At 40.6% G+C, this 57671-nt stretch carries 47 protein-coding genes and 1 tRNA gene (1 of these 48 running past the window's edge); 11 read left to right on the forward strand and 37 right to left on the reverse strand.

Translation table 11 applies throughout. The annotated features are described in order from the left end of the window. Positions 1 to 16: 16 nt before the first annotated feature. The 13 genes from N6H18_RS00005 to N6H18_RS00065 form a co-directional block, all read right to left on the reverse strand. Positions 17 to 1161 (reverse strand): IS3 family transposase gene (locus N6H18_RS00005; RefSeq protein ID WP_262308022.1). Its coding sequence is split into 2 segments (ribosomal slippage): positions 17 to 900 and positions 900 to 1161, totalling 1146 coding nucleotides; the frame shifts between segments, so codons are not numbered across the junction. A gap of 159 nt (positions 1162 to 1320) precedes the next feature. Further along, positions 1321 to 1947 carry a hypothetical protein gene (locus N6H18_RS00010; RefSeq protein WP_262309793.1) on the reverse strand — a complete coding sequence of 209 codons (627 nt, stop codon included), beginning with the start codon at positions 1945 to 1947 and terminating at the stop codon, positions 1321 to 1323. A gap of 57 nt (positions 1948 to 2004) precedes the next feature. Continuing rightward, positions 2005 to 2469, reverse strand: a complete 465-nt coding sequence (locus tag N6H18_RS00015; RefSeq protein WP_262309794.1) for a hypothetical protein — start codon at positions 2467 to 2469, stop codon at positions 2005 to 2007. Between the two features lie 203 nt (positions 2470 to 2672). Further along, positions 2673 to 6029: a DEAD/DEAH box helicase gene (locus N6H18_RS00020; RefSeq protein ID WP_262309795.1), complete on the reverse strand. Its 3357-nt coding sequence runs from the start codon at positions 6027 to 6029 to the stop codon at positions 2673 to 2675. After that, a complete protein-coding gene (locus N6H18_RS00025; protein WP_262309796.1) occupies positions 6026 to 6853 on the reverse strand; it encodes a DUF1837 domain-containing protein in 828 nt (275 codons plus the stop codon). The genes N6H18_RS00020 and N6H18_RS00025 overlap by 4 nt, the downstream gene beginning before the upstream one ends. Positions 6854 to 7136: 283 nt before the next feature. Continuing rightward, on the reverse strand, positions 7137 to 7337 hold the full coding sequence (locus N6H18_RS00030) for a hypothetical protein (RefSeq protein ID WP_262309797.1): 201 nt from the start codon (positions 7335 to 7337) through the stop codon (positions 7137 to 7139). A gap of 43 nt (positions 7338 to 7380) precedes the next feature. Continuing rightward, positions 7381 to 8037 (reverse strand): fructose-6-phosphate aldolase, encoded by a 657-nt coding sequence (gene fsa / locus N6H18_RS00035; RefSeq protein WP_262309798.1) that lies wholly within the window; start codon positions 8035 to 8037, stop codon positions 7381 to 7383. A 118-nt stretch (positions 8038 to 8155) separates the two neighbouring features. Further along, positions 8156 to 10189 (reverse strand): transketolase family protein, encoded by a 2034-nt coding sequence (locus tag N6H18_RS00040; protein WP_262309799.1) that lies wholly within the window; start codon positions 10187 to 10189, stop codon positions 8156 to 8158. 514 nt (positions 10190 to 10703) lie between these two features. Next, a complete protein-coding gene (locus N6H18_RS00045; RefSeq protein WP_262309800.1) occupies positions 10704 to 11714 on the reverse strand; it encodes a sialate O-acetylesterase in 1011 nt (336 codons plus the stop codon). A 326-nt stretch (positions 11715 to 12040) separates the two neighbouring features. Continuing rightward, positions 12041 to 12568, reverse strand: a complete 528-nt coding sequence (locus N6H18_RS00050) for a ferritin (RefSeq protein WP_262309801.1) — start codon at positions 12566 to 12568, stop codon at positions 12041 to 12043. A gap of 111 nt (positions 12569 to 12679) precedes the next feature. Then, positions 12680 to 14602, reverse strand: coding sequence for a methyl-accepting chemotaxis protein (locus N6H18_RS00055; RefSeq protein WP_262309802.1), 1923 nt, complete (start codon positions 14600 to 14602; stop codon positions 12680 to 12682). Between the two features lie 28 nt (positions 14603 to 14630). Beyond that, positions 14631 to 15215, reverse strand: coding sequence for a TlpA family protein disulfide reductase (locus N6H18_RS00060; RefSeq protein WP_262309803.1), 585 nt, complete (start codon positions 15213 to 15215; stop codon positions 14631 to 14633). 150 nt (positions 15216 to 15365) lie between these two features. Then, complete coding sequence (locus tag N6H18_RS00065; protein ID WP_262309804.1) at positions 15366 to 15701, reverse strand: hypothetical protein; 336 nt, start codon at positions 15699 to 15701, stop codon at positions 15366 to 15368. Positions 15702 to 15796: 95 nt separating this feature from the next. Here N6H18_RS00065 and N6H18_RS00070 point away from each other — a divergent pair, with 95 nt between their 5' ends. After that, a complete protein-coding gene (locus N6H18_RS00070) occupies positions 15797 to 16594 on the forward strand; it encodes an MBL fold metallo-hydrolase (protein ID WP_262309805.1) in 798 nt (265 codons plus the stop codon). A gap of 68 nt (positions 16595 to 16662) precedes the next feature. On the opposite strand, the gene N6H18_RS00075 is transcribed toward N6H18_RS00070, so the two are convergent. Next, positions 16663 to 17688: an agmatinase family protein gene (locus N6H18_RS00075; protein WP_262309806.1), complete on the reverse strand. Its 1026-nt coding sequence runs from the start codon at positions 17686 to 17688 to the stop codon at positions 16663 to 16665. After that, positions 17689 to 18183 (reverse strand): SixA phosphatase family protein, encoded by a 495-nt coding sequence (locus tag N6H18_RS00080; RefSeq protein WP_262309807.1) that lies wholly within the window; start codon positions 18181 to 18183, stop codon positions 17689 to 17691. A 120-nt stretch (positions 18184 to 18303) separates the two neighbouring features. Here N6H18_RS00080 and topA point away from each other — a divergent pair, with 120 nt between their 5' ends. After that, on the forward strand, positions 18304 to 20619 hold the full coding sequence (topA, locus tag N6H18_RS00085; protein ID WP_262309808.1) for a type I DNA topoisomerase: 2316 nt from the start codon (positions 18304 to 18306) through the stop codon (positions 20617 to 20619). Positions 20620 to 20682: 63 nt separating this feature from the next. On the opposite strand, the gene pelA is transcribed toward topA, so the two are convergent. The 18 genes from pelA to N6H18_RS00175 form a co-directional block, all read right to left on the reverse strand. After that, positions 20683 to 21783: a pectate lyase gene (gene pelA / locus N6H18_RS00090; RefSeq protein WP_262309809.1), complete on the reverse strand. Its 1101-nt coding sequence runs from the start codon at positions 21781 to 21783 to the stop codon at positions 20683 to 20685. A gap of 47 nt (positions 21784 to 21830) precedes the next feature. Then, on the reverse strand, positions 21831 to 22235 hold the full coding sequence (locus N6H18_RS00095; protein WP_262309810.1) for a cupin domain-containing protein: 405 nt from the start codon (positions 22233 to 22235) through the stop codon (positions 21831 to 21833). Positions 22236 to 22299: 64 nt separating this feature from the next. Next, positions 22300 to 23562: a DUF4861 domain-containing protein gene (locus tag N6H18_RS00100; RefSeq protein WP_262309811.1), complete on the reverse strand. Its 1263-nt coding sequence runs from the start codon at positions 23560 to 23562 to the stop codon at positions 22300 to 22302. 102 nt (positions 23563 to 23664) lie between these two features. Continuing rightward, entirely contained in the window at positions 23665 to 24621 is a 957-nt protein-coding gene (locus N6H18_RS00105) for an alpha/beta hydrolase (protein ID WP_262309812.1), read from the reverse strand. Positions 24622 to 24783: 162 nt separating this feature from the next. Next, positions 24784 to 26490: a glycoside hydrolase family 28 protein gene (locus N6H18_RS00110; RefSeq protein ID WP_262309813.1), complete on the reverse strand. Its 1707-nt coding sequence runs from the start codon at positions 26488 to 26490 to the stop codon at positions 24784 to 24786. A gap of 19 nt (positions 26491 to 26509) precedes the next feature. After that, positions 26510 to 27487 carry a pectinesterase family protein gene (locus N6H18_RS00115; protein ID WP_262309814.1) on the reverse strand — a complete coding sequence of 326 codons (978 nt, stop codon included), beginning with the start codon at positions 27485 to 27487 and terminating at the stop codon, positions 26510 to 26512. After that, the gene (locus tag N6H18_RS00120) at positions 27488 to 28708 is read right to left on the reverse strand and encodes a glycoside hydrolase family 88/105 protein (protein WP_262309815.1); all 1221 of its coding nucleotides are present in this window, start codon (positions 28706 to 28708) and stop codon (positions 27488 to 27490) included. A 155-nt stretch (positions 28709 to 28863) separates the two neighbouring features. Further along, positions 28864 to 29601, reverse strand: coding sequence for a rhamnogalacturonan acetylesterase (locus N6H18_RS00125; RefSeq protein ID WP_262309816.1), 738 nt, complete (start codon positions 29599 to 29601; stop codon positions 28864 to 28866). A gap of 83 nt (positions 29602 to 29684) precedes the next feature. Next, entirely contained in the window at positions 29685 to 30944 is a 1260-nt protein-coding gene (locus N6H18_RS00130) for a hypothetical protein (protein ID WP_262309817.1), read from the reverse strand. 25 nt (positions 30945 to 30969) lie between these two features. Beyond that, a complete protein-coding gene (locus N6H18_RS00135) occupies positions 30970 to 32604 on the reverse strand; it encodes a RagB/SusD family nutrient uptake outer membrane protein (protein ID WP_262309818.1) in 1635 nt (544 codons plus the stop codon). A gap of 11 nt (positions 32605 to 32615) precedes the next feature. Continuing rightward, entirely contained in the window at positions 32616 to 35732 is a 3117-nt protein-coding gene (locus N6H18_RS00140; protein ID WP_262309819.1) for a SusC/RagA family TonB-linked outer membrane protein, read from the reverse strand. 574 nt (positions 35733 to 36306) lie between these two features. Then, positions 36307 to 36377 (reverse strand) — tRNA-Cys (locus N6H18_RS00145). Between the two features lie 128 nt (positions 36378 to 36505). Continuing rightward, positions 36506 to 38452, reverse strand: coding sequence for a 30S ribosomal protein S1 (rpsA, locus tag N6H18_RS00150; RefSeq protein WP_262309820.1), 1947 nt, complete (start codon positions 38450 to 38452; stop codon positions 36506 to 36508). Between the two features lie 261 nt (positions 38453 to 38713). Further along, positions 38714 to 40228: a magnesium chelatase gene (locus N6H18_RS00155; protein ID WP_262309821.1), complete on the reverse strand. Its 1515-nt coding sequence runs from the start codon at positions 40226 to 40228 to the stop codon at positions 38714 to 38716. Further along, positions 40222 to 41325, reverse strand: a complete 1104-nt coding sequence (locus tag N6H18_RS00160; protein ID WP_262309822.1) for a vWA domain-containing protein — start codon at positions 41323 to 41325, stop codon at positions 40222 to 40224. Before N6H18_RS00160 ends, N6H18_RS00155 begins: the two co-directional genes overlap by 7 nt. Before the next feature lie 279 nt (positions 41326 to 41604). Continuing rightward, positions 41605 to 42114, reverse strand: a complete 510-nt coding sequence (locus tag N6H18_RS00165; RefSeq protein WP_316044824.1) for a sterol desaturase family protein — start codon at positions 42112 to 42114, stop codon at positions 41605 to 41607. Between the two features lie 184 nt (positions 42115 to 42298). Further along, positions 42299 to 43444, reverse strand: a complete 1146-nt coding sequence (bshA, locus tag N6H18_RS00170; RefSeq protein ID WP_262309824.1) for an N-acetyl-alpha-D-glucosaminyl L-malate synthase BshA — start codon at positions 43442 to 43444, stop codon at positions 42299 to 42301. A gap of 66 nt (positions 43445 to 43510) precedes the next feature. After that, complete coding sequence (locus tag N6H18_RS00175; RefSeq protein WP_262309825.1) at positions 43511 to 46114, reverse strand: serine hydrolase; 2604 nt, start codon at positions 46112 to 46114, stop codon at positions 43511 to 43513. Positions 46115 to 46384: 270 nt separating this feature from the next. On the opposite strand from N6H18_RS00175, the gene N6H18_RS00180 reads away from it, so the two are divergent. From N6H18_RS00180 to N6H18_RS00195, 4 genes are read left to right on the forward strand one after another with little or no spacing between them, the layout of a single operon-like run. After that, entirely contained in the window at positions 46385 to 46744 is a 360-nt protein-coding gene (locus tag N6H18_RS00180) for a hypothetical protein (RefSeq protein ID WP_262309826.1), read from the forward strand. Then, complete coding sequence (mutL, locus tag N6H18_RS00185; RefSeq protein WP_262309827.1) at positions 46744 to 48606, forward strand: DNA mismatch repair endonuclease MutL; 1863 nt, start codon at positions 46744 to 46746, stop codon at positions 48604 to 48606. Before N6H18_RS00180 ends, mutL begins: the two co-directional genes overlap by 1 nt. After that, complete coding sequence (locus N6H18_RS00190) at positions 48607 to 49398, forward strand: rhomboid family intramembrane serine protease (RefSeq protein WP_262309828.1); 792 nt, start codon at positions 48607 to 48609, stop codon at positions 49396 to 49398. A gap of 18 nt (positions 49399 to 49416) precedes the next feature. Continuing rightward, positions 49417 to 50340, forward strand: coding sequence for a rhomboid family protein (locus N6H18_RS00195; protein WP_262309829.1), 924 nt, complete (start codon positions 49417 to 49419; stop codon positions 50338 to 50340). Positions 50341 to 50443: 103 nt separating this feature from the next. Here N6H18_RS00195 and N6H18_RS00200 read toward each other — a convergent pair whose 3' ends face one another. Then, a complete protein-coding gene (locus tag N6H18_RS00200) occupies positions 50444 to 50938 on the reverse strand; it encodes a DUF4494 domain-containing protein (RefSeq protein ID WP_262309830.1) in 495 nt (164 codons plus the stop codon). 139 nt (positions 50939 to 51077) lie between these two features. Between N6H18_RS00200 and N6H18_RS00205 the strand changes: the two genes are divergently transcribed. The 5 genes from N6H18_RS00205 (at position 51078) to N6H18_RS00225 (ending at position 53617) form a co-directional block, all read left to right on the forward strand. Further along, entirely contained in the window at positions 51078 to 51626 is a 549-nt protein-coding gene (locus N6H18_RS00205; RefSeq protein WP_262309831.1) for a hypothetical protein, read from the forward strand. Positions 51627 to 51864: 238 nt separating this feature from the next. Beyond that, on the forward strand, positions 51865 to 52032 hold the full coding sequence (locus N6H18_RS00210) for a hypothetical protein (protein ID WP_262309832.1): 168 nt from the start codon (positions 51865 to 51867) through the stop codon (positions 52030 to 52032). 55 nt (positions 52033 to 52087) lie between these two features. Beyond that, entirely contained in the window at positions 52088 to 52255 is a 168-nt protein-coding gene (locus tag N6H18_RS00215) for a hypothetical protein (protein WP_262309833.1), read from the forward strand. Between the two features lie 55 nt (positions 52256 to 52310). Further along, positions 52311 to 52475 carry a hypothetical protein gene (locus N6H18_RS00220; protein ID WP_262309834.1) on the forward strand — a complete coding sequence of 55 codons (165 nt, stop codon included), beginning with the start codon at positions 52311 to 52313 and terminating at the stop codon, positions 52473 to 52475. Between the two features lie 83 nt (positions 52476 to 52558). Continuing rightward, positions 52559 to 53617: a tetratricopeptide repeat protein gene (locus N6H18_RS00225; RefSeq protein ID WP_262309835.1), complete on the forward strand. Its 1059-nt coding sequence runs from the start codon at positions 52559 to 52561 to the stop codon at positions 53615 to 53617. A gap of 17 nt (positions 53618 to 53634) precedes the next feature. Here the strand turns inward: N6H18_RS00225 and N6H18_RS00230 are convergent, their stop codons facing one another. From N6H18_RS00230 to nagB, 3 genes are all read right to left on the reverse strand, one after another. After that, positions 53635 to 54615 (reverse strand): ROK family protein, encoded by a 981-nt coding sequence (locus N6H18_RS00230; RefSeq protein WP_262309836.1) that lies wholly within the window; start codon positions 54613 to 54615, stop codon positions 53635 to 53637. 12 nt (positions 54616 to 54627) lie between these two features. Beyond that, positions 54628 to 56433: a sodium:solute symporter family protein gene (locus tag N6H18_RS00235; RefSeq protein WP_262309837.1), complete on the reverse strand. Its 1806-nt coding sequence runs from the start codon at positions 56431 to 56433 to the stop codon at positions 54628 to 54630. Between the two features lie 78 nt (positions 56434 to 56511). Then, a protein-coding gene (nagB, locus tag N6H18_RS00240; protein ID WP_262309838.1) for a glucosamine-6-phosphate deaminase crosses the window boundary here: on the reverse strand, positions 56512 to 57671 show its 3' portion. Its footprint extends 793 nt past the window's final position; only the last 1160 of its 1953 coding nucleotides appear in the window; the start codon falls outside the window, past its right edge — the gene reads right to left on this strand; it ends in the stop codon at positions 56512 to 56514.

A 57671-nucleotide genomic window follows, 5' to 3' on the forward strand; every position in this document is an offset into this window, starting at 1 on the left:
TGTAAGCTTCCCATTTTTAGGACAGCTGTAATTTATAATTATTGTCTAATACTTCAACCTTCAGAGAGTCCAAGAGGGTACCCTCTTGGACTCTCTGAAGGTTTTCTCCGAACATTTTTGGAGTAATCCTACCAAGGCTATCATGCGGGCGATGGTTATTGTAATCTTCCATCCACTTATCTACTTCTTCTCTGGCCTGGTCGATGTGCTCAAATACAAACGCATCAAACACGCCCCGGCGCAGAGAGCCATTGAACCTTTCGATGTAAGCATTCTGCGTGGGCTTGCCTGGTTGGATGTAACAAAACTCAATTTCTTGCGCATAACTCCATGTTTGGGTCATTAAGGCTATGAATTCTGGCCCATTATCCATCCTGATGCGCTTTGGTTTTCCTCTCCTATTGATCAGGTGGTTCAGTACCCAGATCACTCGACTGCTTTTTAGTGAAAAATCTACTTCTATATGCAATGCCTCTCTGTTTGCATCATCCATTACGTTGAAACTTCTGATTTTTCGACCATTTACCAATCTATCCTGCATAAAGTCTATTGACCATGTATGATTAAGGTGATTCGGAGCCTCAAGATGCTGCTTGGACCTAGCGGGGAGACGTTTCTTCTTCTTGACCCTTAAGGATAGCCCCAGAGCTTTGTAAACCCTATATACCCTTTTATGATTCCAATGCTTGCCCTCTAGTCTAAGGCGGCCATAAGCCTTCCAAAAACCTTCTCTGGGAAATTGTGCAGCCTTATCATTCAAAGCCACTTCAATCGGGGTGTCATCCTTTTGGGGTTTATAATACATCACCGACCTAGACACATCCATTACACGGCACGCCCTGTTGATACCGTATTTAGGCAGCTCTTTACTAATCCTACGCTTATCACAGGGCTTTAGAGCTTTTTTTCTATGATCTCTTTGGCCATCTGGTGATCCAATGCCAGCTCAGCATACATACGCTTTAGTTTGGCATTCTCCTCCTCCAGAGCCTTCAAACGCTTCAGGTCTGAGGCTTCCATGCCGCCATACTTCTTGCGCCAATTATATAGCGTGCCTTGGCTTATACCATGATGGCGGCATACCTCTTGTGCCGATTTACCTTGTTCAAATTCCTTGAGAATCTTAACGATTTGCTGGGGACTAAATGTACTCTTCTTCATTTCTACAGTTTAAATCTATTCATTTTTAAACTGTCCTGTTTTTGGGGAAGCTTACAAACGGGCGTTTTAGTGAAGATAATCTTTCGGATGCTAAATAGCCAAAACTAAGATATAGCAGGACCCAATCGTCCTCGTCTGTGGGCGTTTGTTAGATGCATTTTAGAATATTACATCTATGACTTCAACATTGAGATTCTTTGTTCTATCAGGTGAGTACCATTTTATTACTTTGTCCTTCGTATTCAAATCTATTTTTAGAAATCCAGTAGTATTCCCATTGTGGAGTTCAGATATCAAACCTGAATTATTTGACAATTTCCCGTGGAGTTGAATGTATTCTTTTTTACTATCATAGTAATATAAACCGTTAACAACCGAATTACCTTCAATATCTAAAACCATTTTACAAGGATATTTACCATCAATTGCAGCAATAATCACAAATCTGCGGGGTAGTTCTGAATACAATCTAAGTTCTGTATCCAAGACAACAGAAGGATCTTTTTCATTCAATCTGACTGAATACAATTTTCTGCCAACTTCATTCATATAACTCCAAAGTTCACTCTTGGGGATTTGACAATGCCCATAATCTTCACAGCCTCTGATAGCTCTTGGGAAAGACATATCCTCCCAGCCTGATACTACAGCACTTCCGTTTGAGGTGAAGTTAAAGGATGTCACTTTGAAAAATGAAGTCATATTAATCTCATGTCCTAAACAGTTTTCTAAATCAGTCCATTTCTTTTGAGTTTGAGGAATCCAAAATTTGTCTATAAAACCCAATATCCCTTCCTTAGAGAGTATCTTGTAAAAATCAAACTCAGGTCTTTGGATAGTGCTTCAATCTCGAATATCAAGGTTGTGAGTAACACTTCTATAAGTTACTCCATTGTAATATTGAGGTTGATCATAGATACACTCTAGATAGTCCCCTTCTAGGGTTAACGCTAAGTGGTAGTGATTTAAGTTTAACGAGTATTTAATGTTAAAAAAGGCTTCCTTATCGCACCCTCCACAACTATCATCTTCAAAATACTTTTTCGCTACTTTTTGAGCGTATTCATCAAAAGTTATGCCCTCATCAAATTTGGGTACTAATTCATAGTAAGTAAGTATTTTATTGTTGACTCTATCAAAGAAATTCAGATCACCATTTTTAGGCACAAAATGCGGTACCATTGCTTTAGTCCCATTTATTGTTAGCTGTTTCTCAACAATGGAATAATCTGGTATTTTATTTTCTTGCGAAAACAAACTATTTGTAAGTAACAGCAATACAAATAGGAGAAAATTATTCTTATTCATTTCAACGAGACTTTTTGAATCTAACGTTCCGTGTATGGTGTCGTAGCATCCCGCAGGGTGCTATGCACTATACATATTGTTGTGTTTTCGTTTTTTATTTTTCGTTTTGTTTATTGCGTTGGCAAAGACATACTCTTTTGCAATTTTTGGCTTGTGTGTTGGCTTTAGCGAATTGTAAATGTGTATGGCTTTTAGCATTAGGCTCATTTCTTAAATGTTAAATATGGATTTAGATTAATCATTTTCCAAACCTCATCATCTTCATCATAATCAAAATAGACTCCAATTACATCATTAACCGAAGAGAAATCTATATCTGCTTCACTAATTTCTTCAATTACTTTAAAGTCAGGGCTTATTAAATATTGTTTTCCATTAATTTTTTTTGCGGCCAACCTGTTAGTAAGCTTATGGTTGTCACCAAATGTAAAATTGGATATTGGTTTTAAAATAGTAGTTTCTCTTTTAGAGAATTTCGATAATAATACAAGCCATTGGTGAGCATCTGGAGATAATAAAGCTTGATATTCCTCAATATTTCTAATTAAATCATTTTTGTAGAATTTGATGCTTTTATCCCATAATTCATCATCATATAATCCACTAATTTCGTTAGCGGATGATCTTGACCTAATGCCTGATTGATAAATCTTCACACTTACTAAATTTGGTAAACCAAGTTCAACTAAAATGGATAATTCCTCTATAGTTTCTGCTTCTTCAACAAGCTCTTTGTTTTTTAATTTTTTTGAGATTCCATTTAAAACCCAGGGAAGACTATAAGAATAATATTTTGTAACAATACTTGTTGCTTGGTCTAGTGGGGCGATTTCTGACAAAGGAATTGCCTTTAGCCATCTTTCTCTTATTTCATCTTGGTTTGCACTTTCAATAAATTCATCAGACAAAACATTGATATCATTGATTTCGTTTTCAATGTCTTTTAGTAGCTTGATTTTTGTATCAATGTTTATTTCATTTGATAAATGTTCTTGAATAATCTTTATTAGCAAGTCTAATTTGTCCTCAATTTGCAAGTCGCTATTTAGTGGTATTCCAGATTTGATTATTGAATTCCATTTTTCTCTGTCGTCACCTACTTTGGTTATTATTCCCTTTGTTCTAGCTTTTAAAAATTGAATTACTTCTTTTCCTGTAATTTCCTCAGATTGTTCAGCTTGAATATAAGCTAGTGAATTTCTAAAATAGTCATCAGTCCAGTCGAAGTTATTATCTGTACTATTTATGTTGTGTAATGATAGTAATCCATCATCAATCCAATCAAGTATGTTATCAATATCTTCTGAGTCCTCGTGTATTGCAGATATATTATTATCAGCTATTAATTCCAATAATTGCTCGAATGATATACCATTAGAATCAGCTAGGGACTTGAAAACTTTAATTAGTTTCAAACAACCGCTTTGAGCTTTATCAATTTTTTCTTTATCGAAGTAGTCAAATATTAGGTTTCGTTCTCGTGTAATTTTTCTACTTGTTTTACCTACTGTATCTAGTGCTACTAAAATTTTTCCTTCGTGGTCTACAAATGCTCTGCCTGCTCTTCCTGCAATGTTCCAAAAATCTCTTGAGGTAATGGGATCGCCAGCTTGATATAAAGTTGAAAAAATCACAGTTGAAATTCCTAAATTAACGCCTTGGCCCAAAGTGGATGTCGCAATTATAACTCTAGGTTTTTCTTTATTCATTAGTCTCTCTAGTGGCAGTCTAACATCAGACAAAAGATCTCCATTATGACATAAAATCCCTTTTCTAGCAAAATACAACCATTCAGAGTCCTCTCCATAAGACTCAATACAGGCTAATTCAAATGCTCTCCAATCATTTTGATTTTTGAATATAAAATCATCTTCCTCAATAAGACATTTATCATACTCTCTTGCCATTACAAAAACTGAAGCTTTCAAGCCTACAAAGATTAAGACAGGTCCGAAGGTTCTTAGTTTATAGGATGTACTAGCTATTGCTTGATTTTTAGTCTCAGGAAAATGTCGTATTCTCGTTTGCCTTCCTATTAGTGGTTGTTCTTTACTAAGAATAAACTTTGGATTAAAAGAATTTCTTTCTGTATCAGTACTTCTCCAATTTAAGTCGACAGAATCACCATTCCACTGAAGAACACCAAGTCTTTCATCTGATGGTCTCCAATTTTCTTTAAATACGTTTTCGCTCGAGTTAGTGAGCCATAGGGCTAAATCTTCTGCATTAGGAAGAACTGCTGATAGAATCAAAAAGCTACCATCATTCTGCTTTATAAAGTATCTTAATTCTTCGTAAAATATTTCATTTACAATTAGTCGTTTATTAGCCCCAAGTAGATGACCTTCATCTATAACAACAAGTTTTATTTGATTTAGGATTTCATTATTTCCCCGTAGCATTGCTTTTGCTTTTTCAGGTGTTGCTATGATTACATCAGATTCATCTATTACTTTCTCGTCAAGTTTACTAAACAAGCTTCCACCATAAAGATGTGATACTGAAATCCCGATACTATGAAATATTTCGTCCAGTGAGTTTTCAATTTCATAAGCCAACGATCTAAATGGAGCGATATATAATACTTTACTTCCTTCGTTTTTTGTAATACAGTCCAATATTGCAATTTCTGCAATTCTTGTTTTTCCGCTACTTGTGGGAATACTTACAACACACCCTGTATTTTCTGCATTTAGTACTTTAGGCAATGAATTCCGCTGAGTTATGAATAATTCATAAATTCCTCCATACTTTTTATATGTTAATGATTGAATATAATTACGTGGAAGTCCAATACTAGTATCAAAATGTGCTTCAAGTGAATTCCATAAAGAAGCTTGTGAAATACCATCTGTTATTATTATTAACAATCTGATAACCCACCAAATATCAGGTTCATTTTTGATTTCAGCTATCTCTTTTAAACTTTGAAGATTAGATTTAGCTAATTCTAAAAGATGTTTATCTCCAGTATAGAAGTATTTGATAAAATTGTTTAAGGATCTTGCAATAGTGATTTCATAGATGTTTTTACTGGATTCTAATTCATCATCATTTTTAGATAGATTTTCATCTAAATAAATGTCATCTACCATCATATTATTTATTGTTTCTAGGAGCTGATGGTAATTTCGACCTAGAAAAAAAGAAACTATTTTTGAAATAACGGTATCATTTTCAATCTTCTTTATAAGAATAAATGCTTTTGAATATTGAAAACAGACGTAGTAAGATAGAGCAGAAATAAGACCATAGTAATTACCCAATTTGGTTTTTACTTCTGGTGACCCGTGAACATTTTCTAATATTGAAGCTCCTTTTTCCAAAGGAAAAACACCTTCTTTTAAATGCTCGTTTTCAATAAATCTACATCCTAGATTTAGATAGTGAAATGCTAATAGATTTAGCTTCTCATCCTTAATTGTATAGTTTGGAAAGTTATCAATACTTTCAGATGTATTGTAAAGAATATATCTAGCATTTGCTTGAGCAATTAGATTTTGAAGTGTTGTATCTTTTTCAACTTTATCTAATTTTTCTTGAATTTGGTCAAACGTCATAAAGCAGAAGGATTAGCCATTAATTCGTTTGCTTTTTCAAAGGCAAGGTTGATGAAATTTGCGGGTTCCTGAATTCCAATGGATATAAAAATCAGTTCAGGATTATCATTATTTAGATTTCTCTCAACATTAGCTGATGTATTTTGGTTACTTAATAGTAGACCTGTATAAATCAGTTGTCCCTTATCCTTAATGTCTTGCACAATAAAATCATCTAATTTTAAAGCTAATTCTTCATTGCTTTTGGCAATTTCCTCAACTAAAAAAGAATAAGATAATGGCATTTTTTCTTTCTCTAATGAAGACGAAATCTCGTTAACTGCTTCTTTTGAAGGAGTAGTTCTAAATTTGGATTCCCCTAAATAAATTTTTAAATCGTTTCCACTCTCTTGTTCAAAGAAGTCAACCATTAATGTATCATCTCCTTTAATAGCTTGATCTACATTTGGGTTGTACTTAAGTTTAAAAACTTTAATCAATTCACGATTTAATGTGCTTTGTATGTATTCGGTAAGAATAATTTCTGTTGCATTCCCTTTTTTTACTTTGTCTGCAATTGGTAATTTTCTATTTTGTTCAGCATATTTTTCAAACCCTAATTCCACATATTTTTTCTTCAGTTGTTCTAACCGAAAGTTCGAGTAGTGGTGACTTATTAATTTATGTGCCATCCATAAAATCAAATCATCATCATCATCATTTCTCTCAGTTAATTCTCTATGACACTTAGTTGCTGTAACAGGAATGTCATTTGCGTTTAACCAGGCTCCGAGAGGATGCTCTACGTTTGGGTGGTTTCCGATTAAGTCAATTTGTTTAGTCATTTTTTATCTTTCGTAGCGTTGGCTAAAAAATAGCTCTTTTGGTATTTCTGCGTTGGGTTTAGTGCTGGCAAAAACCAAATGTGCTATTTGTGTGATTGGCTTTTCCCGAATGAAACACAACATTTGAGTATGCGGACAAAAGTTCCGCATACTTGCCTTATGGCATGGGTAAATCTAAGTTTTTTAATTTGTCGATAAGATAGCTTTTATCACTCATGCTTCTTACCAAAACTAACACCTCCACCTTATATCTCACCAAAAGTTGAATGCTTTGTTACACTATTCATAGCAATATACCCAAATCTTGGGAGGTGATTTGGGTGGTAAAGGAGCAGTTTTCCTGACCATCCGCTACTTCGACTCCCATGTTGCGCAACATGAGGGTCGACCTTGCGCAACAAGGAGGTCCACCTTGCGCAAGGTTGACTAAGTCATCGGTTGAGTGGATTTTGCTTGTGTAGGCACCCACAAAAAAGGGATGCATCTGTGATACATCCCTTTTGATATTTCTAGAACCGAAAGCGGTCTTACTTGTTTCCTTTGGCGTAATCCGCTAGGAAAGTAGCCAATCCACTGTCAGTCAATGGGTGTTTCAACAAGCCGATAATTGCGCTCAATGGACAAGTCACTACGTCAGCACCTACCTCAGCGCACTTGATCAAGTGTAGTGGGTTACGTACAGAGGCAGCCAAAATTTCTGTTTCGAAACCATAGTTGTCATAGATATGCACGATCTGCTCGATCAAGTTCATCCCGTCAAACCCGATATCATCCAATCTACCGATGAATGGAGAGATATAAGTCGCACCAGCCTTAGCAGCTAGGATCGCTTGTCCTGGGCTGAAGATCAGTGTACAGTTGGTTCTGATACCCTTGTCGCTCAATGCTTTGATGGTTTTGATACCGTCTTTGATCATTGGGATCTTCACGACGATCTTTGGATCGATCGCTGCTAGCTCCAAACCTTCTTTGAGCATCGCATCAAATTCGGTAGAGATTACTTCCGCACTTACTTTGTCATCTACGATATCACAGATTTTCTTGTAATGCGCTCTGATGTTTGCTTCACCTGTGATGCCTTCTTTGGCCATCAAAGATGGGTTAGTCGTCACTCCATCCAATACACCTAGGTCGTAGGCTTCTTTGATGTGGTCCAAATTTGCTGTATCAATAAAAAATTGCATATCTATTTCTGTTTATAGTCTAAATTTAGTTCTCCTAAGTCTTACGTCATTTGGACAAAAGGGGCTACTCATAATCGAACTGATCAGGCAACCCTCTGTTGTCAGCATGACAAACGGTTTATAAACCGAGCATTTCTACTACTTGCTTGTAAACATTCTCTCCAGTGAATCCGAATTTTTCATCCAAGACTCCAGCAGGCGCAGAATATCCAAAGTGATTCAAACCAAACACTTTACCATTGGGTCCTGCAAGTCCTTCTAGGTTGACAGGCAATCCAGCGGTCATACCAAAGATTGGCTTGTCCGTTGGGATGACAGATTCTTGGTACGCTTTGTCTTGGCTTCTGAATAGCCCTTCTGATGGAATCGAAGCAATATTGATTTTCAAGCCTTTCTTCTCCTCTAGCAAAGCTGCTCCAGCAAACAAAGTAGCTACCTCAGAGCCGTTGGCGATCAAAACCACGTCTGGATTGTCTACTTTCTGCACCAAGTAACCGCCCTTCTCTGCTTGCAAAGCATCTTCGTATCTCGAAGCACCTACTGCTGGCAAATCCTTGATGTTTTGTCTTGATAGAATCAAACCTGTTGACACTTCCGTGTTTTCCAAAGCCATTTTCCAAGCGACAGTTGTCTCTGCAGCATCAGCAGGTCTCAATGCCAAAAAACTATTTTTGTGACTGTGATTTTGGACTTTCTCCATCAATCTGATTTGTGCTTCTTGCTCGATGGGTTGGTGAGTCGGTCCATCCTCTCCTACTCTGAACGCATCGTGCGTCCATACGTACTTCACAGGCAACTCTTGGATCGCTCCCAATCTGATCGCTGGCTTCATGTAGTCAGAGAACACAAAGAAGGTTCCCACCACTGGAATCACCCCCCCGTGCAGTGCCATCCCGTTGGCAATAGCTGCCATAGTCAACTCAGCCACACCTGATTGCAAGAAAGCACCCCCAAAATCATTCTTCTGAATAGATCGGGTTTTCTTCAAGAAACCATCTGTCTTGTCAGAGTTGGACAAATCCGCAGAAGACACGATCATGTTTTCTACTTTGTCCGCTAGGTAAGCCAATACTTCAGAACCAGCAGCTCTGGTAGCGACACCTACTTTCTGTGCGATGGCAGAGAAGTCGATTCCTTCGGGCAATTTGCCCGTGAAGAACTGATCCAGCTTCGCAGCTAGAGCAGAATTTGCCTTTCTCCAGGCTGCTTCCTTAGCGTAATACTCTTTTGCTTCAGCTGTTTTATCCTTCAATACCTTCGCATAGTGCGCTGCTACATCAGGGTAGATTTTGAACGGATCTTTAGGATCTGCTCCTAGATTTTCCAAAGTCTTTGCATAATCTGCACCTGTGTGACCGATAGGCTGACCATGTAGCTCACAGTGTCCTTCGAACATCTCGCCAGTAGCCGTCACAGCACCTTTGCCCATGATCGTCTTGCCGATGATCAAAAATGGCTTTTCGGTTTCTGCGTTGGCTTCTTTCAGTGCTTTTCTGATTTCGTCATGGTTGTGTCCATCGATTGTCACGACTTTCCATCCCCAAGACTCATACTTCATGGCTGTGTCCTCGGTAGTCACTTCGTCAGTCATGGTCGACAACTGCACGTCGTTGCTATCATAAAACATGATGAAGTTATTCAATCCCAAGTGACCCGCGATACGGCCTGCTCCTTGAGAGATTTCTTCTTGGACTCCACCGTCAGAGATGAAGCCATATATTTTTTGATCCATCCAGTTGCCAAATTTGGCCTGAAGGAATTTGGCAGCAATGGCAGCTCCCACGCCCATGGCATGACCTTGACCTAATGGTCCTGAGGTATTTTCGATCGCACGCTCTACGTCCACCTCTGGGTGACCTGGCGTCACCGAACCCCACTGACGAAAGTTGGAGAGGTCTTCCATGGAGAACTTTCCTAGCAAACTGTACTGTGCGTACATCAACGAAGACAAGTGTCCAGCATCCATAAAGAATCTATCTCTTGCATGCCAAGACATGTTTTCGGGATCGAATCTCATGAATTCGGAGTATAAAATATGCATAAAATCGGCTCCTCCCATGGGGCCTCCTGGGTGACCGGAATTTGCCTTCTCCACCATGGATACGGCCAATGCTCTGATGTTGTCTGCTGCCTGTAAGTCTACTGTCTTCATTTGTACTGTTTCTAGAAATCAAAAAAATGCCTCGGAAATCATCTAAATCCAAGGCATTTACTAAACCCAAAACTAATTTAAATTCTACTATTATAACACCTCAAAGATGGATATTAATACCCAAGGCATTGATCTTCTGCCTACTGCATGCCCCCTTCATTTTAGTTTCACCTATACTTCACTCTGATTACCTATCCTATCTCCATCTATCTCAACGAAACCAGCCCCTACACTACATTTGTGATTGTAAAGCTGTCTGCATATAGTCCTCACCGTCGGTATGGGTTAAAGACATTCCCCCAAGCAACAGGCTCTATCTAGTAACCTAAGTTCGATTTTGAATATCCGTTCAAGGGTCATTTCGAAGAGTTCTTCAGCATTTTTTAGCAAGGCCATTGTAATTTGCCCTATTGTGGATCAGGAGCCCTCTGTAAGAATCGAACTCAGTCTAATAGCAAAAAGACTACCTCAAGATCATGAGATAGTCTTTTTGCTTACCCTCTTCCGATACCTCTTATTGGGTTAACTCTAAGTATTCCTCTGCATACCTCTTTCCCATTTCTCGCAGCGATCTGGAATCCAAATGAGTCCCATCCCCAATATCAGTAAAACCATCTGAGGAAACAACCGAAAGATTGGGGTCTTCATTAGCGATCAAATGGAGGTTGTCATTAAAGGTATCCCATTTGTCCTGCTTGTCCTGAGGGGAGGTGTATTGCCCGAGTTCACCCATAATGAAAGGCAGCTCATTGTCTCCGATTTCAGTTCTAAAAATATCAATCACATCAGTCAACTTGGTCTTGTAAGTAGCAGCCGATGTGCTGGTGTTGCTTTCGCCTTGATGCCAGATCACACCTTTGATCGTACCGTATTGTTTGGCAAAGGCCACTTTGCTTTTGAAGTTGTCAAGCAGGAATACGCCTCTGTGTTCCGCATTGGTTTGCCAGTTGTGGATATTGCTCCCACCCACTGCACATGGGATGACAGCTACCGTGACATCCGACGGCAGTGAGTTGAGCAAGGTGCTAGCGAATGACATTCCACAATCCAAACCCGTAAACTTTGGTTCATACCAGTGTAGTGGTTCTTTGGCCAATATCCAGCTTGCTGTAGAGTCTATCGACAATATTCTATTGTTGGGAATCGTATCGGAGGGTTCTACAAGCCCTCGGCCTGCCATGTTGGATTGACCTGCCATAAAGAAGATGTATAGTTTGTCTTTATGAGGCATCTCAGTGGGGTACTCAACGATACGAGGAAAATTGGCTCTCGTACCTTGGTAAAAATCATCATCTGGGTTACTGATGACTTCACTGTCTTCCTCTTCTTCTTCTGATTCTTCTTCCTCAACTGGTTCTTCATCAATAGGTTCTTCCTCATTATCGTCTTGCACGTCGTCCTCTTGCACCTTTTCTTCTGTCAAGATCTCTTTGTCTTCTTGTGTATCACATGCCATACCAAATAGCAAGAGGGCTACAACCAACAATAGTGGTGTAATTTTGATGTTTCTAGTCTTAATAATCATGGTGAAATTGTTTTTGAAGTAATTATTATCCTTGTGTTCTTACTTGTCAGATAAGTAAGAACACAAGGATCCTAAATACTCTCCATCATGATAGCAGATGCATGTTTCCAAATGACATGGCTGAGGTTACTACTATGATAAATGAGTCACAGAAACACCTGTTTCAGGTTACTACATCATCTCATGATGAGCAAGTGCAGTTGTATGTTGGTTGGGAATTTTGACATTTGTTATGTCTGGGACTAGATCGTAATGTTACTAGCAAAAAAGGGCTGCCTCATGATCTTGAGACAGCCCTTTTAGTATTTTATCTTAATATTCTATTCTTATTCCTGCGTATAACTCACAGAGTTGATTCTTTCGTCGATCATCAGCAGTGACTTTGGATCCTCTCCCAATAGCTCGAAGTAGTCGAGAATTCTTCGTATCACAAACTCCTCCTCTATCTGCTCCTTGACATACCACTGCATAAAGTTCTCTGTTGCAAAGTCATTGATTTTGCGGCACTCCGCTACAATCTGGTTGATAGACTCTGTTACGTTGATTTCGCTTTCTAACGCTGCTTCAAATACTTCCTTCAACGAAGAAAATTCGTTTTGAGAAGCCGCTATCGATGGTGAAATCGCGATTCCTCCCATGTCACTGACATAGTGAAACAACTTCATCATGTGTGTTCTTTCTTCAGCACTTTGTGCATAGAAGAACTTAGCACTGTTGTCAAATGATTGTTGATCACACCATGCAGCCATGGACAGGTAGGCAGCCGACGCTTGAGCCTCTAGCTTGATTTGATTGTTAAGTTTTTTGATGAGACTGTCCTGGACAGCAACTCTTTGTCTTAATAAATCCTTCATCGTTGTATGTGTTTGCGTGTAATCTTGTAACAAATGAAACTAATATTATGCTAAATAGTTCCGTAAAACCCAAATTTGGAATGAGTCTAATTTGATCTAAGTCATCTAAGATCAATTTAGTCTAAACCTACTCACACCCTTTTTCAACTCATTGGCCATGTTGTTGAGATGTGCAGAAGTCTTGATGTAATTGTTCATGCCCGCAGACAGTTCAGTCGCCGAACTGCTCACTTCCTCGGTTCCAGCGGCAGTTTGCTCCGCGATCACCACGATAGATTCGACATCATTGACCACATCTGACATGCTTTTCACCTGATTTTTAGAATCATTCAATATTTGCTGAGACAAATCGAATGAGATCTTGGTACTGTCACTTATCAGATTGAACACTTCGGCAGTTTTCTGAGAAGAATTCACTCCACTGACTACACTAACACTCATTTCTTCCATGATCTTGGTGGCATTTTCAGTATCACGCTTCACGTCACTGATCAATTGCTCAATCTCTTGTGCGGACTTTCTTGATCCCTCAGCCAGTTTTCTGATCTCCTCGGCTACCACCGCAAAACCTCTACCTGCATCACCTGCCTGAGCTGCTTCTATCGCGGCATTGAGTGCCAGTAGGTTTGTTTGCGACGAAATATCCGTAATCACACCCAGTACTCTTGATATTTCAATAGACCTTTGGTTGAGTACCTTGATGGATTCTTTGGTACTGACAGAATAGTCTGATATTTTACCCATATCATTTACAACGTGAGCGACGATTTCCTTGCCTTTTTCACTGTTGGTACTCCCGATCTTGGCAGACTCCATGACTTCCAAGGTTTTTGATTCCAATCCTTTGGCAGTTGCCAAAGTATCCTCTAGGACTTTAGAAATATTTTCTATGCTGTTGAGCTGACGCTGAGCACCCGTACTCATCTGAGTGATGGCACTCACGATTTCATTGGTGGATCCCTCCATCTCCTGTCCAGAGGAAAGCATGCCTGTTGACTCCTCTTCGAGAGAAACAATATCTAGGGATATCTGAGTCAACAACCTTGACAAATTGTCCAAGGCCTGATTGAGATTATCGGCTAACATTTTCATATCACCTTGAGCTGCCACATCATATCTGTGAGAAAGATCTCCATCTGCCATTCCTTTGGTAATCTGTGTGACTTTCATCACGGGGATTGAGATAGACACCATCAGGTTGTTGATAGACTCTGCCATCATACGCCAGTTGCCTCCCTTGCCATCCAAGGACATACGTGCACCTAGATTACCCTCCATACCTGCCTGGGTCACTACATCATTGGTCTCTGTTATTAACCCATTGATTGCCAATGAAAAATCACTTCCCAATGTAGCTAACAATTCGCTGGTAGATTTTTCTTGCCCAGTACTGGTTTTATTAGATGTGATCTCAGCTGCTATTTTTTTGACGTCCAATGCCATGCGATTCATCTCTTCCAACTGTGCATTGAGGTTTAGGTTTGATTGAAGGTTGCTGATAGTTTCACTCTTCAATTTGACTGCTGCCCAAATACTCACACAAAGTCCCAATACTGCCAACCCCATATGATACAAAAAGGTAGACAGTGCCACATCTACATTACCATACAAATAAGTCATATACTGATCCTGCCCGCCCATATACAAAGCAAAAATCAACACGTGATGAACCGTAACGAGCAATCCAAAAGGAATATAAACTCTCCAGTCTTGAAAAAAGATAAGTATAATCGGTAGAATAAAAAACCAGAAGTGCATCTCAAACAAACCGTGCAATTGAGCAATGAACTGCAACATATACAATGCCATGACTGCACCTGCCACAAGTCTAAAAATCAACTTACCAGAATAAAAAACACGTGTCAATAGAACCAATAAAAGGCTGAGTGCTCCTACCCCAATGCCTAAGGTCCAAGTGTCATAATGCAATGAAATAGTCACACCAAACAAGAACAACCCTGTCACGATGAACATGATCGTTTTTTCTGTTTTTTTTGTCACTAGGTCGAATGCTAATGAAATATCCGAATTCATAAAGTTTAATGGTTATGTTGTTGAAAGTCTATATTGATAATGCACAACTAAAACCTGACACTACAGGACTAAGAGGTGCTTGATAATTTTTAGATTTGAATTGTAAAGCTACTGCGGGAGCTGAACTTTTGATATTGGATGCGCCACAAAAAGCGAACCCATTGGTGTAGTTGCCTTCAAAAAACAATGTACTGTTGGGATTGAAAATGACAGCACGAGGCGTTGAACTCACCCCACAGAGCGCAAATAAATCGCCAGTTTCATCCACCACAACTGTCATGGATAGAGGCAGGTCATATCTAGCAATCAAGTCCTGATCAATGGCATCATAGCCGCCTCTCACTACCAAGTAGAAATCTATCTGCTCGGTGTACGATTGAAACAAACCTTTCAAATGCTCAATATTGACTCGCGAATACTTACAGGTGGGATCAAAAAAATGAATGTAAACAGGTTTTTCTTGAATATGAACGCCCAGCTGATTGATCATTGGGGAATTATTCACATCATAGTGAACATCACTATTCTTGGCTTGAAGATGGCTATATTCTTCGCTCCAAAACAAAAACATGATCAAGAAAAAGATAAGAGAAAGCACCCCTATCATTCCCATTCTTTTAAAAAGTTGCATATTCATTATACCCTGCTGACTTATTTCACTTACGTAACAAAAGCCAAGCCTAGATTTATTTTCTCAAAATATTTCTGAGCAAATAACCTTTCATATAAACCATACGCAAAATAAAATATGTACCTGCAACAATCAAGCGAAACTCGCTCTGTTGATTCTTTGGTGAACGATACTATTGAGTTCGAGCATAACCAAGGCTCCTTGTACCAAGTGCTTTACTTCGATCATCTCTTCTAATGTGAGGATCAAAAAACGCTCTTTGTTGCAAAGAGGAATAATCTCCAAGTCACTCTGACTGGCATCAGATAGTAACATGGATTCCAAATTGTAAGCATCCAACTTACTTTTAAATGCGATGAACGAACATACGTTCATTTTGTATTCACTCCCTTTATATATCAAATAGAAGCAGTTTTCCTTATCTGCTTGTACTACCTTCCCGTGTTGTGAACTATGTATTATATGCATTTGAGGACAAATCTAATTTTTATTTAGATTCATTACAAATTAAAATATGCAATTTGTTACTTTTCATCTATCAAAAACTCTCATAAATTAGCATTATGTATTCTAAGTATCCTATCCTGATTATTGCTTTGTTGTTAGTGAGTTCGCTTTCAATCCAAGCACAAACTGTCACATACCTAGGCAATGAAGGTATGCTTATCGAGTATCAAGGCACCAAAGTAATTATAGATGGTCTATTCAGTGATCCTACAGGGCGTTTTGACTCCCCTAGTTCGGATGTAGTTTCTCAAATCATCGCTGGCACCAAACCTTATGACAACATATCTGTTGATCTCATCACACATGCTCATCCTGATCATTTTGATCCCATTAGTCATGTCAACTTCCTGAGCAAAAACAAAAATGCAGTGATCATAACTACCCCTCAAGCTGCCGATAGCATGCAAATCAAATCAGATTTATATGGTAACGTAGCAAATAGAGTTATAACCAACTCATGGAGCAATGGATGGAAATCGAGTACAATTGGACCTGTGGTCGTAAGCAGTGCATACACTAGGCATGCTGGCAAGGCCTATGGCAAAGTAGAGCACCAGATTTTTTTGATCAAAATCGGAAATAAAAAGGTGCTACATATAGCCGATACCCAAATGGAGGTAAGCTACTTTGATGATTTACGATTGATCTATGAAGATATAGACATTGCTATTGTTCCGTTTTGGTTCTTGACCAACCTATTCGGAGAGGAAATCATCGAAAAGCATGTTGCCCCCAAGAAAATCGTAGGCATGCACCTGCCATCAGAAGGCAACAAAAGTGCTGTCGAAAAAATCAATCAACAATTTCCAAAGGCAATTGTGTTTAACGAGCCAGGTCAACAGGTATCATTCTAAGTAGATCTCAGTAAAGTGCTTCGTTAGAAAAGAAAGGAACTAAATAGTACGAAGTAGATTCTGCTATCTCAACCCACTAGACCGCAGAGTTGATACAACACACGAGCTCCTACGTTGGCATTCCACTGCTGATCGTAAGGTTGAGGAGCTACTTCGCACAAATCAAAACCAATGATTTGCCGGCCAGATGCCTTGACCTGCTGCAATAGGTACACCGCCTCCGAGTAATCCAATCCTCCAGGTACTGGAGCACCTGTCCCAGGACAAAGCAAGGGATTCAGCCCTCCAATATCAAAACTGACGTACACCTTAGGTGGGAGTTTAGCAATGATCTGTTCACATACAGTCTTCCAATGTACTCCTTCAAACTTGCGCTGCTTGATGACCTGATCATAAAATACGGTTATTCTATTCTCGTTTTGATGTACATAGCCGAGCTCTTCCTCACAAAAGTCACGAATTCCGACTTGCACCAATTGGGTAACCTCCTTTAGCTTCATTACATTAAACATCACGGAAGCATGGGAGTGCTGAAACCCTTCGTAAGCCTCCCGCAAATCCATGTGAGCATCTATTTGCAACACACCAAAATCCTGATGAGTCTCTGCCAATGCTTCTACAAAACCCAATGCACAACTATGATCCCCACCCAACACGCCTACATATTTTCCTTCTTGAATCAATGCCAAGGTTTCCTGTTTGATTCGTTGCCTGAGTGAATCAGTCGATTTATTGACCTTTTCCAACAGCTCTACACTATTATTATAGGTCTGTCCTGTAGTCAACGACGCGATGTATGGTTCTATCTGGGTACGGAGGATGTCACTCTTGGATTTTATTTTCCCGTCCATGGGACTCATCCATATCCCACGCTTCCACGGTGAATCTCTGTGAGGCAAATCCAATCCCAACTGTACCGAAGCATCCAAAATAGCCCTCGGGCCAAACGCCGTACCACTATTGTATGAAACCGTAGCTTCCCATGGTACAGGATAGACGACTACTTCTGCCTCTTCTTTGCCATGAGGCAAACCAAATATAGTTCCCTTCAGTCCTGGAGCACTGGGATTGTAATTCTTTATATTCTCTGGCATTTATTCTATTTCCTTTGGAGAAGTGTATGCGACAAATTCGACGACATTTTGAGAGAAAGCCGACCACTCACCCTCATAGCGCAAGTGAATGATGCCTGCTGGTGACACATTGCCAATGATGTCTCCCGTCAAGTACTCCGCCAAAAAACTAATCGCAGGATTATGAGCTACGATAGCAACTGATTTCAAGGCTGGGTTGATCTCATTGACTACTCTCAGGAGAATTCTGGTAGAAGCTTCATAGAGTTCTTCCATCTCCTGAATCTTGCTGGGATCAAAATCAATTTGCTCCACCATAAATCCCGCAGTTTGGCGTGTCCTCAAAGCGCTACTGACCAGGATAGCCTCAGGCTTGTACTCGTTCATTTTCATGAACCTTCCTACTTTGGAAGCCACGATCTCACCCTCAGGGGTAAGTGAGCGATCGATATCCCGAATGTCAAAATTATTGGCGTCTGCTTCGGCATGTCTAATCAAAAAAAGTTCTTTACTCATCTGGGTCATTATCTCTTGAGGTGGGTAATTTATTTAGAAATCTATTTTTTGTATTTGCTTAAATCATTTTTTTTTATGGAACTTTGACGCTTTCCTATTAACAAAACCATTCGTTTCGAAATGAATCTAGTCATAGTTGAGTCACCTGCGAAAGCAAAAACAATAGAGGGGTATTTGGGCAAAGAATATAAGGTTAGTTCAAGCTATGGCCATGTTCGGGATCTACAAAAGGGCAACAATGCCATTGATATAGAGAATGGTTTCACTCCCACCTACGAAGTATCCAGTGACAAAAAGGAGGTCATTAGAGAACTCAAAAAACTAAGTAAAGAGGCCACCACTGTCTATCTAGCGAGTGATGATGACCGTGAAGGAGAAGCAATTTCATGGCATTTGAAAGAAACTTTAAAATTAAAAGATGAAAACACCAAACGGATTGTTTTCAGAGAAATCACCAAAAATGCCATCACTCAAGCCATCAACAATCCGAGAGGAATAGACATTGATCTGGTTAATGCGCAGCAAGCAAGAAGGGTTTTGGACAGACTTGTTGGTTTTGAGCTTTCGCCCATTCTGTGGAAAAAAATCAAAACAGGTCTCTCTGCCGGTAGGGTACAATCTGTAGCTGTACGACTCGTCGTGGATAGAGAACGCGACATTGATAAGTTCAATGCAGAGTCGTCCTTTAGAGTCACGGCCTCCTTTCCCCTGGAGCAAGAAAAGACTCTCGTAGCAGAGCTGCCTACCAAGTTCAAGACAGAAGAAGAAGCGCACCAATTCGTCAAAGAATGTGTCGGCGCAAAATTCGCTATCGAAAACTTGGAGAAAAAACCAGGCAAAAAATCTCCTGCACCGCCATTTACTACCTCTACTCTACAACAAGAAGCAAGTAGAAAATTGGGGTTTTCGGTATCCAGAACCATGAGTGTAGCACAAAAGCTATACGAAGCAGGTAAGATTTCATACATGAGAACTGACTCACTCAACTTGTCCGAGGAAGCCATGACTGCCGCCATCGCAGAAATCAAATCTAGCTATGGGGAGAGTTTTTCGACTCCAAGAAAATACAAGACAAAGAGCACTTCTGCACAAGAAGCTCACGAAGCAATCCGCCCAACCAACTTTGGCTTGCACAGTGCAGGCGCTGATGACAGTGAACGAAGACTGTACGAGCTGATATGGAAGCGTGCCATAGCCTCGCAAATGTCTGATGCACAGATTGAAAAGACCGTCGCTACCATCAGTATCTCAACACGTCCAGAGAAACTCAGGGCATCAGGTGAGGTCATCAAATTCGAAGGATTCCTCAAGGTATATGTAGAATCTGACGATGACGAAAGTGGTGAAATCGAGCAAAAAGAAATGCTACCTCCACTGACGGTAGGGCAAGATTTGGATCTAAAGGAATTGAAAGCCAAAGAAGGTTTTACCAGACACCCTGCTAGATATACAGAGGCTAGTTTGGTCAAGAAACTAGAAGAAATGGGTATCGGACGTCCATCGACCTACGCTCCGACTATCTCTACTGTGCAAAAAAGAAACTATGTCGTCAAGGAAGAAAGAGAAGGGCATGAGAGGAATTACAGAGAAATCATCCTCAGCGATGGAAAAATAGAATCTCTGACACAAACAGAAATCACTGGCGCAGAAAAAAACAAATTATTCCCTACCAACACGGCGATGATCGTCAACGACTTTCTGGTTGAGCACTTCCCTAATGTCATCGATTATTCGTTCACCGCCAATGTAGAAAAGGAATTTGATGAAATCTCCAACGGAACCAAGACATGGAATGGCATGATCGCTTCCTTTTATGGTGATTTTCACAAACAAGTAGAAACTACCGAACAAATCGAAAGATCTGAAATAGGCACTACTCGTGAACTAGGTGTTGATCCAAAAACTGGACTTCCTATTTATGCCAGACTCGGTCGGTTTGGCGCAATGGTACAGATGGGTGACTTGAGTGAGGATGAAGAGGCAGAAAAACCAAAATACGCTAGTCTGAGAAAAGGACAATTCCTAGAAAACATCACACTAGAGGATGCTTTGGAGCTATTCAAATTGCCAAGACAGGTCGGAGAGTTTGAAGACAAAGTGATGACAGCTGCCATTGGAAGATTTGGCCCGTATATCAGACACGATGGCAAATTTGTTTCTATCCCCAAGGATGTAGATCCTTTGCAGATCACCGCTGATGAAGCTATTGACTTGATCCTAGCCAAAAGAAAATCTGACGCAGAGAAGTTTATCAAAGCCTTTGATGAGAATCCAGAGGTTCAAGTTCTCAATGGAAGATGGGGGCCATATATCAAGTTTGGAAAGAAAAATGTCAAAATCCCCAAGGGCAAAGAACCAGAAAGCCTGACCTACGAAGACTGTGTAGAGTTGGAGAAAAAGACTCCTGAAAAGAAAGGCAGGAAAGCAAAAAAATAAGTACAATAAGCTAAAATCAAAAAAGGGATCAAGATCCCTTTTTTGATTTTTCTATCTATCCCACTAGTTCCATTTGGCACTCCACTCTGCGTATTCCTTCAACAATCTGACTGGAGAATCTACGTACCATCTATAGCCATTTCGTCGCTCATAACTGATATCTGACAGTGCCTCGCGTTTGATTCCATCGCGATCACAAAAGAAGGGCTCTTCTGTCTCCAAATCATAAAAACGTGCCCAAAGAGGAGTTGCTGCAGGGTCTGCTATCGCTAGCAAATTCTTTCTCCCGTCTTCTTCTACAACTTTTTCTAACCTGACCCCTTCTATCTTGTGCGTTTCAAACCAATGTATTGCCGCATTTACAGCAGTGATCACTGCTTGGGAGGGATTATCTATCTCCATCAACAACCGCGTGATACCGACTGATTCTGAACCACTAAAGGACGGCAATTCATACTCACGTGCCTTGGCAGGTGCCAAGGTGACGTGATCATGCTGTGCACACCATACAGTAGCCTGACCGTTGATCACTATTTGTGTATTCAAAATACACATGACTCCTTGATCAAATGCTTCCTGAGCCTTGACTTTGGTGTCTTCATGGATTTGCAAGGGTTTGAATAATGAGTGCCCTGTGACGATATCATAAAGAAAGGCCATGACACTAACCATAGCATCATCGTTGTATGTGATGTAGGCCGAATAAGCAACACTTTTTCCTTCTCTGACAGGATAAAACTGAGGCCAGCCCCCATTGTCATATTGTGACTCAAATATGTAATCCAGCCCTCTCATAAATGCTTGGTGATAACGTGCGTCCTCGAATTGAGCGTAGACTTTAGCGAGGAATTTCAGTTCGGTAATGGTGGCACCATTGTCAAAGGTCGCTCCTACTTTGGTCTTGTCATTTAGAACTTGTACCCTTTCGGATTTGGTAAGGACATGGTGATAAGATTGATTTTTGGGCCATCCTCCTATATCCCTCTGTCCCATCAACACATTTTCCGCAACAGCTTTGGCTTGCTCCGTGCCATACCATTCTGATGGCATCTTGGTGGCAACATCCTTCCAGCTCATGTTGAGAAAGTCCTCGCCTTGAGTTTGGGCAAAAATGGGCGTGACAGAAACAGTAACTAATACTAACAATGGGTAAATGAATTTCATGCTTTTAATATTAAATCTCAAAATCAACAAACAGTCTAGACACAAGATTATTTCTGTTGATATTTTTTTATTACCAGATATTTGAGTTCTTGCTTACCTACGTTTTTCAATCCATGCTCCGACATAGACGGACAGTACAGACTTGTATGAGGGCCTACTATGATGGTTTTGCCATCTAGATAAAATGATGCCTTCCCTTCTAGGATATAAAACATTTCGTCCTCCTCATGGCGATGTGGTGGGTGGGTAGATTTATCTGGTTTCACAACACTCATCTTGAGCGTGCGGCCATCCAAAAACTCCTTGCCGATGAACCAATACTGGTATCCACTGTCTTTGATTACTGCCTTGTCCAAGTCCAGTTCATTGACGCAATTGCCCAAGCTATATTCTTGCGCGTGGACGCTAAATCCCATCGCTATACCTAGTAAAATGTATGCTAGTCTTCTCATTTGATTCCTTTTTACCAATCTCCATTCAGAAAACGGAGACTGCCCAACAACTGTAACCTATAGGTCACCATACCACCTTAGCTATCACAGGGTTATTCAAACGCTCGACCTTGCCATTGAGGTAGGTCTTGAATGCCTCCTTGGTCGTGATACCATTTTTTTCTTGTTCCCAGGCTCCTAGTAGGTAGTAGCTGAATTTTTCGGTAGTAGGTTTGAATACCACGACGTGATCTTTCTCCGCTTCTTTCACATAATCAACATCCTTGGCATTGAATACAATAGCCAATCCCAGGTTGTCCCCAGCCAAACTCTGCTGTCCATAGGTAGCTATGTAAGCCCAACCATTTGCCTCCACCAGTGACTCTAGTTTTTCCACATCTGGCTTTTTGACCAAACCCGTACAAAAACCTGACACCATCTGATCCAATTTTATTTGATGCTCTACCGCTCTGTCTTTGGTGTCTATTTTAAGTGTAGATTCGAGGTACATCTTGTCTACAGAAGTAGCCCATCCATAATACCGAGTATCTATGATTGAAGAAATGTTTCCGTTCAGCGTGATGTGACATAGCACCGAATCTGTTTGCTCGAAATGCTCAACCGTGCCTGCTACAAACTGCCCAATCGAACCGATACCGAGTGTCTTTCCTGCTTTCAACACGTCCATGCCCCAAGGAGAATCTTCGTGGTAGGAATCAAATCCATCCTGACCTACCTGCTGCAATACCAGGGTATCTACTTTCTTTCCAAAAATATCCATTGCATTTCTCCAGTCCAGATAAAACCGATAGCCTATCTGCTCATTTTCCCATCCTGGTCCCTCGTATCGGATATCGAAAGAGTGATCCGTATGCTCATCTGCTACCCTCAAATGATCCACATTGACAAAACCAGTTCCTCCTTCGTATTTTCTACCATTCCATTGCCCCCCTTTCATCACAGATAGTTCAGCTTGTGTTTTTTTCTGTGATTGGTCAGTGATAGGAATCAAGTCTTTGAGCAAATCAAATGAAACCGATTCATTTGCACCCAATTTGATGGAGGCATACAGTTGATCCACCAAGCCATTGCCATCCAGGTCCACACACTCTATCTGTCCCTGACCTGATTGATAAAAACCTGTTTTGAGCACCTTACCTCTGACCTCAATGTCTTCTGGGACTGATACGGTGACCACCTCTTCTCTGGCTGTCGCTAGTGGATTGCTCAACGCTAGCGTGATACTTCTATCTCTTGGTGCACCTTGTGATGCACAACCATATACCACACAAGCCCCCACTACTGCCCATGTGATGTTCTTCAAAAATGTCTTTCTATCCTTTGTCATCGCTGATGTTTCTAAATGATCTCTCTTGCTTGCACTGATCTCCTAGTACGAAAGGTAAAACTAGCAGCAACGGACTACCGCTGATATTCAATAATTAACAATTCACTTGCGCGAATCATCATTATCGTTCTCTGAGGGAAAAACCTGATTCAAAAAAACCAATACCGAATCAACCGTTCGTTCAAACCAAGGATCAAAAAGCCAAAAAGAGTGAGGGGAATTTTCTATCTGACATACCTCTGTATCAATGTCATAATGATTAAAAATCTTGATCACATCATCTTGTCCCGCATGAAAACGCGGAAAAGAACTATTGATAAACAACGTAGGAGGATCACCTGCTCCAGCATGAGACAAGGCAGAGGCTTCCTCCCAAAGTGTCGGGACTTGCTCATAAGTCCCTCCTATCCACAATCCCGCCACTTTGCCCTCTTTTGATTCGGGATGATGAAAAGCCAATATCCCATCAATATCTATGACTGCTTGCACTTTCGAACTAGCTGGTATATCCGTGTTGGCCAGCTCAAACTTGGCAAATCCATCAGAGTACCCTACCAATGTAGCCAGTTGTCCACCAGCCGAGCTCCCCAATACCGCCACTCGCGAACTATCTATCCCCAGTTCATCGGCATGCCATTTGAGCCAACGGATAGCCAATTTGATGTCCTGCACCGCGGCGGGGTATTGTTCCTCTGGTGATAACCTGTACTCAACAGTAGCTGTCGCAAAAGATTCATGAGCCATCCGCATCGCCATCGGCTCCAGCATCGACCGATCACCAGAGACCCAACCTCCACCATGAATCAATACGATGAGGGGAAGTCTGCGCTCCTTCGAGATCGCTTGAGCATACAGGTCTAAGTGTAATGCTCTGTCTCCAATATGGTGATAAACTACATCTCTTTGAATAGTGATGGAACTGTCCATTTTAGCTTTGACTATCTCTATTTGTGGATATTCTTTTTGGTATTTGAGATAGGCACTGTGGGTGGTATAGGATGTATCTCTAGGAAAATCCTGCGCCAAGAGCGATTGACTCAACAACGAAAAAAGTCCCACTGTCCAAACAGTGAGACTAAACTTATTACTAAAATATAAAAACAACACTACTACTGTTACTATTCAAACACTCCTAAATTCAGAACTATTCCTATGCGTAGAAGTCCACGTCTATGCTTGTAGATCTTTACTATCCAAGTTCTCACTAGATCGTACTCCATTTCAATTCACATCAATCGTCTTCAAATCGACTTCATTGCCAATCAACACATCTTTGTCAGTCACCAAGGAGTTACTCAATACAAAATTTCTGGTTTCTTTGCCATATACCTGTATAGGAGAATCCTTTGATTCAGATTCTATCAACAGGCCATCTAGCGTCAAACCTGTCGTATTGAAAGCCGTAATGGCTGATCCCTTTTCTTGTTTGATCGATACATTTTTGAATGAAATCGCATCTGCATCGATGAGTGTAATCCCACGTTCCGCCTCCAGCATGACATTCTCCAACTGAATATTTTTCAATTTCATCTCAGGCAATCCCTGAAAATACGCCGCAATACCTGATCCAGTAGATCGTACATCTCTGATATAGATATTCTTGAATGATGGGGTTGTGACTGAGACTTCTACCTTGTCACTAGCTACCATTTCTTTGCCAACACTGCCATCAGATGCTACTGGAGATTCTCCACCATAAAACAAATTGAATCGAATGGCTTCTGCACCTACATTGATCATATCTATGTCCGATATGTAAATATCCTCGACAACCCCTCCGCGACCTCTGGTACTTTTGAATCTCAGACCACAATCTGTCCCTATGAAGGTACAGTGAGATACCTGGACATTCTTGACGCCACCTGACATTTCACTGCCGATCACAAAACCACCGTGACCATGATAGACGATGTTGTCTCTGACGATCACATTTTCGGTAGGAATGCCTCTTTTCAACCCATCTTCATCTTTGCCAGATTTGAAGCAAATCGCATCATCTCCTACATCAAATGAATTGTTGTAAATCAAGACATTCTTGCATGACTCCAGATCCACACCATCTCCATTTTGTGAATACCAGGGATTGCGAATGGTCAAATTCCTCAAGATGACATTTTCGCACATGAGTGGGTGTAGATTCCATGCGGGAGAATTTTGAAAAGTAGGGCCGTCCAACAGTACTTTGTCGCTGCTGATGATGCTGACCATGACAGGTCTTAAAAAATCCTTTACCTCCTCAAATTCAGCCAATGAATTCAAATCAGGCACATTGAAGTTACCCGCCGTATCGCCCTTTTTAGATTTTTCACTAGGATACCAAGTCTGTTCATCGTCACTCAACACACCCTTTCTGCGAACAAATTCTTTCCACTGAGCCTCAGTCAATTTGCTTTTCTTCACAGGTCGCCACGAATCTCCTGCGCCATCAAATACCCCTTGTCCAGTAATAGCCACATTGGTCAGGTTCTTGCCATGGATGGGCGACAAACAACGATAGGTTTCCAATCCCTCAAAACTGATCTCTACAATAGGATACAAATCAAAGTCATCTGAAAATTGCACCAACGCCCCTCGCTCTGTATGCAAATTGACATTGCTCTGCAAGGTAATAGGACCCGTGAGCCAAATCCCAAAAGGAATGGTGACTTGCCCTCCTCCATGCTCAGCAACTTGCGTGATTGCTTTGTTGATGGCTGCACTGTTTTCGGTGAGTCCATCACCCACAGCTCCAAAATCAACTATGCTTACTTCATAATCAGCAAAAGTAGGAGCCTGCACTTTCGGCATATCAAACTCTAGCCCCTCGTACAGTACGGCTGTTTCGTCTACCACTGTGACTGTTTGCACTGACTTTTGTTCACAAGATTGGCTCAAAAGCATCGTGAGGACCAATCCATATCCTAGCAGACTTTTCATATCTTTCTTCATCTTTCGTATCTTTTTGTAATCATGGCTCCACACTTTTCTCTTCGTTTGGATTCCATCCATCAAATATTTTGGTTAACTCATAATCTTTGGCCTGCGCATCAGTCAACTGATGCGTCCAATTGGCTCTATTATTTGTATTGGCACCTATTCCTGTTGATTGGTATTCGGCATAGTATGCCGTAGTCTCAGCGTGCGTCTTGCCCCAATTGTGCCAGCCTTGCGAATGTATATGTTGATCCATTTCGCAATTCACATATACCGTCTTGGCATAATCCCGCCACGGTCGCCCGAGATACACCGTCCCAGAAGGAGCATCTCCCGTCAAATGACAATTGAGGAAAACAAATCCAAAGGATTGCCCTTGTTCGGTACTGGCTGCTGTGATGTATTGCCCTCCCTTTTTGGAAAAAATCTCACAATCCTCAAACACTGCTGTAGACCATCCGAAAATAAAATCTGTCGTGCCTTCTATGTAGCATTGACGATAATACTGCCTCGAATTCTTGCCATGAGGGTAGAGCGTATCTTGGAATCCCAAAAAGCGACAATTGTCAAACACAACCTGGTCTGCATCGACTCTGACCGCTACCGCCTGACCTACTGGTCCAGATGAATTTTCAAAGGTTATGTTCTGCGCCCTAAACCCATCTCCATATATATAGAAACTAGAAGAGCCTGAGGTACCTATTCTTTCACCAAACTGATTGAGCTTGTCTGCATAGTCGTCATGGGTCAACACAGTACGCATCTTGTCCTCTCCGATCAAAAAGACATTGGTTTTAGAACCCGATAGTACCAATTTCTCTTTGTAGATACCATTTTTGATCAAAATTCTCGTGACGTGGTTTCGAATATCAGGCACTGCATCTAGCGCCTCCTGTACCGTGACAAAATCACCTGACCCGTCCTGAGACACTACATAATCATAAGAAGATAACTGAGCCCAAACAGGCACAGTTATCAAAAACATAAAGACTATCAATGTCGTGAATTTCATTTACTGTCGTGGTTTTAACTCTTCATAAAGCAAAGCAGCCATAATATATGGTCCTACTCCCTTCGGATCGTTGTCTCTCTTGGGTTCAGACACATAGTACTGGTATGATGCATCTCTGTACGGATCTCCTCCCAAACCCGCTACTGCACATACATTGGTCAGACTGATAGTGCCGTTCTCATTTTCTACTATGTTGTTTTCGGTGATACCCTCGTAGGCTTTCAGGGCATTCGCCAAATATGACTGATCGATGTAGCTCATCTTGACGGCCTTGAGCATTGCATAAGCAAACATGCTAGAGCAAGAGGTCTCCAAATAATTGCCTTCTTGATTGGCCTTGTCCAATACTTGCCACCACAAACCCGAAGCATCTTGGTACTTCACGATTCCTTTCACTAGCTTATTGAGTATCTGGATGATCTCTGGTCTCTTTGGGTGATCTTGAGGTATAAAATCCAATACATCTACCAATGCCATCGCATACCAGCCCATCGCACGACCCCAAAATTCGGGAGAAACACCCGTTTCAGGATTTGACCATCGCTGTTCACGACTCTCATCCCAGCCATGGTAATAGAGCTGCTTGTCTGCATCATAGGTGTACTTGTCAACTAGGTAAATTTGCTTGGCAACCTCGTCAAACAAAGCAGGTTCGTCAAATTCCACTGCATACTGAGCCAAGAATGGAGAACCCATGTACAATCCATCCAACCACATTTGATTAGGATAGATTTTCTTGTGCCAAAATCCACCCTCAGAGGTTCTGGGTTGATCTTCCATCTGAGCCCGGAGCGTATCCAGCGCTTTACGGTACTTTTCTGTTTTGTTCAGGTCATAAACTTCCATCAATGCTTTGCCAGAATTGACACGATCTATGTTATAATCCGATTTCTTATAGGTTTTTATACTTCCATCTTCGTTGATCATGGAGTCTAGGTAGAACTTGACGTAGTTCAAATATTTTTCATCACCTGTTTTTTCGTACACTTTCAGGATGGCCGAACAGACCAGGCCATTGGTATATTCCCATTTGGGAACCTCTCTGAAGTCGATCAAACGTGGGTCTGGATTTCTTTGCAATTCTGAATCAGCCATACGAATGTATGTCGGGACAGACTCCTCAGCCACAGTACCCTTACTTTCTTGCTTTTGCTCAGCAGTAGGTGTGCAAGCTGCAAAATAGAGAAGAGCGATATATATATGTTTCTTAATTAATGTCATAGATGTTTCTTTTAGCTAAAAGATCGCCGAGATAATCTCTGGCACTTTTACTGTTGGGATTCTGAAAGTAAGCTTGTTGATCACCTGCAAAGAGTCAGACTCAGCACAATCAATAGTGTAGTCCATATGTATTGCCCCTATCACCATTCCAACCTTTAATTTTTTAGATACTTAAGAAAAGGGAAATCCCATTCCTTCATTTCCTCGATAGCCAACTCAGCAATGTGATGTGCACCTTCATTGGACAAATGCGTATCATCCTGCTTTCCATCAGGCAAGTATGCAGACTCACCAGGGTTCAGCCAGAGATAAATTTTCTTGGCTTCTTCTGCTCCTAATCGACTCACCAATTGCTCTGATCTCAACTGCATATCCAAGAATGGCACCTTCATTTCCAAGGCCAATTGTCGCATGACAAAAGGATATGCACCATGTGTATCTTCCAGCACTCCCTGCTCATTGAATTTTCGTCTCACGATAGAGCTGAGCAAAACTGGTTTAGCTCCCAAGGCTCTACTCTCCATCACATAGGTTCGTAGACAATCCCTGTAAGTAGTGTAGGGCTGAGTGTAGCGTAGGCTATCCTTTATCTTTTGATCATTGTGTCCAAACTGGATGAATACATAATCCCCTTTTTTCAATTGTTGTTTTACTGCTTCCCACTTACCTTCACTCATGAAGCTCTTTGAACTTCGTCCATTGACGGCATGATTCAGTACTTGTAGCTCAGTACCGAAATACTCAGGCAGTACTTGTCCCCACCCGTGTTCGGGATTGCGGTCTGGATCCTTTTTGTCTGCCATCGTAGAATCTCCCACCAGATGAAGGGTGTAGGGTTCCTGCTGACATCCACTCATCCATACTATGAGAAGAAAATTCAGTAAATACTTCAATGTTCAATAAGAAAATGTGACTGTATTCTTTTTAAGGAAGAAACAATCAGAACTCAAATGAGTTCTGATTGTTTTCATGTTCATTATAGCTGTTGGTACACAACTTTGAAGTCCATCACATAGTAATCACCCTTTTTGGTGCTACTGGCAGGATTTTGTTTCACCTCTGTCAATCTCACCAAACACTGTGCACCCCACGCAGTCTCGAAGTAAACTACTTTACCACCGAGGATATCTACATTGGAAACACCTTCAGCTATACCTCTGAGATCAGTATTTCTTGTACTTGCGCCTTCGTCTGTCAAGGTCATTGCAAGGATGTCTTCTTTCGTCGCTGCATCAAAGAATGCCTCGTCCCCTCTATCCAACACAGAGAATGTTGTGATGTTCAGATTCAAGTCACCATTAATCTCGTTCAATTTAAATTTATCTCCATTCTGACCCGATGGTGAATAGTACCTTACATTATCGGCCTCATTGTCAGCATTGGTAATCATGAAATCTATACCCTTGCCGTCAGGATCTGCTGTAATGGTCGCCATATCATAGACCGAACCGTCAATCAAAGAAATACCAATTCCATTGCCAGCAGTTTTTCTCTTATCAGTGCCATGCAGCTCTTTGCCAGTGTATTCATAGTATAAGAACACTGGTGAGGCTACTACCGAAACCTTGATTTTACTAGAAGTGACATTACCCTTGTCATCTGTAGCCACTACATGTATTGATGACATACCCAACTCGAAGGTAATAATCTCGAACATGGTATATTCCGTTTTCTGCTCACCAGAAAGAGCTACTGATTTATATTGCGTTTCAGTCCCATCTTTTGTGATCAAATAGTCTACTTTCGTCAGAATACCCCCAGCAGATTCAACAATCCCTGTGATCGTATCTGTGGACTCCACTGACAAATCAATGACAAACTCACTCATATCCAAAGTCAAATCTGGCCCACCTGTCATTAACACTTTCCTAGTTACTTCAGCTACGTCTCCCGCTTCGTTTTCGGCAGTGATTTTTACAAATGATGTAGTAATAGAATAAGGAGGTATGACAGAGTAATCATAGCTTGTACCCTTTCCTTCAAAAGTTGTTACTTCTTGAAAAGGGGCATCTCCTTCACCACTTACGACATAAAAACTAACCTTTACCAATTTAGTATCCGACGACACATTACCAGTCACGGGGTTGATTTCCTCGTCCAAGTTTACTGGCGCAAAATCCACAGGATATTGATCTATATTGATCACCAAAGATTCTTTTCCATCCTCCTCATTACAGGCCGCGAGTGCCAACATTGAGAATAAAATTGCTACTATATAATTTATTTTCTTCTTCATAATTTATCTATCTAGTACTATGAAATTATTTTGAGTAAGCTGGATTCTGCTTAAAATCTGGATTCTGATTCAAATCCAGTGCAGATTGAGGAATAGGTCTCAGAATTTTCTGAACACCCCCATTTCCAACAAAGCTTGCTGCTGTAATTTGTGGATTGTGGGCAGAAGCTCTCTCTACCAACTTGCCTGTTCTCTTCAGGTCAAACCATCTCTTGTATTCTCCCATCAATTCTTTGCCTCTTTCGTCCAAAATCACATCAATATCAATGGCAGTCAAATCTGCAACACCAGCTCTTCTACGCACCTCGTTGATTCTTACCAAAGCATTGGTCGTATTGTTGGCTCCTAAATAAGCTTCTGCTGCTATCAAATAAGTCTCACCCAATCTAGACACAATGAAATCTCTCGTACTAGCACTTGAGTTACCCTCAGCAAACAAAGACTTAGGATCATCAAATTTCTTTACAATGATTGTCGCATAGTTTCCAGTGATGTTTCCACCCTCTGGATCGAATGTACCATAACTGTGATAAGAAATCTTAGCAGCCTGCTCAGGAGTCAAAGCACTCATATATGCAGTACTATCAGCTGTGGTATACCAAAATGGTTCGTAAAAATGAGCTACATCTTTGGTAGTGAGATCTTCTACTTGGAAGTAATCAAAGTATCTCTCGTACACTGTAGTCATAAAAGTGCCTTCCCACCTTTCATCACCTTGCTCAAACAAATCCAAGGCGAATCTGGTTGGGCACAAATTATATGTCTTGAATGGAGCTTGTCCGGCAATTTCCTTCCCTCCAGTATAAGAACCGAAATAATTCTGTTGCTGGTGTCCTAACTCTGTCGGATCAGTGCTGATGCTTGTTGCATCAAATTGTACAGAAAATAGAATCTCTTCGTTCATCTCATTACCTGGCGTCCAAAGCTCTTCGAATGAAAGATTCAAAGTCTGATCTGCGATAGCAGCATCTGCATAAGCAGCGGCAGTCGCAAAATCATTTGCATCTCCAAAAGACTCATAGGCTCTTGTCAAATGTACTTTGGCCAACATATCCTGTACGGCTCTCTGAGTAATTCTTCCTTCAAAAGCTCCATTAGGTACTGCAGGCAGTGCCTCCTCCAAATCCTGAATAATCAATGCATAGACATCAGAAGCCTCAGCTCTATCAAACTTGGTAATCGCCTTATCAACCAACTCCGTAATCAAAGCAACACCACCGTAAGTCTGAACCAATAGGAAATAGGCATTTGCTCGGATAAATTTCATCTCTGCAATATCTCTTTCTAGATTGTCGGTCACTTCTGTTAATGAAGCATAATGTAGTGCCGTATTGGCTCTCTGAATGGATACATAGGCATTGAGATAGATATAATCCACTCCCTCTGCATTTGCATTCAATTGTGTATAATCTGCCAGCCCTACTGGTGATGGGTTACGGCCATCTGTGTACAAATCTGTGCCAGACTCAAACAACCATGGATCTTGTCCATATAGAGCTCTCAACGAAGAATAAGTTGCATTGACCAATGCTTCATACCCTTCTTCTGTGATATAAAAATCCTCTGCGGTGACATTTGACCTGTTATCTTCTTCCAGAAAGCTATCACACCCTACTAGAAAGACCAATGCCAATATGATTATCGAAAATATATTTTTCATCTTTCTCTATTTTAAAATTTCAAATTAAGACCGACCTGAGTGATGATGTTAGACACACCTCCTGTGCTGAATGACGCAGTTGCCCACTCAGGATCTAATCCTGTATAATCAGTGAATGTGAATGGATTCAACACATTGACATATACTCTCAATTGTTGAATTTTCATTCTCTCTAATACACTACTCGGTAGTGAATATCCCAATGAAATATTGTTAACCTTTACAAATGATGCATCCTTGTAGTATCCTACACCTGCACCTGATATTTTCCAGTAAGTACCTGAGTTTTGAGCTTGAGGGTAAGAATTAGATGCATTTGGAGTAATGCCAACATTGTTTTGAGGTACATAAACATCAATGTCCAATTTTTGACGTCCTCTGTCATCCACGTTTTCAAAATTCTCATGGAATCTGCTGTAAGCCAATACACCCTGAGTAGTAGAAATTGTAAAATTGAAATCAAAACCACCTACTTTCAATCTTGAAATCAATCCTCCTGTCCAATCTGGATTAGAAGATCCAAGGTGCATCCTGTCATCATCTGGATCAATCACGCCATCATTGTTGACATCTACCACTTTTGCTTGACCTTCTGATTGATTGTACAATGCTGCCAAATCTGCTTCATCTGCCTGCCATACACCATCAAACTTGTAATTGTAATATGTATCTACCGACTCCCCAATGAAAAGATTGTTACCAATATCATCCTCTTTGTCTTGTCCATAAATAGACTCTACTGTATTGATATTTTTAGTAAATGTGAATGTAGTCTCCCAAGTAATCAAGCTGGTTTGTACATTGGTAGTTGTCAACATCAACTCTACTCCTTTGTTGCGCATAGAACCCGCATTAGCAACAATGGTTTCATATCCCGTTTCGAGAGGCAAAGTCTGCTCAATCAATAGATCATCATGCAACCTGTCATACAGATCGATAGAACCTCTGAGTCTACGGTTGATTAAGGCAAAATCTAAACCTATGTTCAACTCTGTCATTCTTTCCCAAGTCAGGGCTTTGTTTGCAATCGAAGTAGCTACCCAACCATTCGCAGCACTAGCATTGTAATCATAGTATGTCTGCTGCGTCAAGGTGTTTACAGAGGCATATGGATTGATGTTGTTGTTACCTGTAGCTCCGTACCCAACTCTCAATTTCAAATCATTGATGGCAGAGATGCCTTGCAAAAATGCTTCGTTGCTCAATCTCCACGCAACTGCTACGGATGGGAATGAATTCCACTGGTTTCCTTCTGCCAACAAGGATGAACCATCCCATCTGTTGGTCAAGGTGATTAAATATTTGTCATTGAAGCCGTAATTCAATCTTACCGCAAAAGACGACAACTGACTCTTTCTAAATTCGTTGCTCAAGTTGTAGCTGGATTGAAGACCAGAGCCTACATTGTAAAATTCAGTTTCAAATGGCTGATTGTTGGAAGAAATAAATGATTCTTCAGTCTGATCCACATAGATACTTTGTAGCCCCATCAAATTGAAACTATGCTTTCCAAAATCCTTGATGAAATTCACTTGATTATCCCATGCATAATTGAAGTTCTGATAGTTTTCAGAGCTGGATGAAGCCAAGTTGTTGTTACCAGAGCCATCATTGGTCAATACACCTGAGTACTTACCTCTTCTGTATGATCTCAACCCACCAGCAAAGCTAGTTTTCAATATCATCCATTCCACTGGCTTGTATTGCAAATACACATTACCGATTGTGTTCCACTGACTTTGCAAGTCGCTAGAGTTAGCTATCTCCAACAAGGGGTTGTATGTACTTGTCTTGTTGATCAGAAAAATAGAAGGATCATTTGGGTCAGTCAACTTACCTGGCAATGGAAACAACTCATCAGTTTCTTCCATATTAGCATCAACTGCATATGGTGATAAAAAAGGATTCAGACGAAAAGCCTCTTGCATCGCATAACGACTTCCTCTTTGAATTTCTGATTTGGCTACTGTAAAAGCAGCTCCTACTTTTAGCCTATCGTTGATTTCTTGATCAATATTGGATCTCAACGTGAATTTTTCCAACCCTTCCTTTTCGATGTTACCCGTTTCTTTTTGGTAACCTGCTCCAATAGTATAAGAAGACCCGCCATTGCGATGAGCTATCGAAACATAGTTATTGGATTGCATACCTGACTGCAGAACTGCATCATACCAATCAAACCCATCTAAGTCAGCCACTCGCTGTCTCAAGACTGAATTTGAACTAGCAGGATACACTTTATCAAAAAAGGTCTCTTCAGTTAAAGTTTGATCATTCCTATTTGCATAGTAATATGCTGACTTATGATACTCATTCCATTGTCCATAACTCATCATCTCTGGCAATCTCGCTGGATTCTTAAATCCATAGTATGCGTCAAAACTTACAGTAGTGCCACTTGGCACACTAGCACCTCCTTTGGTTTGAATCATGACTACACCATTGGCAGCTCTCGATCCGTAGATAGCTGATGAAGAGGCATCCTTCAGTACGTCGAGCTTAGCAATGTCCTGAGGGTTCAAGAAATCAATATTATCTACAATCACACCATCAACCACGTACAAAGGGCTCGAATCGTCCCCAAACGATCCTTTACCTCTTACTACCACATTGAAGCTATCACCCACCCTACCTGTAGAGTTTGAAACTTGAATACCTGGCACTGCCCCTTGCAAAGCCTGAATTGGGTTTGTCACACCTCTTTCATTGATTTCCTGAGAGTCAACTCCAGTGATAGAACCTGTCAAATCCTTTTTCTTCTGCGTACCGTAACCTACGATCACTACCTCTGTCAAGGTCTCGGCATCTTCTTGAAGTGTCACGTCTATAACAGATCGACCGTTGATCGCTATAGTTTGTGAACTGTAGCCAATGAAGCTAACTACCAAATTGGTTGCACCTTCTGGTACTGACAGTTTAAAGTTTCCGTCAAAATCTGTCACTGTACCCGCAGAGGTACCTTCTGCCAAAACCGTAGCTCCAGGCAATCCTTCTCCAAGATCGCTGACTACCTTACCGCTGATTTGTGTCTGAGCAAATGATGAATAGCTCGTGACGAGCAGCATCATACCCAGTAGAATTTTCCCTAGTCGTGCCAGAGAAGATCCAAATAGTAATTCTTTAATCATACTTAGTTCTTTTTTGATTTAGAAATTTTTTTATCGCTGCAATCCCTCATACTTTTAGTCTTCATGGAGAGAAAAGCAACATGTCAAATTTGGCAGTTAGGTGACGAAACGGCTATTCATTATTTAACACAAACTCAGCAATATTTATAATCATCCAATTATTTACAAAAACTACAAAAACGCCCATATAGGCGATTTAAAGCTATTTTAAACAATGAAATGCCATTCAAATGTTAATTATTGATAGCTAGCAATCAGGTGAAATAGTATCGGGGTAGATATAGGGGAAGAATATAATCTAGGTGGATAGATCTTCGAAGTATCTTTCATTATTGCCTCATTGCTTTGCCGCAAATAAGCCAATCCTGAAAAAAGCAGTGATAGATTTCAATCCATTTAGGATAGAAATTGTACACTGATTGTAAAAATAGAACATTCTATCCCATTTTTCAGCTGGTCTTGTAAGCATCCTAGTACACCGTGAGCTACTAGGTTAACTCAAACACACCATGCGTAAAAATAGCTAGGATACAAAACAAAAAAACCTTCACTGTTTCTAGTGAAGGTTTTGGAGAGGTCCCGAGCGGATTCGAACCGCTGTACGAGCTTTTGCAGAGCTCTGCCTAGCCACTCGGCCACAGGACCATTTTCGTGTTGCAAAAATAGAATTATTTAGTCTATGACCAAACTTTTCTTGAGCTATTACAACCCTTTTCTCTTACGAGATTAAGAATAAAAAGGTGTGCGCAATTGCACACCTTTTTATAGTTTATTTATTCTGCAGATTCTTCAGAATCTTTAGCTTCCTTTTTTGGAGCAGCTTTCTTAGCTGGCTTTTCGCCACCTTCCATTTGCTCTTTCAATGCAGTCAAAGCAGCCAAATCTCCCAAAGTAGATTTTTCTGACTCTGAATTCACTTTATCGATTGCATTGTTTCCTCCTTTAGCACCGCCCTTCTTACTAGCAGCAGCCTTAGCAGGAGCTTTCTCTACAATGTGATCGCTATATGTACCTACGTGAGACAAAGCAATTCTTCTCTCGTCTTTAGAGAAATCAATTACTACAAAGTCAAGGCTTTCACCTACTACTGGGTTAGAACCGTCTTCTTTCTTCAAGTTTCTTGTAGAAGAGAATCCTTCCAATCCGTATGGCAATTCAAGAATTGCTCCTTTGTCGATGATTGAGTTGACAGTACACTTGTGAGTACTTCCTTTAGAGAATACTGTTTCGAAAGTATCCCATGGGTTTTCCTCCAATTGTTTGTGTCCCAACGCTAATCTTCTGTTGTCAACGTCTAGTTCAAGTACTCTTACGTCCAATTCTTCGTTCACATTGACGAATTCAGATGGATGCTTGATCTTTTTAGTCCATGACAAGTCTGATACGTGTACCAAACCATCGATACCTTCTTCTAGTTCGATGAACAATCCGAAGTTAGTCAAGTTTCTTACCACTCCTTTGTGATCAGTACCTACTGCATACTTCGTCAACACATCTTGTTTAGTCCAAGGATCCTCAGTCAATTGCTTGATACCTAGAGACATTTTTCTGTCATCTCTATCGATAGTCAATACAACTGCTTCTAGTTCGTCACCGATTTTGATGAAATCTTGTGGATTTCTCAAATGCTGAGACCAAGACATTTCAGATACGTGAATCAAACCTTCTACACCTGGCTGTATCTCCAAGAATGCACCGTAATCAGCAACATTTACAATCTTACCTTTTACCTTGGTTCCGATTTCTACAGTTTTATCTAGAGAATCCCATGGATGCTCTGACAACTGCTTCATACCCAAAGAAATTCTCTTCTTGTCATCGTCAAAATCAAGAACAACAACATTTACTTTCTCATCTAGGTTCAACACCTCATCTGGGTGATTGACTCTACCCCAAGAAATATCAGTAATGTGAAGCAAACCATCTACACCACCCAAGTCGATGAATACACCGAAGTTGGTCATGTTTTTGATCACACCTTCTAGTACTTGACCTTTCTCTAGGTTCTCTAGAATTTGAGCTTTTTGTTTTTCAAGATCTTTCTCGATCAAGATTTTGTGAGATACTACTACGTTATCGTTAGTGTAGTTGATTTTCACCACTTTCACTTCCATTTTCTTATCAACGAAAATGTCGAAATCTCTAATAGGCTTCACGTCAATTTGTGAACCAGGCAAGAACGCTTCTACTCCGAAGATATCCACGATCAAACCACCTTTGGTTCTTCTCTTTACCATACCATCGATCACTAGATCCTGGTCGAAAGATTTTTGTATATTTTCCCAAGCACTTACTACTTTGGCTTTCTTTCTAGAAAGTACCAATTGACCGTTGTTGTCCTCTTGCTCTTCGATGAATACTTCTACTTCATCACCAGCCTTCAAATCAGGCATGTCTCTGAATTCAGAAGCAGATACCAATCCATCAGATTTGAATCCGATGTTGATGATAATATCTCTAGCTGTCATACTCACAACAGTTCCTTTCACTACTTCTTTTTCATCGATAGTAGTCAAAGTCCCTTCGTATAGTGACTCTAAATCTTGTCTTTGCTTGCTAGAATAACCGTCTCCGAAGCTTTTTGGCTGGAACAAATCCCAGTTAAATTCCTCTTCCACTTTTGCTGCAGGCTTTGCAGCTTCTTTTTTAGGCTCTTCAGCTACAACCTCAGGAGTATTTACTACTTCTTCGTTTGCAACTTCTTTGTTTTCTTCTGCCATGATATTGTGCGCCCTGTTATACAATGCAACAGTGGGCATAGGTTGCATCATTAATAAAACATATTCTGAAACACTCAGAACCCATCCACTCGAATGGAGCGCAAAGTTAAGCACTAAACCTGAATTATTCAATTCAGGAGGTAAAAGTTAAAAGCAAAAAAGTTGAAGGCTAAGAACTTTCATTTGACAACAGGTAAAAAATGAATCTCAAGAATGTGTTAGGCTTCTCAATAATTACAATGATGTCCTGAATTATTCAGATTAGAAGTCTTCTTCGTTTTCTTCAAAGCCTGAAAACATCCCTCCTATCAAATCATCGATGCGCATTCCATTTTCCAAAGTCAACTTGCTCAGGTAGCTATACTCAACCAAGGCAAACAATACATACTCCATCAAAAAATACTTGAGATTATCATCTTTGAGCCCTTTGATTTGCCTTTTGACCAAATCGGCCAAGCCTGGCACTTTATCCAGCTCTCTCCTGTACTCCTTCTCTGGGTAGTCATTGAGTAGGTCGATGACATGCTCGGAACCAAACCACTCCGAAATTTTCTTGTAGGGATCAGCCTTTTCTTTGCTCTTGCGTACTTCGTCTGGATCCTCGAAGTAATCCGTAAACAGTGTCCTTGTTGCTTTGCCTATCAGGTTGTGCGCTACAATTCCTGGACCCTCTTGCTCTCCCTCATACACCAACTCGATCTTGCCTGTGATTGAAGGAATCACCCCTACAAAATCTGTCATACGAACCGCACCTTCCTCTTCTTTGTTTTTCAACAACCTCCGCTCAATGCTGGAAACTAAGTTTTCGTAGGACGAAATGGTCAGTCTCGCTGACACACCACTGTTTACATCTACATACTCACTTGATCGTGCCTCCACTGCGATCTGTTCGATCAGTAGCTTAGCCACCTCATTGACATGTACATGCGTCAAGTTGGCATTTTTTGCTTCTTGCTCTGTGATTTTAAGCCCTGTATGAATGGATTTAGGATAATGAGTAATGATCTGACTGCCCAATCGATCCTTGAGAGGTGTCACGATGCTACCTCTATTGGTGTAATCCTCTGGATTGGCCGTAAACACGAACTGTATGTCCAAAGGAAGTCGCAATTTGAACCCTCTGATCTGAATATCTCCCTCTTGCAGGATGTTAAACAAGGCAACTTGTATCCTAGGTTGCAAATCTGGAAGTTCGTTGATCACAAAAATGCTGCGGTGCGATCGTGGCACCAAACCATAATGAATCACTCGCTCATCTGAATAAGGCAATTTCAGAGCTGCTGCTTTGATCGGATCTACATCACCAATCAAGTCGGCAATTGATACGTCTGGTGTAGCCAACTTCTCCGTAAATCGTTCATCACGATGCAGCCAAGCGATGGGCGTAGCATCTCCCTGCTCTGCAATCAGATCAAAAGCAAATTTTGACAAAGGGTTCAGCGGATCATCGTTCAGCTCACTCCCTACTACCACTGGGACATACTCGTCCAGTAGATTGACCATCATTCTTGCCAATCTGGTTTTGGCTTGTCCTCTCAGACCGAGCAGGTTGATGTTGTGTCTAGACAAAATAGCCCTCTCTACATCTGGGATGACTGTATCCTCATAGCCCAAAATTCCTACAAATGGATTTTCGTTTTTCTTGATCGACTGAATCAGGTTTTCTCTGAGTTCTTCTTTGATTGATCGGGATTGATAACCACTTTTTTTGAGGTCACCGATTGTCTTGATTGACAATTTAGAAGCTGCTGTCAGCTCTTCATATTTTTTCACCATCTGTAGTTCTTCCTTCTGTTTTTCTTAAAATCTTCAAACACAATATTGCCCAATCCCTGCAAATCACTGTAATACGCATTCCCATTATTGGCTGCTGTAAAGTCTTTGACAAACTGCTTGAGGTATGGGTCTGATGCAATCATGAATGTGGTAATGGGAATATTCAATTTGCGACAACTTGCCGCTAGATTCATCGTCTTTTTTAAAATTTTCGGATCCAAACCGAAACTGTTCTTGTAATATTTGATCCCTACTTTCATGCAAGTAGGTTTTCCATCCGTAATCATGAAAATTTGCTTGTTCTGATTCTTTCGCTTGCGCAAAATATCCATAGCCAACTCCAAACCAGCAACTGTATTGGTATGATAGGGACCTACACTCAAGTAGGGCAAATCTTTGATTTCGATCTGCCATGCGTCATTGCCAAATACTATCACGTCGAGTGTATCCTTTTTGTACTTCTTCAAAATCAATTCTGACAAGGCCATCGCTACTTTCTTAGCAGGTGTGATCCGATCCTCCCCATACAAGATCATCGAGTGACTGATATCAATCATCAGCACTGTAGAGGTCTGAGTTTTATACTCATTGTCTACTACCTCCAAATCCCTCTCTGTCAAAGAAAACTCTCCTAAACCATTGTTGATCTGAGCATTGCGGATGCTATCCGTCATGGCAATATTGTCTGGAGAGTCTCCAAACTGAAAATCACGCATATCGACACTTTTCTCATCACCCTGACCTGTCACAAAAGTCTTGTGACTGCCATGTCCTGATTTTCTCAACTTACCAAAAATCTCCTCCAAAGCACTCTTTCTAAATGTACTCTCAGTCTTGGCGGTAATCTTTAATTTACCATCAGCAGGATCGTCCCTAAGTAAACCTTGTTTTTTCAGATCCTCAATAAAATCACCTATACCATACCCTTCTGTGGATATGCCATATTGTTTATCAAGGTTGGTCAGCCAGCTCAATGCTTCATTGGGATCTCCTGAAGTGATCAGTAGCAATTCTCGGAAAATATTCCAAAGACTATCGAATGTACTCTCGTTTTCGGTGTCTGGTGGAACAAAATCTGTAAAGCGATATCCTTGCATCTTGTAGATTTAATGTACTTACAATAAAACTAATATTAATGTTTAGGGTTTTGGTATTTATTGATTAATTTGAAAAAAATAATCGCACCATATTGATACACTGATGGCAGGAAGACGCCCCATATTTGCTTCACTTGTACATGACACGTATATGTTCATCAGAGATAGTACGTTCAAAATAATTTTGGAACCCAGCCCTGACAAGATAAAAAAGAAAAAGGCTAAAAGAAATGCTAAAAAAACAAAACCCCAATGATTGAATCACTGGGGTTTTGTTTGCTATTTACTTTTTTCAGGCATGGTTCTAAAGACCAAATCCCAAATCGGTGAACTCACACCAAAGGCTCGGTCTGGTTGCTTGTAGTGATGAATGCCATGGTGGACCCACCATATTTTCAAAGCATTTTTTGGTGGTTGAAACGCGTGTACCATATAATGTACCCATAGATAAGCCGCATATCCCATCAAAAAGCCAGGTAAAAATGCATATGCATAATCTCCCATGATCAAGCGATAAATCAAAAAGAACACAAACGATACCACAAGACTCACTGGTAACGGCATGGCCAATCGGTCTTTATCCCTAGGGTAATCATGATGTACTCCATGAGCAGTATACACGAATTTCTTTTTGGCAGGTGTATCTTCAGTCATGTGAAAAACATGACGATGCATCATGTATTCTATAAAGGTAAAAAACAGTAATCCGCCCAAAAATAACAGCATGGTAGTACCTACAGCAATACCCATCACAGCAACAGATTGATAGATCAAGTAGATTGATATCATCGAGAAGGCTGTAAGTGGTAAAGAAATATGTGTACGCGTTAATCTTTCGAGAAATGGATTGTTAAAAATCTTTCCCGTACCTGAGTTCCTAGGTTGATGTGATGTTTCCATATATGATTAAATATATGTTCAATTACGTTTTAATTCTAAAATGTGTTGTGGTAAAAATATTTTACTTCCTTTTCTAAACCAAGGTCTTTTTAAATTCTTCTATTGTATGTCTATAAAATTCTTCATACTTGGGCAGTATGTTTTTGATATCAAACTTCTTAGCTCTTGCCAGAGCACGGCTCTTGAAACCGGGCAAATTCTGATCATCCAAAATCTTGAGTGCTGCTGCAGCCATCGCGTCAATGTCTCCTACATCACATAAGTATCCTGAGTCTCCATCCTTATTTAATTCTGGCAAACCACCTGCATTGGTACTGACTACTGGGACCTCGCAAGCCATCGCTTCTAGAGCTGCCAATCCAAAGCTTTCCTTTTCTGAAGTCATCAAGAATAAGTCACTCACACTCAGCACTTCTTCCACAGCTTCCAATTTACCTAAAAACCTCACATCATCTCCATCCTTGCAGGCAATATCTCTAGACAATGTCTCGATATGTGACCTTTCAGGCCCATCCCCAACCAACAATAACTTGACAGGTATTTTTTCTCTCACTTTGCAGAATACTTTGACCACATCCTCTACTCTTTTTACTTTTCTAAAGTTAGAAGTATGTACAATCAATTTTTCTCCATTGGGGCAAATTGCCGTTTTAAAATGATCTTTCTTCTGTTTTTTGAATCGCTTTAGATCAATAAAATTGTGAATGACTTTTATATCCTTTTGTATATTGAAGAGACTTAAAGTATCCTTTCTCAAATCATCAGAAACAGAAGTAATCCCGTTGGACTGATTGATAGAAAATGTCACCACGGGTTCCAAAGAAGCGTCCTTACCTACTATGGTGATATCCGTGCCATGCAACGTCGTGATAAAAGGTATGTGATATCCTTCGGATTTTAAGATCTCTCTAGCCATGTATGCAGCTGATGCATGAGGGACAGCATAGTGCACATGAAAAATATCGAGCTCTTCATGCTTGGCTACATCCACCATTTTACTTGCCAATGCAATCTCATAAGGTGGGTATTGGAACAAAGGATAGGGCTTGATATCTACCTCGTGATAATACAGATTTTCGTTGAAAAAACTTAGCCTAGTGGGTTGAGAGTAAGTAATAAAGTGAATTTCATGTCCTTCTTTGGCGAGCGCCTTTCCCAGTTCGGTTGCCACTACTCCAGACCCACCATAGGTGGGGTAGCATACTATGCCTATTTTCATATATAATATTTTTGTACTCTACAGATGTAGTGTTGACCCAATCATGATCTAAAACCAAAAATGCGTTTACATCTCATGATTCACAACCTTATCCTCGGATAAAATTGACTCATACATCAAATCGTGAATCTTAGTACGTGTATTGTTGCGAATGAGTTTGTAATTCTGCGGATCTGGATAAATCCTGTTGGACAAAAATATGTAGACCATATCATACTCAGGATCTGCCCAAACGGACGTTCCTGTAAATCCAGTATGTCCAAAAGCCTGATCTGAAGCGTATTTGGAAGTATTCCCCACTGATCTGCGTGGCTTGTCCCAGCCTAGAGCTCTGCTGTATTTGACATTGTTTATTTCTGTAAATGTTTGTACCAATACACTGTCAAAAACCTGTTGCCCACCATAATAACCTTGTTGCAGCATCATTTCCATGTATTTAGCTAGATCATTACTATTAGAAAATAAGCCCGCATGACCACTCACTCCTCCCAGCAATGCCGCATTGCGATCATGCACTTGTCCCCTGAGCAGACTGTTGCGAAAACTACCGTCCAATTCAGTTGGTGCAATTTGACTCTCTGGAAAAAAACGCAACGGATTGTACAAAGTGTGATCCATCGAAAGAGGAGCAAAAACCAAGCTGTCCACCAAATGATCTATCGTTATTTTTTCTCTCTCCTCCACTATATCTTTCATGATCATAAAACCTAAATCACTGTATAAATAGCGGTAGGTACTGTCTGAATTTTTTAGACTGTTGAATGAGGATTGTCCTATCCAGGTGCTAATAGAGTCGGACCAATTGATTTTGGAATACTCGTATTTATTTCTTTTCAAGGATTTCTTGTAAAAAAAGTCTGCACTGTCTGCAATGTAGGAGGCATGTTGCCAAAACGGTATATAAGATTTCAACCCTGCCTGATGCGACAACAAGTCTGTTAGCCTCAAATTTGATTTATCCGAAACCCTATACCTATCAGAATAATCACCCAAGCGTCCATTGAGATCCAGTCCACCATGTGCCACTTCATTCATAATAACAGGTACAGTCACAGTAGTCTTGGTCACTGATGCTATGTCATACAGATAGTCCCATTTGACCTCCTCCAAACTATCATAAGTCAAGTAGCCAAATGTCTTGCTATATACCACGGCCCCATTTTTAACCATCAATATTTGACAACCCGGAAAGGACTGCTCGCGAATATCATATACTACCAAACTGTCTATCATCGCCAACTTGGACACATCCACTCCTAATAATGACGGATCGATGTAACTCAGTCGACGAAGAGATTCCCGTGGTACACCTAGTCTTTTGCCACTCAAGGTCAGGTATGAAGGCAACTGACCCTTGATATCCATCGCCCCAAATACCATCTGCACCATGACATTCATGGTAGCCATGCTCATGTCTGGCGACCACATCAATGTGGACAATTGATCCAAATACCTGATATTAGACTGAGCACCTTGATACAAGACCCCCACCTGATGGTAGTCTTCGAGGAGTAGCAAACGCTCCAGATAAACCTGAATGTCTCGCAAGTGTATCACACTGGATAAATCCACTAGTAAATTGCTCTTGGCAGGAAACAGCCTCAACAACGAATCCACTGGAAGTAGTAGTTGTGACAAATCCATTTTGTGGCTGGATTTGTACAAGTCAGTCATATGATAAAACTCCTTCTTGTTCCTACTGCTAGAAAATGAGTAAAACTGATTGCTGCGCAGATCTCGAATAGGAAAATAGTCCTTGTCATCCTTGACCAAAGTAACTGTAGCAGTAGTAAATTGATAGGCTAGTTTAGCAAACAACTTTTCAGAAAATGGCTCAATGACTGGTTGAATAGATTCCAGTTGGTGCCACCTATCATAGTATCTCTTGACGGCTTCCTTGAAGTAGGATTTTTTCATCACTTCACTATCCAAGAGTTGATTCAATATCTGATGACTAGACATATGTTCATTGACTACCAATGCACTCATCCCCAATACCCATTGATTTTTTTTACTATCTAGCAAACTTCCCATTTCGAAAGTTTCTATGATCAATCCATCAAAATCTGTTTCTCTCAAAAAGCGTCTTCGCAATTTTTTCTTGGTCAATGCCTCATCAGCTATGGCACGTGACTCCAACCAATCCACTTTGGTCCAGTTGATTTCATCCTGATACTTACCAATAAATTCGGCACAATCATTACCAAACGATAAGTGAATCCCTCGATCTTGCAAGGTCTGTAGGTACTGTAGCACCTTACCAGCTTCTGCATCTCCATAGTAGCTAGGGAATCGATCAAAATGCAACAACCCCACACCCATCCCATGCAACAGTGAGGCATTATTCTCAGCCAATTGCTTGACCATGACATTATCCCTGAGACACTCCACTACTTCGTCATCAGGCAATGATTCCAGTTGTCCAAAAGGTAGTTCGAACACGCCTTTGGCTTTGGCGACAAAGAGGGGTGGCGTTTCTGCTACATGCTGAATATTTTGAATCCACTCACGTACTGCCTCATAATTGCCATCGCTAAGGTAAACAGCACCAATACCATAGGTTAAAATCAACCCTTCGAGAGCAACTCTCTGGTTGTAATCTCCAAAATCTTGAAAATCATAGTAGATGACAGGGAGGTGTGATTTACTCTTGTTCCACGCGATATACATAGAATCTCTGTCTGCTGAATTCTCTAAGTCTCCGCAGGTTGCATCCCATGACAGACAGGAAAGGAGTAAAAAGATTAACCCAACCCGTGCGATGAAAGGACGTAATAAATTATATTCTAAGTAAGTTTGCATACCAACAATGAATATCTACTACAGGTGGGTGGATAGTAATAAAAAGATTTTTTGTAACAATCACAATCAATGTGACAACAAAAAACTTACATAAACAGTGCCATAAACTATTAACGACAAGAAATTCAATCGCGTATTATGAAATTTCCTTCTTTCATAAAAACCACCAAATACAGTCAATTTAGCTACGAGCCTCGCTATTATGATCCTATCAAGGAAGAAATAGACACCAAAATGAAAGCTGCCCGTGCCAGACAAGCAGGCATTGATGCAGGTGATTCTTCCATGGAATACAAGTCAAGTATTTCAGCGGCATTTGGCAAGAGGGAAAAAAAATCTAACCAAACATCTATCGTCCAATTGCTACTGGCAGCAGCCATATTTGGCGTTGTGGTAGGATGGTTGTTCGTTGGCAATGACGTGTTCTACATTTTTCTGGTGCTTTCTCCATTGTATTTTTATTTTCGACTCAAAAAGAAAAAATCACCTACACATTAATGCAAGACATCATTCACTTATTGCCTGATGCAATTGCCAATCAAATAGCTGCGGGTGAAGTCGTCCAACGTCCAGCGTCCGTTGTAAAGGAATTGCTCGAAAACAGTATTGATGCGGAGAGTAGCAAAATTCAGCTAATCGTATCTGATGCAGGAAAAAATCTGATTCAAGTCGTGGATGATGGCAAAGGCATGAGCGAAACGGATGCCCGTATGAGTTTTGAGCGACATGCGACATCTAAAATCCGAACCTCGCAGGATTTGTTCAATATCCGCACGATGGGTTTTCGTGGAGAAGCTTTGGCATCTATTGCGGCAGTAGCTCGCGTCGAACTCAAAACCAAAACCGAATCGAAAGAACTAGGCACCTCTATCTTGATAGAAGCCTCAGAAGTGAAACATCAGTCACCAGACACGATGAACAAAGGCACGTCTATAGCAGTGAAAAACCTATTCTTCAACGTACCTGCCCGAAGGAATTTCCTCAAAAGCAATCCTGTAGAAATGCGCCACATCATAGACGAGTTTCAAAGAGTCGCTCTAGCCAATCCTCAGGTCAGCATGCATCTCACGCAAAACGACAAGGAAATCTACAACGCCCCAGGAGGAAAACTAAGTCAGAGAATCGTCCACCTCTTTGGAAAAAACTACCAAAGCCAGATGATCGCATGTCATGAAGAAACAGAATGGCTCAAAATCACTGGATATATAGGTAAACCCGAGCATGCCAAGAAGACAAGAGGAGAACAATTCTTTTTTGTGAACAATCGGTTTATCAAAAGTGGCTATTTGAACCATGCTGTTCAGGGAGCGTTTGAGGGATTAATCAAAGACGATCAGCACCCGTTTTACGCCCTGTACTTAGAGATGGATCCTGCGCGTATTGACATCAACGTACACCCAACCAAAACAGAGATCAAATTTGAAGATGAAAGGAGTGTCTATGGCATCATCAAATCTGCTGTAAAACAGGCTTTGGGCACACACAACGTGACTCCTTCATTGGATTTTCATACAGATGTCAATTTTGAGAATTTCGCAGTACATAGCTACAAATTCGAGTCTGGCACTGCTACCAAGGACAAAAGTTATGGCAATTTCAAGTCTATAGACCATCAACAAGGCAAATCAGCCAGATGGGAAAGTCTCTATGAGAGCGCTATCAATGAATCTACCCTGTCTCCAGCCGAAATCCGACAAGAAGAAATGGCTGGTTTTGATCAAAACAAGGCGGATGACCGACAGGAAAAAGTGCAAATGGAAATCTCTTCTCAGATGTCTACCGCACAGGTCAATACGTCAGACCCCATACTCATGCACGAAAAATACGTGATGAAGCAGGTCAAGTCTGGCGTCATGATATTGGATGCTGTACTGGCACATGAGCGAATCCTCTACGAGAAGTACAAACATACACTCAGCAACAAGACAGGGATGTCCCAGAAATGTCTATTCCCTGTCCATTTAGAGCTCAGTCCTGGCGACTTCTCATTGGTCATGGAATTGGAAAGCGAAATCTCTGCATTAGGATTTGAATTTGAAATATTCGGAGGGCATAGCATCTCCATCAATGGTGTGCCTGCTGATGCCCAAAACATCAACGAAAAGGAATTGTTGGAAGGATTGATTGAACAGTTCAAGTTCAACAAATCCGAACTTTCACTCAACAAACAAGAAAACATTGCCAGATCCATTGCCAAGAGATCTGCGAGTCGTACGAAAATTTCCAAAGAAATCGTCGAACTCAAAAGTCTCATCGATCGTTTGTTTGCCTGCGATCAACCCAATTATACTCCTAATGGTACTCCTACATTTGTTATCTTAGGGCTCGAAAAAATTGTAGAATTTTTTAAGTACAAATAAATGTTCAATCTGACACCCATGGTCAAAAACATCCTGATAATCAACATCGGGATTTTCTTAATAGGCTCTTTGCTCAAGCTAGACTTGTCGCACCTCTTTGGTGTACACTACATATTCTCGTCTGGTTTTTTTATTTTTCAATACGTCACCTACATGTGGTTGCATGCCAGTTTCATGCATGTACTGAGCAACATGTTTGCTGTACTGATATTCGGACCTATGCTGGAGAGAGTTTGGGGATCCAAAAAATTCCTTATTTTCTACCTGATCACAGGTATCGGTGCTGGTCTACTCTATGGAGTGGCTGACACGATCGAAAAAAACAACCTGAGCAACGCCAAAGAGCAGTTTGTAGACAACCCCAACCCTGAGGACTTTTACATTTACATCCATAATTACAACCGAGGTTATGACATGGTCAAGTTAGGAGACTTTGCAGATCAGTATTACGAGCATGCGGATGATCTCAGCTACACCAGTCAGGCAGTGTCAATCGTCAATAGAATGTACGAAGACATGGTCAACATACCTATGGTAGGGGCATCAGGGGCGGTTTTCGGCATACTGATGGCCTTCGGCATGCTCTTTCCCAATACTCAATTGATTCTGCTATTTCCTCCCATACCCATCAAGGCAAAATATTTGGTGTTTTTCTATGGAGCTTATGAACTTTATTCGGAAATTAACAGGAGTGGAACAGACAATGTCGCCCATTTGGCACACTTGAGTGGTATGCTCATTGCCTTTGTCCTACTGAAGTACTGGGCAAGAAACGGACGTGATTTTTATTAAATAATAGACGATATATCTATGGATAATTTACTTGATGATTTCAAAAACGCATGGAGGAGACCAAACAATGCTCTGCCGCAAATCATCATTATCAATGTGGTTATTTTTCTGGTACTAGCAGTACTTAACATTTTCGGGAAAATCGCAGGTGTAGAGTTTATTTCGAATTTTGTGTACGATCAGTTTAGCATCCCTCCTGCTTTTGCAGATTTCATTCAGCGACCATGGACGCTTATCACTTATGCTTTCGCGCATAGCCTGAACAGCATTTTTCATATCCTGTTCAACATGCTCGTTTTGTACTGGTTTGGCAAATTAATCGTTGAGTATCTGGGCAATCAAAAACTCATCAACCTATACGTACTTGGTGCACTGGCGGGTGGCATTATCTATCTCTTAGTTTACAATTTGATCCCCTACTACATCGACAGGTCCAATTTCCCAGGAATGGTAGGAGCCTCTGCGGCAGTCTATGCCATCACGTTAGCAGCAGCAACCCTACTACCCAATTACACCTTTTATCTGATGTTTTTAGGCCCTGTCAAGATCAAGTACATCGCAGGATTCTATATCTTGATTTCGTTTTTGGGTACTGTGGGAGGCAATGCTGGAGGCAATATAGCACATTTGGGAGGTGCTTTTATCGGCTATGTCTATATCAAGCAGTTGCAATCTGGAACGGACTGGGGTCTATGGATTGGTGGCGTGATGTCATTTTTCAAGAGCTTGTTTACCAAACAAGCTCCTATCAAAGTGTCTCACAAGAGAGCTAAAACGGAAAATCGAAGCGCTACAACTAGTAAGACTACATCAAGCACAGGACACAACATCGCCAACCAAGCGGAGATTGATGCGATTTTGGACAAAATATCGCAATCTGGCTATGAAAGCCTGAGCAAAGAAGAAAAGCAAAAACTATTTAATGCTAGTAACAAGAGTTGAATACGAGAGTAGAATTAAGAACCAAGAGTCAAGACAGAAAGTGAATCAGTTTTGTAGTCCTCGCTCCAATCCTGTGTCTTGGTTCTTTATCTAATGTAAAAAATCATTCAGTTTCTACCTCTTCTTCTATTTCAGAGAGAGGTTTCAAGTTATCAGGAATTTCTTCTTCCTCTGCGTCGTAAGGGTAAACTTCCACCACATTGGTTTTTGCTATTGATGGAATTTCGAAAGGCACTAGCATAGAATTCAAACTATCACTCACTCGATCAAAGGCATGCTTTAGGTCTTCAGCATTCACTAAGAAGTAGGTGTTTACATTTACTTCCTTGCCACTATCACCATCTACACTAGAGTAAGTCACTTTTGCCTTGTACCAATAATCAGCATCTTCAAAATGGATTAATTCACCGATGTTGGTTTTGGAGATATTGGTAACGGCAAACTCGCCACTGACATCTCGCTCCATCGCAGCATAAATACGCGACTCAGCCTCAGTATAACTCATGGCATCCACCAAGAAAACATCTGTGGTTTGTTTCATGATTCCTTCGTCATTCACCTTACCATACTTCACTTTGCACGAATACCATATTTTCATTCTTGTAGCTTATTAATTTAATAAATTGATTTTGCAGGACTCAAAAGTAGACCTTAGCAAAGCTAAATTCCAACAAACTTAAAATCATCAGCAAACTATTTTCTATTTTTACTCTTCACAAAATGAAAATCAAACAGTTATGAGAATAATTTTCTTTGCTCTATTAATTATCAGCTTCAACAGCTTAGCTCAAGTCGGTGGTGTATTTCCAGACATGGCAACAGAATCCCTAACCAACAACATGATTGATCTCCCTTCTCAAATCAAAGGTAAGTATGCTTTGATCGGCTTGGCCTATTCCAAAAAGGCAGAAGAAGATTTGCAACACTGGTTTTCACCAGTTTACAACAACTTCATTCACAAATCAGAGACACCTAATCCATTTAAGTTTGAATATGACATCAATACATACTTCATTCCTATGCTCACTGGCGCCAAAAGACCTGCCTATAAAAACACAATGAAAAAAGTGCAGGAAACTGTTGACCCTAGGCTTAGACCACATGTATTGTTTTATGAAGGAACTATGAATCAATACAGAAACCTGCTCAAACTAGAGGAATCTGATCTACCCTACTTTTTCATATTAGATCCTGATGGCGTGATCATTCATACTGCACAAGGAAGGTACACGGATAAGAAGATGCAAGAAATCATCAATGCCCTCGCTCCCTCACTTAAAAACTAAAGTACAATTCACACAATTGGAAAAGCGTGTAATGATAGCATCCAACTTATAGTACGGACTTTCTTATAAACACAGAATAAAAAAAGCTGGCTAATGTCAGCTTTTTTTATGCACTTATATCAAGAATCTACAATTCGTTCATTAATCATGAAAAAAAATAAAAATATTATACAACCGTTGCATGTAATATAAAATATTATACACATATTTGCTTATTAACTAACTAAATATCAATTAGATGAAACTTATAAAAGCAGTATTAGTAGTATTTACCATCCTCACTTTAGCATCAGCTTGTAGCCAGGAAGAAGATTTGGTTTTCCCATCTATTGACACGAAAGAAGCAACTGGTGGTGCGAGTGGAGACAGAGATAACGGAAAAACACCTCCTGTCCCTTCTAATTAGAATCAACCAGACATTACTCTAGCTAAAAACATGACAAGAACTAAATAATCAAAAGATGAAATTTATAAAAGCAGCATTAGTAGTATTTACCATCCTGACTTTAACATCAGCTTGTAGCCAAGAAGAAGATTTGATACTCCCATCTATTGACACGAAAGAAGCAACTGGTGGTGCGAGTGGAGACAGAGATAACGGAAAAACACCTCCTGTCCCTTCTAATTAGAATCAACCAGACGTTACTCTAGCTAAAAACATAACAAGAACTAAATAATCAAAAGATGAAATTTATAAAAGCAGTATTAATAGCATTTACCATCCTTACTTTAGCATCAGCTTGTAGTCAAGAAGAAGATTTGATTTTACCATCTATTGACACGAAAGAAGCAACTGGCGGTGCTAGTGGAGATAGAGACAACGGAAAAACTCCTCCAATTCCTTCTTGATTTTACAATTCTTTAAAAAGAATACAAAGCAATAAAGGTAAATTAAGTAGAATTCTTCCTCTACTTAATTTACCTTTATTGCTATGAAGAAAAAAATTGGTCTCTTTTCGCTTCTTTTTTTAATGGGGTCAATTGCCTGTATTTATTTTTTTAGAGGTAAGACAGGCTCTTTACCTATAGACTTGAAAGAATCAAGTAATAGGATGATTGGGGGTCAATATGATTCTGCCATTTTTTATGCGAAGAAGATAATAGCTAATTCAAACAGTGCTTACAATCAGCTTTACGCATTCAGCATCATAGGATATAGCTGGTTTGAACAAGGAGAATTAGATTCTGCTTTATTCTATTATTCCAAGGCTTTAACATTTGAAAGCACAACCAATCCAGGGCTTAAAGCAAGTTCTTTGAACATGATTGGTTTAATTCTTCAAGAAAAACAAACTCACGATAAATCCATCAAGTATTTTAGAGAATCCATATCTCTTTATGAAACAATAAATAGTAAACAGTTACCAATCGTTTACTACAACCTTGCCTACAACCAAAGTCAAACCAACAACATAGAATGCATAGAATCGTATTACAAAGCACTGGAATACGCTTCTGATTTTAAAGATTTAAAATATGAAGCATACTGCCTTTCGGACCTCGGCAATCTCATGCTAGAGACTAAAAACTACAATTCTGCGATAGAATACTTCCTTGCCTCACTCGATAATGAATATGCCAAAAATCATCCAAGAAGAAAAGCGGTAGCTCTACAGGGATTAGGGGAATCAGAATTTTACACCAGAGACTACAGTAGCGCCAAAGTACATGCCTTGGAAGCCTTGAAACTCAAAATGGAAAACGGGTATGAAGAGTTTCTTTTTACGTCATATTTGTTACTGGGTCGTATTTACAGAGAAACGAATGAACTAGAAGAAGCGGAAAACAATTTCAAGAGAGCAATTATTTATTATCCTTACAACGAACGCAATAAAAAGAACGTGGCTGTTTTTAAGGAATTGGGAGATGTAGAACTTCAGCTTGGTAAACTCAAACAAAGTGAATACTACAATCAAATTCATTTTGAAGAACTGGAAAGGCAATTGGACGAAAGAAAACAAGCACACAATCTAAAAATAATTGCCATCTAAGAATGTGCTTCCATACCTTAAGCTAAGACTTCTTTGGAATCTTGCTCGTATTGATACACCAAACTAGCCGCTCCAACTATGGCAGCATTGGCACCTTCTAGCTGTGAAGGCAGGATCTTGACCTCTGCTTTGTAAATATTGAGCATATTGGCATCCATGTACTTCTTGGTAGGTTCAAAAATCAAATCACCCGCAGATGCCAATCCTCCAAAAAGAAAAACCGCCTCAGGATTAACAATAGAAACCATGTTGGCCAATTGACGGCCTAGAATTTTACCCGTAGTAACAAATGCTTTCTTGGCAATTTCATCTCCATCCAATGCGGCCTGCGCAATATCCTTTGCTTCTAATTGATCGAAAGGCACAGCACTCAATCTACTTTGCTCCCCCTGACTGGCTAACAAATGAAGATAGGTTCTTTTGATCCCAGTGGCTGAAACATAAGTCTCCAGACATCCTTTCCTTCCACATTTACAGGCACGACCTCCTCCCTTGCCCTTGATCAATACATGTCCTAGCTCGGCAGCAAGGCTCTCAGCACCTATCAGCAACCGTCCTCCTGTGACTATACCACTTCCGAGTCCTGTTCCCAGTGTAATCATCACAAAATCCTTCATCCCCTTTGCAGCACCAAAGATCATCTCACCCATAGTGGCGGCATTGGCATCATTGCTTAACACCACTGGCACATTCAGCTCAGCTGTCAACAACTCCACGAGAGGTAAGCTACCCTTCCATGGCAAATTAGAAGCATCTGTGATGCACCCAGTGTAGAAATTTCCTCCTGGTGCCCCCACTCCCACTCCTGCAATTTCATAATCAGGATAGGCTAGTAACCATTGCTTAACAATTTTGCTCAGCGTAGTGATAAACTCTGCAAATGTGTGCTCTCCTGTTGTACTGATTTTTTCTTCAATTATCACCTCCCCTAAGGAATCGACAAGTCCCAACTTGGTACCTGTCCCTCCTATATCTATTCCTACAATCAGACGCTTCATCCCTTCCTTCGTTTAGTTCAAATTGAGCTTGCTCATTACTTTAAACAATGCTACCGTACCCACTGTAGCAACAATAGCCAATATGATCCCTTGCAGCATGTTGCCATATACGAATCCCCCAATCGCAAAAAGAGAAGAATATATCACAGTACAACCAATAAATATCAACAGTACCTGTCGTGGCATTTGCCAAACAACCCCCTCATTGTCATCACAAGGCTGACCATCAGCAATGGCTTCATCCACTACTTTTTTCCATCCTGGCCCACCTGGCTTGGTCAATTTATAAAATGCTCTGAGTACTTCTTTATCCTCTGGAGCAGTAAATAAAGCAGTTGCTAGCCATGTCACCGTAACAGCTCCTGTAGTAATTAGAATCTTCATGGTCATCCCATCCAGTAGCTCTGTGGCCACCATCGCATCATCAACAAACAATGTCAATACAACCGCCATAACAGTTGCCAGAATCATCGCAACAATCTCAGTAAGTGCGTTGATTCTCCACCAAAACCACCTCAGGAGATAAATTGCACCTGAACCTGCTCCTGACAACAAGAGAATATTGAAAGCGTCAGTGGCATTGTCCAAAATAGTCAGAGACAAAGTACCTGCCAGAATCATCAATACTACAGTTGTCATTCTACCCATGGCCACCATTTGCTTTTCGGTTGCATCAGGCTTGGCAAATCGCTTGTAAAAATCATTGACAAAATAAGATGAACCCCAGTTGAGATGAGTACCTATTGTGGACATGTAAGCAGCTATAATAGAAGCAACCACCAGACCCAACCATCCAGTGCCCAATTTAGACAGCATCACAGGGTAGGCAATATCATCCTTGAGATAGGTAGGGTCAATGTTTGGGAACTCAGCTTGAATAGAAGCCATGTCGGGATAAATAACAATAGATGCAAGTGCCACAATGATCCATGGCCATGGTCTCAACGCATAATGAGCGAAGTTGAAAAGCAAGGTAGCTCCCACTGCATTTTTTTCATCTTTGGCAGAAAGCATGCGTTGAGCGATGTAGCCTCCTCCACCTGGTTCTGCACCAGGATACCACACCGCCCACCATTGCACTGCAATTGGAAATAACAACAATGGAACCCAAACAGAAGGATCTGTAAAATCTGGTATAACACTCAATTTGGACTGAACAGCTGGATGCGTGATCAAATTGGCTAAACCGTTAACCTCTGGTTGTTGCAGTGCAACATAGGCTGCATAGACAGCTCCAAACATAGCAATACCATACTGAAAAAAGTCTGCCCATACTACCCCTTTTATTCCTCCCAAAGAGGCATACAACACCACAACAATCGATGCACCCACTACAATCACCCAAGGCTCTAATCCTAGCATGACCCCACCAATTTTAATGGCCGCCAAGGTCACTGAACCCATGATCAGGCAGTTGAAAAATACACCTAGGTAAATAGCTCTAAAACCTCTGAGGAAAGATGCTTTTTTACCTCCATATCTGATTTCATAAAATTCTAAATCTGTATTGACAGCTGATTTTCTCCACAGACGAGCGTAAATAAATACTGTAACCATACCAGTGATCAAAAATGCCCACCAAGCCCAGTTTTTCACTACACCATTTTCTCTGACAAAACCTGTAACCAAATTGGGTGTATCTGCAGAAAAGGTACAGGCTACCATAGAAATCCCTAGCAACCACCAAGGCATACCTCGTCCTCCTAGAAAAAACTCACTAGAACTTTCCCCAGCAGAGAGTGAGGCCTTCCAACCAATCCCTAATACAATGAGGAAAAACACCCCAATAATCACCCAATCTATCGTCTCTAATAACATAATTCAGAATTCAAATTTTAAACTGATTAACCTCAAACCTACGCATTACTATGCATAAGCCCTCATAGTATTTGTCACCTAGTAGTGGTAGCGCACGAAACCTTCAATAGCCTCATACTCTGGTAGACCTAACACGTCATATTCTTTAGCGGTAGCTCTGTTTCGATCTTCTGATCTCTGCCAAAACTCACGATCGTCTTCTCCTTGAAACACTACCCCATCTTTTTGAGATTGGTGTCTCCAAATAGCTACCCTTTTCTTCATTAGTTCCTCTGGGCTAATAGGCACAGCCATTTCGATCTCGTCGATTGGAAACTCATGCCAAGCACCTCTGTATAACCACATCCAGCAGTCTTTCATGAATTTCTCAGGCTTCAATTGTTCCACGGCAGCAAATATCCCTTTGAGACAAACCTCGTGCGTACCGTGTGGATCCGCCAAATCACCTGCTGCGTATATTTGATGGGGCTTTATTTCTTCAATCAGATCCTTGATGATTTTGACATCTGCATCACCTAAAGGATTCTTCTCAACTTTTCCTGTTTCATAAAAAGGCAAATCTAGATAATGCACTTGACTGTCAGGGATTCCATAGTATCTACAAGCACTGATAGCCTCTCCTCTACGGATCAATCCTTTGATCTTTCTTACATCTACAGGCAGTACATCTTTGTTGGTATTGGATTTGAGTTGTTTGAACAACTTATCAAACACCTTGTCATCGGCCTTTTCGCCAGCAGCATACTCATACAAGTTTTTGGCAAACTCGGCGAAACGATAAGCTTCATGATCTGCAACAGCAATATTTCCTGATGTTTGGTATGCCACATGTACTTCGTGTCCTTGATCTACCAATCTCAAGAAAGTGCCACCCATGGAGATCACATCATCATCTGGATGAGGAGAGAAAATAATGATTCGCTTCTTAGCTGGATTAGCTCTTTCTGGTCTGTGGCTATCATCCGCATTGGGCTTACCTCCTGGCCAGCCAGTGATAGTATGTTGGAAATGGTTGAACATTTTGATATTCACTTGATACGATCCCCCTTCACCCAGAATATTTGACATGCCATTGTCATTGTAGTCTCTGTCGGTCAATTTGAGTATTGGTTTTTTCACTTTTTGACTCAACCATACGACTGCCTTTCTCTTCAATGCCTCAGTCCATTCGCATTCGCCAACTAGCCAAGGAGTTTGTATCCGAGTGAGGTTCAAAGCTGCCGATTCATCCATTACAA

The organism is Reichenbachiella agarivorans (assembly GCF_025502585.1).
In the GTDB taxonomy this organism is placed as follows: domain Bacteria; phylum Bacteroidota; class Bacteroidia; order Cytophagales; family Cyclobacteriaceae; genus Reichenbachiella; species Reichenbachiella agarivorans.

Coding starts and splice junctions, on each gene's coding strand:
- N6H18_RS00025 (WP_262309796.1), bottom strand. CDS start 6,853: ATGACTAAACAAATTGACTTAATCGGAAACCACCCAAACGTAGAGCAT.
- N6H18_RS00175 (WP_262309825.1), bottom strand. CDS start 46,114: ATGTATATCGCGTGGAACAAGAGTAAATCACACCTCCCTGTCATCTAC.
- N6H18_RS00050 (WP_262309801.1), bottom strand. CDS start 12,568: ATGAAGGATTTATTAAGACAAAGAGTTGCTGTCCAGGACAGTCTCATC.
- mutL (WP_262309827.1), top strand. CDS start 46,744: ATGCAAGACATCATTCACTTATTGCCTGATGCAATTGCCAATCAAATA.
- N6H18_RS00020 (WP_262309795.1), bottom strand. CDS start 6,029: ATGACGTTTGACCAAATTCAAGAAAAATTAGATAAAGTTGAAAAAGAT.
- N6H18_RS00120 (WP_262309815.1), bottom strand. CDS start 28,708: ATGACATTAATTAAGAAACATATATATATCGCTCTTCTCTATTTTGCA.
- N6H18_RS00165 (WP_316044824.1), bottom strand. CDS start 42,114: ATGATATCAATCTACTTGATCTATCAATCTGTTGCTGTGATGGGTATT.
- N6H18_RS00100 (WP_262309811.1), bottom strand. CDS start 23,562: ATGACAAAGGATAGAAAGACATTTTTGAAGAACATCACATGGGCAGTA.
- N6H18_RS00095 (WP_262309810.1), bottom strand. CDS start 22,235: ATGAGAAGACTAGCATACATTTTACTAGGTATAGCGATGGGATTTAGC.
- N6H18_RS00065 (WP_262309804.1), bottom strand. CDS start 15,701: ATGCATATAATACATAGTTCACAACACGGGAAGGTAGTACAAGCAGAT.
- N6H18_RS00030 (WP_262309797.1), bottom strand. CDS start 7,337: ATGCATCCCTTTTTTGTGGGTGCCTACACAAGCAAAATCCACTCAACC.
- bshA (WP_262309824.1), bottom strand. CDS start 43,444: ATGAAAATAGGCATAGTATGCTACCCCACCTATGGTGGGTCTGGAGTA.
- N6H18_RS00110 (WP_262309813.1), bottom strand. CDS start 26,490: ATGAAGAAAGATATGAAAAGTCTGCTAGGATATGGATTGGTCCTCACG.
- N6H18_RS00135 (WP_262309818.1), bottom strand. CDS start 32,604: ATGAAAAATATATTTTCGATAATCATATTGGCATTGGTCTTTCTAGTA.
- N6H18_RS00040 (WP_262309799.1), bottom strand. CDS start 10,189: ATGAAGACAGTAGACTTACAGGCAGCAGACAACATCAGAGCATTGGCC.
- N6H18_RS00080 (WP_262309807.1), bottom strand. CDS start 18,183: ATGAGTAAAGAACTTTTTTTGATTAGACATGCCGAAGCAGACGCCAAT.
- N6H18_RS00180 (WP_262309826.1), top strand. CDS start 46,385: ATGAAATTTCCTTCTTTCATAAAAACCACCAAATACAGTCAATTTAGC.
- N6H18_RS00225 (WP_262309835.1), top strand. CDS start 52,559: ATGAAGAAAAAAATTGGTCTCTTTTCGCTTCTTTTTTTAATGGGGTCA.
- N6H18_RS00195 (WP_262309829.1), top strand. CDS start 49,417: ATGGATAATTTACTTGATGATTTCAAAAACGCATGGAGGAGACCAAAC.
- N6H18_RS00160 (WP_262309822.1), bottom strand. CDS start 41,325: ATGCAAGGATATCGCTTTACAGATTTTGTTCCACCAGACACCGAAAAC.
- N6H18_RS00075 (WP_262309806.1), bottom strand. CDS start 17,688: ATGCCAGAGAATATAAAGAATTACAATCCCAGTGCTCCAGGACTGAAG.
- fsa (WP_262309798.1), bottom strand. CDS start 8,037: ATGCAATTTTTTATTGATACAGCAAATTTGGACCACATCAAAGAAGCC.
- N6H18_RS00205 (WP_262309831.1), top strand. CDS start 51,078: ATGAGAATAATTTTCTTTGCTCTATTAATTATCAGCTTCAACAGCTTA.
- N6H18_RS00055 (WP_262309802.1), bottom strand. CDS start 14,602: ATGAATTCGGATATTTCATTAGCATTCGACCTAGTGACAAAAAAAACA.
- N6H18_RS00130 (WP_262309817.1), bottom strand. CDS start 30,944: ATGAAGAAGAAAATAAATTATATAGTAGCAATTTTATTCTCAATGTTG.
- N6H18_RS00190 (WP_262309828.1), top strand. CDS start 48,607: ATGTTCAATCTGACACCCATGGTCAAAAACATCCTGATAATCAACATC.
- N6H18_RS00070 (WP_262309805.1), top strand. CDS start 15,797: ATGTATTCTAAGTATCCTATCCTGATTATTGCTTTGTTGTTAGTGAGT.
- N6H18_RS00015 (WP_262309794.1), bottom strand. CDS start 2,469: ATGAATAAGAATAATTTTCTCCTATTTGTATTGCTGTTACTTACAAAT.
- N6H18_RS00155 (WP_262309821.1), bottom strand. CDS start 40,228: ATGGTGAAAAAATATGAAGAGCTGACAGCAGCTTCTAAATTGTCAATC.
- N6H18_RS00200 (WP_262309830.1), bottom strand. CDS start 50,938: ATGAAAATATGGTATTCGTGCAAAGTGAAGTATGGTAAGGTGAATGAC.
- N6H18_RS00045 (WP_262309800.1), bottom strand. CDS start 11,714: ATGATTATTAAGACTAGAAACATCAAAATTACACCACTATTGTTGGTT.
- N6H18_RS00230 (WP_262309836.1), bottom strand. CDS start 54,615: ATGAAGCGTCTGATTGTAGGAATAGATATAGGAGGGACAGGTACCAAG.
- pelA (WP_262309809.1), bottom strand. CDS start 21,783: ATGAAATTCATTTACCCATTGTTAGTATTAGTTACTGTTTCTGTCACG.
- N6H18_RS00115 (WP_262309814.1), bottom strand. CDS start 27,487: ATGAAATTCACGACATTGATAGTCTTTATGTTTTTGATAACTGTGCCT.
- N6H18_RS00140 (WP_262309819.1), bottom strand. CDS start 35,732: ATGATTAAAGAATTACTATTTGGATCTTCTCTGGCACGACTAGGGAAA.
- N6H18_RS00215 (WP_262309833.1), top strand. CDS start 52,088: ATGAAATTTATAAAAGCAGCATTAGTAGTATTTACCATCCTGACTTTA.
- N6H18_RS00235 (WP_262309837.1), bottom strand. CDS start 56,433: ATGTTATTAGAGACGATAGATTGGGTGATTATTGGGGTGTTTTTCCTC.
- rpsA (WP_262309820.1), bottom strand. CDS start 38,452: ATGGCAGAAGAAAACAAAGAAGTTGCAAACGAAGAAGTAGTAAATACT.
- topA (WP_262309808.1), top strand. CDS start 18,304: ATGAATCTAGTCATAGTTGAGTCACCTGCGAAAGCAAAAACAATAGAG.
- N6H18_RS00210 (WP_262309832.1), top strand. CDS start 51,865: ATGAAACTTATAAAAGCAGTATTAGTAGTATTTACCATCCTCACTTTA.
- N6H18_RS00220 (WP_262309834.1), top strand. CDS start 52,311: ATGAAATTTATAAAAGCAGTATTAATAGCATTTACCATCCTTACTTTA.
- N6H18_RS00060 (WP_262309803.1), bottom strand. CDS start 15,215: ATGGGAATGATAGGGGTGCTTTCTCTTATCTTTTTCTTGATCATGTTT.